Annotated in this window: 51 protein-coding genes (2 of these 51 only partly in view); 30 read left to right on the top strand and 21 right to left on the bottom strand. The window is 53.9% G+C overall.

Annotated elements, in window-relative coordinates:
- Both ACK3CJ_RS19895 and ACK3CJ_RS19890 read right to left on the bottom strand, forming a co-directional pair.
- Positions 1-141 carry the start of an asparaginase domain-containing protein gene (locus tag ACK3CJ_RS19895; RefSeq protein WP_409523936.1) on the bottom strand. It extends 909 nt beyond the left edge of the window, so the window shows 141 of its 1,050 coding nt (coding positions 1-141); it begins with the start codon at positions 139-141; the stop codon falls past the left edge of the window.
- Entirely contained in the window at positions 138-1,592 is a 1,455-nt protein-coding gene (locus ACK3CJ_RS19890; protein WP_409523935.1) for an alanine/glycine:cation symporter family protein, read from the bottom strand. Before ACK3CJ_RS19890 ends, ACK3CJ_RS19895 begins: the two co-directional genes overlap by 4 nt.
- A 136-nt stretch (positions 1,593-1,728) precedes the next feature.
- Here ACK3CJ_RS19890 and ACK3CJ_RS19885 point away from each other — a divergent pair, with 136 nt between their 5' ends.
- The 5 genes from ACK3CJ_RS19885 (at position 1,729) to ACK3CJ_RS19865 (ending at position 7,826) form a co-directional block, all read left to right on the top strand.
- Complete coding sequence (locus ACK3CJ_RS19885) at positions 1,729-2,541, top strand: helix-turn-helix domain-containing protein (protein ID WP_409523934.1); 813 nt, start codon at positions 1,729-1,731, stop codon at positions 2,539-2,541.
- Between the two features lie 113 nt (positions 2,542-2,654).
- Positions 2,655-5,180, top strand: a complete 2,526-nt coding sequence (locus ACK3CJ_RS19880) for a bifunctional diguanylate cyclase/phosphodiesterase (RefSeq protein ID WP_409523933.1) — start codon at positions 2,655-2,657, stop codon at positions 5,178-5,180.
- 132 nt (positions 5,181-5,312) lie between these two features.
- Complete coding sequence (locus ACK3CJ_RS19875; RefSeq protein WP_409523932.1) at positions 5,313-6,092, top strand: DUF3750 domain-containing protein; 780 nt, start codon at positions 5,313-5,315, stop codon at positions 6,090-6,092.
- 161 nt (positions 6,093-6,253) lie between these two features.
- Positions 6,254-7,327: a Gfo/Idh/MocA family oxidoreductase gene (locus tag ACK3CJ_RS19870; protein WP_409523931.1), complete on the top strand. Its 1,074-nt coding sequence runs from the start codon at positions 6,254-6,256 to the stop codon at positions 7,325-7,327.
- Positions 7,328-7,478: 151 nt separating this feature from the next.
- Complete coding sequence (locus ACK3CJ_RS19865) at positions 7,479-7,826, top strand: zinc ribbon domain-containing protein YjdM (RefSeq protein WP_409523930.1); 348 nt, start codon at positions 7,479-7,481, stop codon at positions 7,824-7,826.
- 133 nt (positions 7,827-7,959) lie between these two features.
- Here ACK3CJ_RS19865 and ACK3CJ_RS19860 read toward each other — a convergent pair whose 3' ends face one another.
- Positions 7,960-9,024 (bottom strand): tartrate dehydrogenase, encoded by a 1,065-nt coding sequence (locus tag ACK3CJ_RS19860; RefSeq protein ID WP_409523929.1) that lies wholly within the window; start codon positions 9,022-9,024, stop codon positions 7,960-7,962.
- Between the two features lie 86 nt (positions 9,025-9,110).
- On the opposite strand from ACK3CJ_RS19860, the gene ACK3CJ_RS19855 reads away from it, so the two are divergent.
- From ACK3CJ_RS19855 to ACK3CJ_RS19840, 4 genes are all read left to right on the top strand, one after another.
- Positions 9,111-10,019, top strand: coding sequence for a LysR substrate-binding domain-containing protein (locus ACK3CJ_RS19855; protein WP_409523928.1), 909 nt, complete (start codon positions 9,111-9,113; stop codon positions 10,017-10,019).
- 123 nt (positions 10,020-10,142) lie between these two features.
- Complete coding sequence (gene crcB / locus ACK3CJ_RS19850) at positions 10,143-10,619, top strand: fluoride efflux transporter CrcB (RefSeq protein WP_409523927.1); 477 nt, start codon at positions 10,143-10,145, stop codon at positions 10,617-10,619.
- Positions 10,616-11,086, top strand: a complete 471-nt coding sequence (locus ACK3CJ_RS19845; RefSeq protein ID WP_409523926.1) for a fluoride efflux transporter FluC — start codon at positions 10,616-10,618, stop codon at positions 11,084-11,086. Before crcB ends, ACK3CJ_RS19845 begins: the two co-directional genes overlap by 4 nt.
- Before the next feature lie 162 nt (positions 11,087-11,248).
- Positions 11,249-11,998, top strand: a complete 750-nt coding sequence (locus ACK3CJ_RS19840; RefSeq protein WP_409523925.1) for a cupin domain-containing protein — start codon at positions 11,249-11,251, stop codon at positions 11,996-11,998.
- 216 nt (positions 11,999-12,214) lie between these two features.
- On the opposite strand, the gene ACK3CJ_RS19835 is transcribed toward ACK3CJ_RS19840, so the two are convergent.
- Positions 12,215-12,811, bottom strand: a complete 597-nt coding sequence (locus tag ACK3CJ_RS19835) for a hypothetical protein (RefSeq protein ID WP_409523924.1) — start codon at positions 12,809-12,811, stop codon at positions 12,215-12,217.
- A 72-nt stretch (positions 12,812-12,883) separates the two neighbouring features.
- Here ACK3CJ_RS19835 and ACK3CJ_RS19830 point away from each other — a divergent pair, with 72 nt between their 5' ends.
- A complete protein-coding gene (locus tag ACK3CJ_RS19830; protein WP_409523923.1) occupies positions 12,884-13,420 on the top strand; it encodes a Crp/Fnr family transcriptional regulator in 537 nt (178 codons plus the stop codon).
- A gap of 125 nt (positions 13,421-13,545) precedes the next feature.
- Here the strand turns inward: ACK3CJ_RS19830 and argC are convergent, their stop codons facing one another.
- From argC to ACK3CJ_RS19815, 3 genes are all read right to left on the bottom strand, one after another.
- Positions 13,546-14,487 carry an N-acetyl-gamma-glutamyl-phosphate reductase gene (gene argC, locus ACK3CJ_RS19825; RefSeq protein WP_409523922.1) on the bottom strand — a complete coding sequence of 314 codons (942 nt, stop codon included), beginning with the start codon at positions 14,485-14,487 and terminating at the stop codon, positions 13,546-13,548.
- 71 nt (positions 14,488-14,558) lie between these two features.
- Positions 14,559-15,428 carry a GNAT family N-acetyltransferase gene (locus tag ACK3CJ_RS19820; protein ID WP_409523921.1) on the bottom strand — a complete coding sequence of 290 codons (870 nt, stop codon included), beginning with the start codon at positions 15,426-15,428 and terminating at the stop codon, positions 14,559-14,561.
- Between the two features lie 57 nt (positions 15,429-15,485).
- Entirely contained in the window at positions 15,486-16,376 is an 891-nt protein-coding gene (locus ACK3CJ_RS19815) for a GNAT family N-acetyltransferase (protein ID WP_409523920.1), read from the bottom strand.
- Between the two features lie 358 nt (positions 16,377-16,734).
- Here ACK3CJ_RS19815 and ACK3CJ_RS19810 point away from each other — a divergent pair, with 358 nt between their 5' ends.
- The 10 genes from ACK3CJ_RS19810 to ACK3CJ_RS19765 all read left to right on the top strand — a co-directional run bounded on the left by ACK3CJ_RS19810 (position 16,735) and on the right by ACK3CJ_RS19765 (position 28,453).
- The gene (locus tag ACK3CJ_RS19810) at positions 16,735-18,216 is read left to right on the top strand and encodes an aldehyde dehydrogenase family protein (RefSeq protein WP_409523919.1); all 1,482 of its coding nucleotides are present in this window, start codon (positions 16,735-16,737) and stop codon (positions 18,214-18,216) included.
- 252 nt (positions 18,217-18,468) lie between these two features.
- A complete protein-coding gene (locus ACK3CJ_RS19805) occupies positions 18,469-19,137 on the top strand; it encodes a haloacid dehalogenase type II (protein WP_409523918.1) in 669 nt (222 codons plus the stop codon).
- Positions 19,138-19,176: 39 nt separating this feature from the next.
- Positions 19,177-20,454 carry an NAD(P)/FAD-dependent oxidoreductase gene (locus tag ACK3CJ_RS19800; RefSeq protein WP_409523917.1) on the top strand — a complete coding sequence of 426 codons (1,278 nt, stop codon included), beginning with the start codon at positions 19,177-19,179 and terminating at the stop codon, positions 20,452-20,454.
- A gap of 131 nt (positions 20,455-20,585) precedes the next feature.
- Positions 20,586-22,232: an ABC transporter substrate-binding protein gene (locus ACK3CJ_RS19795; protein ID WP_409523916.1), complete on the top strand. Its 1,647-nt coding sequence runs from the start codon at positions 20,586-20,588 to the stop codon at positions 22,230-22,232.
- Between the two features lie 81 nt (positions 22,233-22,313).
- Positions 22,314-23,267, top strand: a complete 954-nt coding sequence (locus tag ACK3CJ_RS19790; protein ID WP_409523915.1) for an ABC transporter permease — start codon at positions 22,314-22,316, stop codon at positions 23,265-23,267.
- A complete protein-coding gene (locus tag ACK3CJ_RS19785) occupies positions 23,264-24,199 on the top strand; it encodes an ABC transporter permease (protein WP_409523914.1) in 936 nt (311 codons plus the stop codon). Before ACK3CJ_RS19790 ends, ACK3CJ_RS19785 begins: the two co-directional genes overlap by 4 nt.
- Before the next feature lies 1 nt (position 24,200).
- On the top strand, positions 24,201-26,009 hold the full coding sequence (locus tag ACK3CJ_RS19780) for an ABC transporter ATP-binding protein (protein ID WP_409523913.1): 1,809 nt from the start codon (positions 24,201-24,203) through the stop codon (positions 26,007-26,009).
- Positions 26,010-26,028: 19 nt separating this feature from the next.
- A complete protein-coding gene (locus ACK3CJ_RS19775) occupies positions 26,029-26,445 on the top strand; it encodes a helix-turn-helix domain-containing protein (RefSeq protein WP_409523912.1) in 417 nt (138 codons plus the stop codon).
- A 2-nt stretch (positions 26,446-26,447) separates the two neighbouring features.
- A complete protein-coding gene (locus ACK3CJ_RS19770) occupies positions 26,448-27,437 on the top strand; it encodes a threonine ammonia-lyase (RefSeq protein WP_409523911.1) in 990 nt (329 codons plus the stop codon).
- A gap of 23 nt (positions 27,438-27,460) precedes the next feature.
- Positions 27,461-28,453 (top strand): ornithine cyclodeaminase family protein, encoded by a 993-nt coding sequence (locus ACK3CJ_RS19765; protein WP_409523910.1) that lies wholly within the window; start codon positions 27,461-27,463, stop codon positions 28,451-28,453.
- Positions 28,454-28,575: 122 nt separating this feature from the next.
- On the opposite strand, the gene ACK3CJ_RS19760 is transcribed toward ACK3CJ_RS19765, so the two are convergent.
- The 7 genes from ACK3CJ_RS19760 to cadR form a co-directional block, all read right to left on the bottom strand.
- Positions 28,576-29,901: an NAD(P)/FAD-dependent oxidoreductase gene (locus tag ACK3CJ_RS19760; RefSeq protein ID WP_409523909.1), complete on the bottom strand. Its 1,326-nt coding sequence runs from the start codon at positions 29,899-29,901 to the stop codon at positions 28,576-28,578.
- Positions 29,902-29,903: 2 nt separating this feature from the next.
- Positions 29,904-30,935 carry a succinylglutamate desuccinylase/aspartoacylase domain-containing protein gene (locus tag ACK3CJ_RS19755; protein WP_409523908.1) on the bottom strand — a complete coding sequence of 344 codons (1,032 nt, stop codon included), beginning with the start codon at positions 30,933-30,935 and terminating at the stop codon, positions 29,904-29,906.
- A gap of 15 nt (positions 30,936-30,950) precedes the next feature.
- Positions 30,951-32,432 carry an NAD-dependent succinate-semialdehyde dehydrogenase gene (locus ACK3CJ_RS19750; protein ID WP_409523907.1) on the bottom strand — a complete coding sequence of 494 codons (1,482 nt, stop codon included), beginning with the start codon at positions 32,430-32,432 and terminating at the stop codon, positions 30,951-30,953.
- A gap of 226 nt (positions 32,433-32,658) precedes the next feature.
- Positions 32,659-33,153 carry an Lrp/AsnC family transcriptional regulator gene (locus ACK3CJ_RS19745; protein WP_409523906.1) on the bottom strand — a complete coding sequence of 165 codons (495 nt, stop codon included), beginning with the start codon at positions 33,151-33,153 and terminating at the stop codon, positions 32,659-32,661.
- An 87-nt stretch (positions 33,154-33,240) separates the two neighbouring features.
- Positions 33,241-34,620, bottom strand: coding sequence for an aspartate aminotransferase family protein (locus tag ACK3CJ_RS19740; protein ID WP_409523905.1), 1,380 nt, complete (start codon positions 34,618-34,620; stop codon positions 33,241-33,243).
- 301 nt (positions 34,621-34,921) lie between these two features.
- Positions 34,922-35,848 carry a 2-hydroxyacid dehydrogenase gene (locus tag ACK3CJ_RS19735; protein WP_409523904.1) on the bottom strand — a complete coding sequence of 309 codons (927 nt, stop codon included), beginning with the start codon at positions 35,846-35,848 and terminating at the stop codon, positions 34,922-34,924.
- A gap of 260 nt (positions 35,849-36,108) precedes the next feature.
- Positions 36,109-36,525, bottom strand: coding sequence for a Cd(II)/Pb(II)-responsive transcriptional regulator (gene cadR / locus ACK3CJ_RS19730; RefSeq protein ID WP_409523903.1), 417 nt, complete (start codon positions 36,523-36,525; stop codon positions 36,109-36,111).
- 88 nt (positions 36,526-36,613) lie between these two features.
- Between cadR and ACK3CJ_RS19725 the strand changes: the two genes are divergently transcribed.
- Positions 36,614-38,770: a heavy metal translocating P-type ATPase gene (locus ACK3CJ_RS19725; RefSeq protein WP_409523902.1), complete on the top strand. Its 2,157-nt coding sequence runs from the start codon at positions 36,614-36,616 to the stop codon at positions 38,768-38,770.
- Between the two features lie 7 nt (positions 38,771-38,777).
- Here the strand turns inward: ACK3CJ_RS19725 and ACK3CJ_RS19720 are convergent, their stop codons facing one another.
- A complete protein-coding gene (locus ACK3CJ_RS19720) occupies positions 38,778-39,686 on the bottom strand; it encodes a LysR family transcriptional regulator (protein WP_409523901.1) in 909 nt (302 codons plus the stop codon).
- A gap of 153 nt (positions 39,687-39,839) precedes the next feature.
- Here ACK3CJ_RS19720 and ACK3CJ_RS19715 point away from each other — a divergent pair, with 153 nt between their 5' ends.
- Positions 39,840-40,172, top strand: a complete 333-nt coding sequence (locus ACK3CJ_RS19715) for a hypothetical protein (protein ID WP_409523900.1) — start codon at positions 39,840-39,842, stop codon at positions 40,170-40,172.
- Between the two features lie 28 nt (positions 40,173-40,200).
- Here the strand turns inward: ACK3CJ_RS19715 and ACK3CJ_RS19710 are convergent, their stop codons facing one another.
- Complete coding sequence (locus ACK3CJ_RS19710; RefSeq protein WP_409523899.1) at positions 40,201-40,719, bottom strand: methylated-DNA--[protein]-cysteine S-methyltransferase; 519 nt, start codon at positions 40,717-40,719, stop codon at positions 40,201-40,203.
- 346 nt (positions 40,720-41,065) lie between these two features.
- Here ACK3CJ_RS19710 and ACK3CJ_RS19705 point away from each other — a divergent pair, with 346 nt between their 5' ends.
- Complete coding sequence (locus tag ACK3CJ_RS19705; RefSeq protein WP_409523898.1) at positions 41,066-42,940, top strand: diguanylate cyclase domain-containing protein; 1,875 nt, start codon at positions 41,066-41,068, stop codon at positions 42,938-42,940.
- A 98-nt stretch (positions 42,941-43,038) separates the two neighbouring features.
- Here the strand turns inward: ACK3CJ_RS19705 and ACK3CJ_RS19700 are convergent, their stop codons facing one another.
- A complete protein-coding gene (locus tag ACK3CJ_RS19700) occupies positions 43,039-44,313 on the bottom strand; it encodes an aromatic ring-hydroxylating oxygenase subunit alpha (protein WP_409523897.1) in 1,275 nt (424 codons plus the stop codon).
- Between the two features lie 298 nt (positions 44,314-44,611).
- Here ACK3CJ_RS19700 and ACK3CJ_RS19695 point away from each other — a divergent pair, with 298 nt between their 5' ends.
- The 5 genes from ACK3CJ_RS19695 (at position 44,612) to ACK3CJ_RS19675 (ending at position 49,848) form a co-directional block, all read left to right on the top strand.
- The gene (locus ACK3CJ_RS19695) at positions 44,612-45,718 is read left to right on the top strand and encodes an FAD-binding oxidoreductase (RefSeq protein WP_409523896.1); all 1,107 of its coding nucleotides are present in this window, start codon (positions 44,612-44,614) and stop codon (positions 45,716-45,718) included.
- A 139-nt stretch (positions 45,719-45,857) separates the two neighbouring features.
- Positions 45,858-46,850, top strand: a complete 993-nt coding sequence (locus ACK3CJ_RS19690; RefSeq protein ID WP_409523895.1) for a serine/threonine protein kinase — start codon at positions 45,858-45,860, stop codon at positions 46,848-46,850.
- Positions 46,851-46,869: 19 nt separating this feature from the next.
- The gene (locus ACK3CJ_RS19685; protein WP_409523894.1) at positions 46,870-47,466 is read left to right on the top strand and encodes an IMPACT family protein; all 597 of its coding nucleotides are present in this window, start codon (positions 46,870-46,872) and stop codon (positions 47,464-47,466) included.
- A 31-nt stretch (positions 47,467-47,497) separates the two neighbouring features.
- Positions 47,498-48,118: a LysE family translocator gene (locus ACK3CJ_RS19680; RefSeq protein ID WP_409523893.1), complete on the top strand. Its 621-nt coding sequence runs from the start codon at positions 47,498-47,500 to the stop codon at positions 48,116-48,118.
- A 302-nt stretch (positions 48,119-48,420) separates the two neighbouring features.
- Positions 48,421-49,848: a PLP-dependent aminotransferase family protein gene (locus tag ACK3CJ_RS19675; RefSeq protein WP_409523892.1), complete on the top strand. Its 1,428-nt coding sequence runs from the start codon at positions 48,421-48,423 to the stop codon at positions 49,846-49,848.
- 31 nt (positions 49,849-49,879) lie between these two features.
- Here ACK3CJ_RS19675 and ACK3CJ_RS19670 read toward each other — a convergent pair whose 3' ends face one another.
- Together ACK3CJ_RS19670 and ACK3CJ_RS19665 are read right to left on the bottom strand one after the other, a co-directional pair.
- Complete coding sequence (locus ACK3CJ_RS19670; protein WP_409523891.1) at positions 49,880-50,515, bottom strand: LysE family translocator; 636 nt, start codon at positions 50,513-50,515, stop codon at positions 49,880-49,882.
- A 509-nt stretch (positions 50,516-51,024) separates the two neighbouring features.
- Positions 51,025-51,408, bottom strand: coding sequence for a COG4315 family predicted lipoprotein (locus ACK3CJ_RS19665; protein ID WP_409523890.1), 384 nt, complete (start codon positions 51,406-51,408; stop codon positions 51,025-51,027).
- 252 nt (positions 51,409-51,660) lie between these two features.
- Here ACK3CJ_RS19665 and ACK3CJ_RS19660 point away from each other — a divergent pair, with 252 nt between their 5' ends.
- Complete coding sequence (locus tag ACK3CJ_RS19660; protein ID WP_409523889.1) at positions 51,661-52,716, top strand: tetratricopeptide repeat protein; 1,056 nt, start codon at positions 51,661-51,663, stop codon at positions 52,714-52,716.
- On the top strand, positions 52,713-55,148 hold the full coding sequence (locus tag ACK3CJ_RS19655; RefSeq protein ID WP_409523888.1) for an EAL domain-containing protein: 2,436 nt from the start codon (positions 52,713-52,715) through the stop codon (positions 55,146-55,148). The genes ACK3CJ_RS19660 and ACK3CJ_RS19655 overlap by 4 nt, the downstream gene beginning before the upstream one ends.
- A gap of 27 nt (positions 55,149-55,175) precedes the next feature.
- Here the strand turns inward: ACK3CJ_RS19655 and ACK3CJ_RS19650 are convergent, their stop codons facing one another.
- Positions 55,176-56,585, bottom strand: coding sequence for a sigma-54-dependent transcriptional regulator (locus ACK3CJ_RS19650; protein WP_409523887.1), 1,410 nt, complete (start codon positions 56,583-56,585; stop codon positions 55,176-55,178).
- Positions 56,582-57,671, bottom strand: the 3' portion of a protein-coding gene (locus ACK3CJ_RS19645; protein ID WP_409523886.1) for an ATP-binding protein. The gene runs 386 nt beyond the window's last position; the window shows 1,090 of its 1,476 coding nt (coding positions 387-1,476); its start codon lies beyond the right edge, outside the window; the stop codon is at positions 56,582-56,584. Before ACK3CJ_RS19645 ends, ACK3CJ_RS19650 begins: the two co-directional genes overlap by 4 nt.

The following is a 57,671-nucleotide window of genomic DNA, read 5'->3' as shown; positions in this document are numbered from 1 at the left end:
CTCTGATGCATGTGCCGAGGCGTGTGCGGGCAACTGCGCCAGCAGCCGGTCGTGAAAACCGGCGGCTGGTACAAAGCCCTGATCGGAGGGCACCATACCGATGGTGCCGCCTGTGTGGAGTATCAGGATAGGTCGTGTCATCTAGTCTCTGCCTGAAGCGTTTCGGACGGCAGCTCTTCCCGTTCGAGAGTCCAGGCCGTCGCATCTATATCCAGATCGCTGAAGCGAGCGGCATCAAAACGCGGTTGCTCGATACCTTCAGCGATCTGATCATCATAATCGCGCATAAAACGCAGCCCCTGTTTGAACAGCAGAATCAGTGCAAACAGATTGGCCAGAGCGAGAAAAGCCATAGTGACATCGGCAAAGGCAAACACGGTGCCGAGATCGGTCAGCGCACCCCAGCAGACCAGCGCGATGATCATGACACGGAAAACGCTGAACATGACCTTGTTGTCCTTGCCCAGAAAGCTCAGGCTGTTCTCGCCAAGGTAGTAGTTATACAGGATGGTGCTGAATCCGAAAAGGAGCAGCGACAGGCTGACAAAACTGCGACCCCATTCACCGACATGTTCCGCCAGTGATGCCTGAGTCAGCGCTACACCTCCGACATCACCGGCAGATGCAGGGTCATAAATGCCGCTGAGCAGAATGATAAAGGCGGTGGCGGAGCAGATGATCAGTGTATCGATGAACACTGAGAAGGACTGTACGATGCCCTGATTCACCGGGTGCGGAACATAGGCCACAGCGGCAACGTTCGGTGCACTGCCCAGGCCCGCTTCGTTGGAAAAGAGGCCGCGCTTCATGCCCATCATGATCGCTGCACCGATGCCACCACCGACAACCTGCTCCAGTCCGAAGGCGCTGCGCACGATCAGCATGAAGACATCGGGAATCCGCTCAAGGTTCAGGCCCAGTACCAGCAGCGCGATCAGGATATAGCTGACGGCCATGACAGGAACCAGCACCTCAGCCACCCGGGCGATGCGTTTGATACCGCCGAAGATGATCAGGCCGACAATCACCGCCAGCCCCAGACCCGTTGCGAGTACCGGCACACCAAAGGCATCTTCAACGGAAGTGGCGACAGCATAGGATTGCAGGGCAGTGAAACCGAATCCGAAAGTGACCAGCAATAGAGCTGAATACACGACGGCCAGCCATTTCCAGTTACGCCCAAGGCCTCTGGAGATGTAATGGGCGGGGCCACCACGATAAGTGCCATCCGGTTCAGACTGCTTATAGGCTTGAGCCAGAGTGCATTCAAGATAGCTGGTGGCCATCCCCATCAGGCCGACCATCCACATCCAGAAGATAGCGCCAGGTCCACCCAGGGTGATGGCGACGGCGACACCGGCGATATTACCCCCGCCGACACGACCTGCTACCGATAGTGTCAGAGCCTGAAAGGAACTCAAGTGACCATGTTTATCCCGCTTGAAGGCCTGGCTGGCGCTCAGGATACGAAACATGCTGGTGAAGTAGCGAAACTGCACAAAGCGCGAGGCGATAGTGAAACCGACGCCAACGGCGACCAGTAGTACAATCAGTACCTTGCCCCAGAGAATGTCATTAATTAGATCGAGCATTGGGTATATCTCCCCTATTGTTGTTATATCGAGCCGTTTATTTAAACAAGGGTTTGGGGTGGAAAGAAGTTGACACTTTAGCGATATCTGGCGCAGTCTGATGCTCTTAAAGCATCTATCAGCATCAGGAGGAGTGATGAATGAGGATTTCGCACGTAATCTGAGATTGTTGTGCAGCTACTACAAATCGATTGCGGAGGTCTGTCGGCGGCTGCATATCAACCGGCCGCAGTTCAACCGCTATCTGAGTGGTCGTTACAAGCCCTCGGCCAGTACTCTGCGGCGTTTCTGTGAGTTTTTTGGTGTTGAGGAGCATGAGATCCAGTTGCCACACAATCAGTTTCAGCGGTTGGTGCAGGTACGGCCCCGCGTCCGATCGGAAGTGCTGGACTCTACGCCGGAAGCGGAACATCTGGCGCGACTGGAGCAGCTTGGAAACCGGGGGCTGGATCGTTATCTGGGTTACTATTTCGAGTATTACCTGTCGATGGCCAGCCCCGGCAAACTGTTACGGACACTGGTCTGTCTGGAACAGCGTGATGGCCGGGTGCACTATCAGCGCACAGAGCGCATGGTTCCATATCCGGGTGGGCGTCCCTGCCATAACCGTTATCTGGGGGTTGCGTATTGTCTGTCGGATCGAATCTTCATGGTGGATTATGAGTCACTCAATGGTCATGAGATCAGTCAGAGCATTCTGTTTCCCAGCTTCAAAAATCGTGTTTCGCGCCTGACCGGGCTGAAAATCGGCGTGGCAGACAGCAGCGAACGCATGCCCTGCTGCGTCAGAGTGCTGTATGAATATCTGGGTCAGGAGGTGGATCTGCGACGTGCGTTGGCGCTGTGTGGTCTGTATGACATCGACTCCACAGAGATAGAAGAGTCGATTCGCAGAGCAGTACATAACGATATGGCACCCGATGAGTGGCACTTCAGAGCACGATATTGAAATCGAGCAAGTGCCGGGTGTTATCTGGTACGCACTTGCAAACGCTGATGATTTGCATGAGCGGTCAAACACGCTTATTCTTTTGAAAACTTCTTCTGGGCTGCCATACATCGATGCAGTATCTGGCCTTTACACATAGCGACATGGACCTGAGTCAGGCTTATCATGGCAGCCATTCATCCGGCCTGATGTTGCTGTCTGTGCTGATCGCGATTCTTGCCGCCTATACCAGCTTCAGTTTCAGTCGCCTGATGCGCAGTCAAAGCGCTGCCGCGGAGCACAGACTCTGGCATGTCTGTGGGGCGCTGATCATGGGAGTTGGGGTCTGGGCGATGCACTTCACCGGTATGCTCGCCTTCAAGCTACCGGTTGAGGTCGAGTATCAGATCCCCCTGACGCTCTTCTCCGTGTTGCCAGCCGTGCTGGCAGCTTATGTCACACTGGCGGTCATTGCCGGTCAGGCACCGCCGATGAGGCGGGTTCTGGCGGGTGGGTTGTTCATGGGTGGCGGCATCGGATTGATGCACTATACCGGCATGGCCGCCATGGTGATGCCGGCGATACGTCTTTATCAGCCAGGTCTGTTTGTTCTGTCGATTCTGGTGGCCGTTCTGCTGGCGGCACTGGCGTTGAGTATTTACTCTCTGCTGGGACGGAGGGTGCAGCACAAAGCACTGCTGGTGCTGCTCAGCTCTGTGGTTATGGGACTGGCGATTGCATCGATGCACTATGTGGCGATGGGCGCCACGGTCTATCTGCCTTCTGCTGCGCTGGAAGGTGTATCCGGACCTCGCCTGAATCTTGCCATGCTGGGCCTGGTGGCTGTAGGCGTAGCGGTGGCGCTGATGTTGATTGCACTGGTGGCTGTCAGCATGCTTCAGAAGGTGCAGTCTGCCGAACAGAGCAGTCGGCGTTCGGAACTGATCGCGCGGGAATCCTCGACGCGTCTGCAACAGATCGCAGCGCGGGTGCCCGGCATGGTGTACCAGTTTCGACTGGATCAGGATGGCAGTTTTACCTTTCCCTATGCCAGTGAAGCGATCCAGGATTTTTACCGCATTTCGCCCGATGCAGCACGTGAGAATGCCGCTCCGGTGATGGCACTGATTCATCCCGACGATCGTGAGACGATGTTGGCATCTATTCACGTATCTGCTCAGAACCTCACCCCCTGGCAGCATGAGTACCGGGTACTCTATCCAGAAGGTCAACTGCGTTGGCTGTTTGGTAATGCGATGCCGGAGCCGGACGCAACCGGTGTCAGTTGGAGTGGCTTCATCACTGACATCACCGAGCGCAAGACGGTGGATGAAAGATTAGAGCGTCTGGCCTTTCATGATCCGTTGACCGGGTTATTCAACCGCGGACGGCTGCAGAAAGTGCTGGCCGAGGTCTGTGCCGAGGTCGCTCAGACGAAGCAGTGTACCGGTGCAATCTTCTTTATCGATCTGGATCATTTCAAGCGTGTCAATGATACCCAGGGGCATCAGGCCGGTGATCAGTTGTTGAAACTGGTGGCCAGACGTCTGGAAAAGCTGGCACCGGCTGGAAGCTACCTGGGACGACTGAGCAGTGATGAGTTTACCCTGATTGTCGGGGACCTGCCGCGTGAGGCAGAGCAGGCCGAGGCGGCAGCGGAACAGATTGCATCCGAGATACTGAATCGGTTGCAGGAGCCCTTCAGTCTTGCCAGTCGGACATATCAGAGTGATATCAGTATCGGAATCTGCCTGTTTACTGACCATTCCCGAGGCAGTGAGGAGTTGCTCAAGTGTGCCGATATCGCCATGTCGCATGCCAAAAAGGCAGGTGGCAGAGAGTTTCAGCTGTTTGATCCGCGCATGAATGATGAGTTGCAGGAGCGCTTCGAGTTGGAGCAGGCGTTGCGGGAAGCGATTCAGGCTGAACAGATGACACTGTACTACCAGCCTCAGGTGACAGCCGATGGCATAGTGGTGGGAGTTGAAGCCCTGCTGCGCTGGCATCACCCGGTACGCGGGATGATCTCGCCGGACGTGTTCATTCCGCTGGCAGAGGAAACCGGGCTGATCGAGCCAATTGGTGCCTGGGTGCTGGAACAAGCGTGTCAGCAACTGCAACGCTGGCAGCAGGACCCACAGCTTAAGTCGCTGATCATCTCAGTCAATATCAGCGCCCGACAGTTCTATCGGTCGGATTTTGTTGAGCAGATGGCGCATCTGCTGCATATCTTCCAGATCGATCCGGCCAATCTGATGCTGGAATTGACCGAGAGTCTGGTTCTGGCAGATCTGGATGATGCCGTGGAACGGATGCAACAGCTCAAGGCGATGGGGCTGCGCTTTTCAATGGATGACTTCGGCACGGGTTACTCCTCCCTCTCCTATCTGTCGCGGTTGCCATTTGATGAAGTGAAGATCGACCAGCACTTCATCCGGGAGTGCGAAGACGGTGTGCGAAGTAAGGAGTGGGTGATTGTTGAAGCGATCATCGGGATCGCTCACACCTTCGGCATGTTGTTGGTGGCGGAAGGAGTGGAGACAGAGGAGCAGCGTCAGTTGCTGTTCGACAGCGGCTGCATCTGCTATCAGGGGTATCTGTTCGCACGGCCAGCGCCGGTGGAGGCGATTGAGGATTGGGTGCGAGGGTTAAGTGCGTAACCTAGGTTCGTAAAATAGGTGTGGCGTCGCCAGGGTCTGAAAATACGTTTTGAACATAAAGCTCGCAAGTGGATCAAACCTCACCTGATACGATTGAAGCTGCGATTTAAATAAGGTTACTGAATGAGATTTATGAAATGGCCCCTGCGGGTCATGATTGTGCTACTGGCGGTGTTTATCCTGCCCTTGGGTTGTGCGCTGACATCACAACTGAACGGTGATGATCGTGGTTCCGACTGGCGTACCGCCCGGCGTGACAGTGCTGGTCTGGCGCCAGAGGTCAGTACAACGCCTGAAGCGGTGATTCATGTCTATGCCGGTCGTGCCTTCCGTTGGCGCGGGGCATTCGGTGTGCATACCTGGATAGCGGTAAAACCTCAGGGGGCTGATCACTATACACGCTTCGAAGTGATCGGCTTCAGCGTTGCCCGGGGTGGTGAAGCGGTGCGGGTCGCACCCGGTATCCCGGATGGCTACTGGTATGGCAGCGAACCGGTACTGCTGCGTGAAGTGCGAGGCGGGGATGAGGTGGATGCGCTGATAGAACGCCTGCATGAGGCGGCAAAGCGCTATCCGCACAACAATGAATATCGCATTTGGCCCGGCCCCAACAGCAACACCTTTATCGCCTATCTGGGGCGTGAGGTGCCGGAGCTGCGTCTGAACCTGCCGTCCACGGCGATCGGCAAGGATTATCTGCCCGAGGGTGGGGTACTGGCGAGTGCGCCAAGTGGTACGGGTCTGCAACTCTCATTCGGTGGTCTTTTGGGAGTGATAGTAGCGCCGGAAGAGGGGCTGGAGTTCAACCTGTTGGGACTGAGTGCAGGAATCGATCTCTGGCCACTTGCCATCAATCTACCGGGTGTCGGGCGCTTGGGCATGCCGACACATACGCCAGTCGCAACCAACTGAGTCTTCTGTCGAGCCCTGTTGTTACACTTTGATACTTGCCTGCCGAGTGCAGCTTTCGTTTAATCGAGTGATATCTGGTAAACACTATCTGGTAATCGAAATAAGTCTGGTAATCGAAAGAAGCCTGGTAATCGAAAGAAGTCTGGTCAGGAGTAAGCAGGGTGTCGGCACAACCTATTCGAGCGGGATTGATTGGCTTTGGCCTGTCGGGGCGTATTTTTCATGCCCCGTTTTTGCTGGATCACCCTGACTTTGTGCTGGCCAGGGTAAGCAGCAGTCAGGCAGATCTGGTGCATCAGGTGGCGCCGGGTGTACCGGTGGTGGCGAGCAGTGATGAGTTGATCCATGCAGATGACCTGGATCTGATCGTCATCACAGCACCGAATCACCTGCACTTTACGCTCGCTCAACAGGCGTTGCTGGCGGGTAAGCATGTCCTGCTGGAAAAGCCCGCCGTCACCGAGCTGGCTCAGATGGAGGCGCTCAAAGCGCTGGCAGAGCAGCAGGGCAAGCTGCTGACGGTATATCAGAACCGGCGTTACGATGGTGATTTTCTGAAGCTCAGGGAGCTGGTTTTCAGTGGCCAACTGGGCAAGTTGCGCCATCTGGATAGCCGCTTTGACCGCTTCCGACCACAGCCTCAGAAGCGTTGGCGTGAACAGCCGGGTGTGGGTACAGGGATCTTCTGGGATCTTGCTCCGCACCTGCTGGACCAGATCCTGCTGCTGTTTGGCCCACCTGATCAACTGTTGGCAAGTCTGCAAACACTGCGGCACATGGATCAAGCCGCTGCGTTCAGCACAGATTGGTTCGAAGTACAGCTGTTTTATCCGGATAAAGTTGTCGTGGTCGGCTCAACACCCTTTGAGGCCGGCACGATGCGCCGCTTCAATGCGCGCTTTGACGCGGGCAGTTGGCAGTGTACAGGAGTAGATCCGCAGGAGGAGGCATTGAGAGCGGGTCAGATGCCCTGGCACTCAGGTTACCCTGATCAGGGTGCTAAACAGAGCGGTTTTCTCTTTCAGCCGAGCAATGAGCAAATGGATGATGCTTTGAGTTCTGCTCCTATCCCTGGCGACTATCGACACTTTTATCAACAACTGGCACTGGCCATACAGGGCAAGGATGAACCACCCGTCACCCTGCAGGAGGCATGCCGTTTGATCTATACCCTGGAGCTGGCAGAGCGGTCTTCTACACAGGGTAAGCGCCTGGAGTGGCGCTATCCAGGATGATACACGGCAACACAGGCAGAGTCATGCGCCTGGCGCGCTTTATCCTGCGCGGTCAACTCGGGTATCATATGCCCTCACTTGGCATAGGCCATTAATACGAAACTACACCGGAACTACACCGGAACTACACCGGAACTACACTGGAACCCACATGAGCGCACTACCTAACTGCCCGCAATGCGATTCTGAATACACCTATGAAGATGGCCTGATGTATGTCTGTCCCTCCTGTGGCCATGAGTGGGCACAGGATGCGAGTGCTGATGCAAGCAGTGATGAACCGGTTTATCGTGATGCGAACGGCACGGTGCTGCAGGATGGTGACACGGTGACCGTGATCAAAGATCTGAAGATCAAAGGGACCTCTTCGGTAGTGAAGGTCGGTACCAAGGTGAAGAATATCCGCCTGGTTGGCGGTGATCATGATATCGATTGCAAGATTGATGGGATTGGTCCGATGAAACTCAAATCCGAGTTTGTGAAGAAAGCTCAGGATTGATACTTACCTGAATCCGTGATTGCACTGCCAACTTATTGTCTGTGCAGGCATATCCCGGGTGCCTTGGGTGAGACGCCGTGAATGCACTCACCCAAGACCTCCGGGATGCGCCCTGAAGTCACGGATTCATCTGTCAGATCAGAGCGGCAACTGCTTCCCCCATCTCGGTTGTGGAGGCTTTGCCGCCGAGGTCTGGTGTGCGTGGTCCTTCGGCCAGCACTTTTTCCACCGCCTGCAAAATCACGTCATGCGCCTCCTTATAGCCCAGGAAATCCAGCATCAGTGCGGCCGACCAGATCATGGCGACCGGGTTGGCGATATTCTGACCAAAGATATCCGGTGCCGAACCATGCACCGGTTCAAACAGGGATGGGAATTTGCGCTCGGGATTCAGGTTGGCAGACGGTGCAAGACCGATCGTGCCGGTACAGGCCGGGCCGAGATCCGACAGAATATCGCCGAACAGATTGCTGGCCACAACAACATCGAAACGGGCCGGTTGCAGTACAAAGCGGGCGCACAGGATATCGATATGCTGCTTGTCGACCGTGATCTCCGGGTAGCCCGTGGCCATCTCATCGGCACGATTGTCCCACCAGGGCATGCTGATGGCGATGCCGTTGCTCTTGGTAGCCACCGTCAGATGTTTGCGCGCGCGGCTCTGAGCCAGTTCAAATGCGTACTTCAGTACACGATCAGTACCATGGCGGGTAAAGACCGATTCCTGAATGACCACCTCTCGGTCGGTACCTTCAAAGATCTTGCCACCGAGGTTAGTGTATTCGCCTTCAGTATTCTCACGCACCACAAAGAAATCGATATCACCCGCGTTGCGACCAGCCAGTGGGCAGGGGACACCTTCAAACAGGCGTACCGGACGCAGGTTGATATACTGGTCGAATTCGCGGCGAAACTTCAGCAGCGAACCCCATAGCGAGATATGGTCGGGCACAGTGTCGGGCCAGCCGACTGCGCCGAACAGGATCGCATCCATCCCTTGCACCTGCTCTTTCCAGTCGTCGGGCATCATGCTGCCGTGTTCCAGATAGTAATCACAGCTGGCCCAGTCTACGCTTGTGATCTCCAGTTGCAGGTCGAAGCGCTCAGCAGTCACCTGCAGAACTCTCAAGGCTTCGGGCATCACCTCTTTACCGATGCCGTCACCGGCAATCACAGCGATTTTGAATAGTTTGCTCATGTTCAGCTCCTGTTGTTTATTTTCTATACTAGTTATCTACGAATCGAATACAATCGAGCAAAAGGTTAATCGACTGTTTCCATATCATGAATAATCAGCTCTCTAATGATGATCTGCGTGTTTTTACACGGGTTGCTGCCAGATCCAGCTTCGCTGAAGCAGCCGCGGAGCTGGGTGTGTCAGTGGCTTATGTCAGCAAACGCATCAAAGCCCTCGAAAACGCACTCAATACACAACTGCTGCATCGCACCACACGGCGAGTCAGTGTCACCGAGCAAGGTGAGAAAGTACTGCGCTGGGCAGAGCGGATACTGGATGATCTGGACCAGTTATTTCAGGAGGTGGCCGACACACGGCATCTCCCTCGTGGACAGTTGCGGATCAGTTCCAGCTTCGGGTTTGGTCGCCAGCAGGTCGCGCCTGCCGTGTCGGTGCTGACAGATCGTTATCCTGAACTGTCGGTTCGTTTTGAGGTGTTTGATCGGTTGGTAGATGTTGCCGGTGAGGGGTTCGATATCGATGTGCGCATCGGCGATGACATAGCGCCGCATCTGATCGCCCGCAAGTTAGCCGATAATCATCGCATTCTCTGTGCATCACCTGACTATCTGGCACGGCGAGGGGAACCTCATACATTGGCAGAACTGTCTGAGCATGAGTGTCTGGTGATCAAAGAGCGGGATCATCCCTACGGCGTGTGGCGGTTGCAATCGGACACCGGTGAGAAAAGTGTCAGGGTCAAAGGCAGTCTGTCGAGCAATCATGGTGAGATAGCGGTGCAGTGGGCGAGTGAAGGGCGAGGTATCGTGTTGCGTTCGCACTGGGATGTCAGCCCTTTGCTCGCCTCCGGTCAGTTACGCCGGATACTGCCTGAATACTATCAGACTGCAAATATCTGGGCAGTTTATCCACAACGGCTGGCGCACTCGGCGAAAGTGCGTGCAGGAGTGGAGCATCTGGTGGAGTGGTTCAGTGCACGCTTGAGTGCTCTGTAGCCACTGGCGGATGATCGTATCCGTGCGCTCGAAATACTCAAACGGTTGCTGTGACCTTGACTTCGGTGGCATATGAAATCATTGTCAGTCAACTTTGATCCGAAGCCGGGGAGGCAGTAACGGGTGCCGGTGTTTATTTACAGTCTGATCTGCGTGGCCCTTGGCAGTGCGCTGGGGGGAATGGCGCGTTATTGCGTATCCGATTATGTCGGACATAAGTTTGGAGCTCATTTCCCCTGGGGTACGTTGCTGGTGAATGTCAGCGGGGCGCTGGTGATTGGTTTGCTGGCCGCACTGGTCGGCACGCTGCTGTCGTCTTCCGGGTTGTTCTGGCAGTTGGCAGTGACCGGTTTTCTGGGCAGCTACACCACTGTATCCTCCTTCAGTCTGCAGACACTCGCACTGCTGCGTGAAGGCTATCTGTTGCGCGCACTGGTCAATATCACTCTGTCGCTGCTGCTCTGTCTGGTGTGTGTGGGGCTGGGCTATTGGTTTGGGAGCTGGTTTGGGAGCTGGCTGGGGAGCGGGTTGGACATTGATATGGGCAGTGCTTTGAATGCAAGTGGTCTGGCTAGTCTGAGCATCAGGGAGACTGCATGATCAGACGCATGCTTTCAATTCGTAAGCGCCGACAGGTGATCAGAGCCTACTGGCGGGCGCTGGATGATCAAGTGCAGGTTTACCTGGCGATAGCGCTGGGCGCGATGCTTGGTGGCGTGGCGCGTGCGCTGGCGTCCGAAGGGACACTGCTGCTGGCCGGTTCGGGCTTCCCTTGGGGAACTCTGTTTGTGAATGGGCTGGGCTCCTTCCTGATCGGGCTTTATGCCACGCTGAGTGCCCATGATGGCCGCATTGTCGGTACTGCCTACCAGCATCAGTTTGTGATGACTGGCTTCTGTGGTGGCTTCACCACCTTCTCTATCTTCAGTCTGGATACTCTGGCGCTGATGCAGTCGGGGCAGGCCGGGCTGGCAGCGATCAACCTCGGCGGTTCACTGCTGATCTGGCTGCTGGCCGTCACGCTTGGGCATCTGTTGGCCAGACAGATCAACCGCCTGACCGGTTAGCTGATCCGGGATTAACACTCTCGGATCACCTGCGGCAGTTCATACCGATTGCAGGTACGATAACGACAGGATGATCTTCTATTCGGCTTTAAAACCACCGCTTCAACAATTGATGGACCTCTATACTGGTGACTTACATCAAGCACTGACCGGAGGTTTTTCATGCTCAGGAGCAACATTCAGAATAATGCAGAGTCCCGTATTTCTCATCCATCTTTCATTGATTTACGCCGTTTTGCCAAAGCAGGAGTATGTCCTCCAATTGATATTGCTATGGATGCTTTCCTGAGCAGTCGGCGAGTGCTGGAGTTGCCCGATGGGCCTGTAGAAGTCGGTGCTATCTATCTGGATATGGGCCAGGGCTCAGTAGACAATCTTTCAACTGACGAATTTGTGATCGTATGTAGTGGGAGTGTGGTGTTCCAGCAAGCGGATAGGGTGCTGAAGCTGGAAAAAAATGCCAGCGCACTTTTGCCTCATGATGCCGGCTTCACCTGGAGTTGCGAGGCTCCGACAACGCTGATCTATGTACGTTACAGGGGTAGTGTCGCAGGTGATGGCAGCATCGTAGCGATTAATGAGGCTGCGATGCTGGAGCCTTCGGGAAGTCCACTGGCGGAGTTACTGGTTGGCCCCACGCCGAAGTGTCGGAACCATACTGACTATCTTTCAGCCGACGGCGAGTTTATGTGCGGTACCTGGGATTCGACGCCCTATTATCGCAAGGCGATGCACTATCGGCACTTCGAATTGATGTATCTCCTGGATGGCTCTGTCACCTTTGAAGATGAGACCGGTTTAAAGGGCACCTTTGTCAAGGGCGATATTTTCATGGTTGAGCAGCATGCGCAATGCAGTTGGGAGAGCCTGGAGCATGTCAAGAAGGTGTATGTGATTTACCGCCCCTCCTGAGGGTTGTCGACCCTTGTGTGGGGCTGGCTCACTTTCTTTCAGCAGCAGATTTTCAGTGGCTCGACCCTTGCCGCGAAATAAAGGCTATATCACCCTTTCTCCCCGGTCATGCTGTCCCCGGGGAGTTTTTTGCTTCTGGTAGTGACGCTTGGCCATAAGATGGGAAAACTGAGCAGCCGTCTCTGCGAAGACAGGGATAGTTATTCGGCAGAAGCCTCACTGGCAGCCGTGGGCTTGCCGATATCTTTCAGGGTCATGACCGGCAGGCACTTCGGAACAGTGGCTTTCTCCATAGCCGCGCAATCTATTGTAGCGAGTAATCTGTTTCTGGGTCAGAAGCGCGGGGGTGGTCAGGTGCTGTGACAGATGTATGAAGCGAAGCTCTGTCCGTGCTTTTTCGCTGTATTCAAGCAGTGTCATTAACCCGGCTTCGTTGATTTCACCGGATTGAAATGCACGCTCCAGTTCAGCCTCCGCACGGATGAGTTGCTGACCAACGGGAATGGCTGCTGCTTTCATCACCTTGAGCTGCAGGGTAATCCTTTCTATCTGCTCTTCAGTGAGCTCTATTCTATCCTTCAGCTCCAGCAGGTGTGCAGGGCCAGGAATACCATTCAACTCGGCTACCAGTGCCATTCCCCATCCACCACCTTTTTCAAGTTCTGCAATATCGGATTCTGACAAGGATTTTATCGCGCGTGTCTCCAGTCCGGCATAGGGTGTGCTCAGAGTATCATGAGTCTGACCAGCCGAAACCTGCGTCAGGAATAAGGTGGTTAGGATAAGGAAAATGGGCTGTTTGATTGGGTGCATATCAATGTCTCCTGTACTGGAATTGAAACCCTATTCTTGCATCTGACATTGTATTGATACATGATCATTATCATGTTAAATGAGTTAGAAAGGCTTTTCCGAGCACTTAACCCGATGGAAAAGTCATTTGATATGGGCGAAACAGTGTTCAGGCGGAACCAATCTGTTTCGTCTCTCTATTTTGTTCTCAGCGGCCATGCATCGCTGATCAGACATAGAGAAGATGGCGTCGAGCTGGTGTTGCAGCGAGCCGGCATTGGGAAGGTGCTTGCTGAAGCGTCGCTTTTTTCTGATCGATATCACTGTGATGCGCGAGCAGGTGAAAGCACTGTCTTGCTTCAGGTGAACAGGTCCCGCTTGATTGATCTGCTGCAGTCGGATCCGGCATTGTCGATGCTATGGTTGGAAAGTCTGTCCCATTCTGTGCAGCAGGCGAGGACACGTGCAGAGATTATCTCTCTCAGAACGGTCAGAGAGCGGCTCGATGCCTGGCTGTTAATGAATGGCGAAAGTCTTCCCGAAAAGGGGCAATGGAAGAGGATGGCTGCTGAGTTGGCGGTCAGTCCCGAAGCCCTTTATCGTGAGCTTGCAGCCCGCAAGAACTCATGACTATTTAGTCGGGCCGTCATATTTCATGGTAACTGCCATCCGACAATCCTGGCAGGATGCTGCAGCACTCCGCTGGACGGGTGCCGCTGCTGGTCAGTGAATGGCTGGGCTTGATCTTTATAGCTTTATTGCAGGTCGACGCCCACGTCTTCGTGAAAGCCCAGCATCAGATTCAGGTTCTGTACCGCCGCTCCCGAGGCTCCCTTGCCAAGGTTGTCGAGCTTCGCCACGAGCAGTCCAGAGCATTGATCAGGTGAACCAAAAACCGACAGTTCGACCCTGTTACTGTTTTCCAGTCCATGAGGTGTAATAAAGGGTGCCGATTCAGGGGCGACTTCGTTAAAGGGGGCCACAGTGACGAAAGTTTCATCCTGATAGGTGCGCACCAGCTCGTTATACAAATCTTCGATACTGATACCTGCAGCCGTCTGGATCGGAATAAAAATAAGCATCCCCTGGCGGAAATTGCCGACACTGGGAATAAATACTGGCTTCTGGCTCAAGCCGGACCAGGTCTGTATCTCGGGTAAATGTTTGTGTGCAAAGTCGAGACCGTAAGCGGCAAAGCTGGGAACCTGGCCAGTAGCGTTTTCATAGCGCTCGATAAGTGCGTTACCGCCACCACTATAGCCCGATACAGCATTGATGCTGTAGAGGGCATATTCCGGGAGTAAGTTTGCTGCAATAAGAGGCTGCAGCAGCAGGATGACACCGGTCGGATAACAGCCCGGATTCGATACGAATTGTGCCTTGGCAATGGCCTGCCGTTGACCTGATGTCAGCTCCGGTAAACCATAGACCCATCCATTGGCGGTGCGATGAGCTGAGCTGGCATCGAGTACACGACAGCCCGCTTCTGCGGCCAGTTTTGCGCTTTCTTTGGCAGCATCATCAGGCAGGCAGAGGACGCTGACATCTGCTGCCTGCATAAGGCGGCGCTTGACCTCAGGGTCTCGTTTATCTGCCGGAGCGATACTCAAAATGTCTATGTTGGGGTGGTTTTGCAGACGCTGGCGTACCTGTAATCCAGTGGTGCCTGTTTCGCCGTCAATAAACACTTTTTTCACGCCTGATCTCCTTTAATGACAGAGCTTGATAAGAGCTGAGGATTCGATATATCTGTCAATCATACCAGATTTTAACCAAGCGCCTGATTGATAATGGCAAACTGGTGCACGCGGGTATCTGTATGAGGTGCTGCGCCTTTTGCCATCGCGATGACGGTATCAACCCGCACGAGGCCCAGTTCACTCAACCAGTGATTCAGTTCATCTGAGTGTGAGCCCTGTATATCAATGCGTACGAATGAATCGACACGGGCCCCTGCCCAGTAGCTGATCAGGGCCTTGGCGCGCTCCACATCGGGTGCCACGACCGGGCCGATAACATAACCGTGTCCGAAGCGGCGCATCAGCGCGAATCCCGTGAGCTCTCCGTAACTGTCGATGACCACGCCTTCGGCGATCTGCAGCAGTTCGTTCAGAGTGGTTGCACGTGGCATACCGCTGGCGCGGGAAGCCAACTCGGCTATTCTGATGCGATCACCCTCCCCGATCGGGCGGATATGTTCACCGGCTGGCAGTGTGACCGTTTCAGATTGAGCGACTTTGCCCTGATGTTGATGAACCTGGCCGATCGCTTTGAAGCCGAGGCTTTCATAAAGCGGTTGGCCTGACGGGGTGGCATACAGCAGCGTATTGCGATCACCGAGCTCTTCAAGCACCAAATTCATCAATACACGTCCGATGCCCTTACCTTGTGCATCAGGTGAGACGATCACCATGCCGAGTGAACCATAGTCATTACCATGGCTCCAGCACAAGGCTGTACCGATTGGCAGTCCGTCACGTTCCGCAACAAAACCGCTGCCGAGGTGATGCACAAACTGCCAGTCCTCAAGTCGGTGTGGCCAACGGACTGTTTGTGACAACTGGTATGCGGCAGATAGATCACTTTCCTGCATACGCCGATAGGTGATTGGACTTTCAGTGCGCTGGGACAGCATCATTTTTCCTCCGTAAGTTTTGTCTACTCTGGTGCCTGAGTGCGGCGATGACTGGAAAGCCTAGCCGAGGGTATGGCTGGCGAGCGCGAAGGTGTAGATGCCGGTATCGTCCAGCGGGTGTTGTTCCTGGGCCATGGTAGTTACCCGGCCATATTCCTGCAGACCGCAGCGTATCAGGAATTCAGTGAACTCACCGTCGCCCCGGGCCGTATCTACCCTGAGAAATTGTCCGGCATGGCTGGCCACATAAGGTGCGATCAAAGCGATGGCATCGGTATCGTTCTGCGCGACGACCGGCCCGATAACATACCCACGACCAAACTTGCGGCACAGTGCAAAACCGATCATCTGTTCATTGCGGATCAGTACGGTGCCTTTGGATACTCCGAGAAGTACTTTAAAAACCACTGTTCTGTCCACTCCGAAGGCGGCTTTGTCGAGACGGACAATTTCTGCCAGATCTGCGGCTTCAAGCTTCCGTAATTGAGCTCCATCCGTTGGCTCTACTCTTGGTTCTACTATGCCGGGATTAATCGCTATGCCTTGATGCTGGCATACGGTACCCAGTGTTTTGAATTGGAGAGACGTGAAGAGTCGGTGTGATTCCTTGGTGGCATTCACACGAATATTACGACCCTCACACTGCTGCATCACATGCTTCATCAGCCAGCGACCGCCGCCCGATGCCTGGAGACGAGGCGAGGTGATGACCATGCCAGTAGTGGCAAAGTTGTCAGCTATCGGGAACCACATCGCGGAGCCCACGATCCTGCCAATTTTATCGCAACCGACATAGCCCTTTCCCAGTTGCAGCAGCATACGCCAGTCATCGGGGCGATGCGGCCAACCGACGCCGACCGAAAGCTCGTGCAGTTTGGGGATATCGGCCTCACGAAGGTCTCGCAGGGTGAGTTCATAAGTCTGCAGACGCTTTGACATCTCGTTGGACATGTTATCGCTTCCTCCTGGATACATAACGTCATCTTCAGTCGGGAGGGTCTTTAAAAAACAGGGTGGCTGATGCTCGCGAGGCCCTGAATACTCCCCCATAGTCTGATCTTAAGTTTCGCATTGGATAAGGGTAAATACTAGGACGTTCTTGCCGAACAGCCATGGTTAGCGGGTGTGAGCGTTATTCGGCATTAATTGTTCGATAGCAGGAGAATAAAGCAACTTTGTGTGGCGGTGAGTGGTGATGACAGCACAAAGCTTCGAGCAGGGCGCTTTATCATGGAGTCAACACCTGATGATCATCCCTGAGCAGGTTAAGGATGGGGGAGCGGGTACATGAACTTTCGGAGAAACTGCCATGACATCTTTTGAACCTTCTTTTGAACCTTCAGCCATCGTTGTACCCGCTACGCATTTTATTGCCGGGCGCGCCAATACCATAGCAAACGGCGCTATGGAGATTCGTCGTCCATCGGATGGACAGGTGTATGCAGAGCTGCCGCAAGCCGATCAGAATCTGGTTGATCAGGCGGTGGAAGATGCCTGGCATGCTTTCAAAAGCAGCGATTGGGCAACCTGTTCGCCGCGTGACCGGGCGCGGGTGATGCGACGCTGGGCTGACCTGATTGAGGCGGATGCCAACACTCTCGCACCGCTTGAATCGATAGGTTCTACCCGGCCGATCAGCAGTGCGCTGCAATGGGATGTTCCGTTTTGTGCCGAAGGTATCCGTTACTTTGCTGAGTATGCTGACAAGTGTGGTGGTGAGGTCGTGCCGACCCGTCGTGATCAACTCGGAATGACCATCACCGAGCCTTATGGTGTTGTTGCTGCCATAGCGCCATGGAATTTTCCGCTGGTAATGGCGTCGTGGAAGATAGCGCCGGCTTTGGCGGCAGGTAATGCCGTGGTACTGAAGCCATCGGAACTGACACCGTTCAGTGTGGTACGACTTGCGGAGCTGGCAATTGCTGCCGGTATGCCGCCGGGTATCTTCAATATCGTGCAGGGTGATGGACGGGTAGGCGATGCTCTGTGCCGTCATCCGCTGATCTCCAAGGTGACCTTCACCGGCTCCACACGCACCGGGGCTGCGATCATGGCCGCCTGCGCCGAGACCGGTACCAAGCCGGTGACGCTTGAGCTGGGGGGCAAGAGTCCACAGCTGGTTTTTGACGACATCGCTGATATCGATAAGGTGGCACGCAGAGTTGCGCTGGCGATCTCCACCAATGCCGGGCAGGTCTGCGTGGCCGGATCACGCCTGATAGTGCAGAAGTCGATCGCGAATCAGATGATTGATCACATTGCGGCCGCTTTTGATGAGCTGGTGGTCGGGCCGACCTGGCAGGCAAACAGTACCCTCTCGCCCATTATCTCGGGTAAGGAGCTGCAACGTATCGATTCTGTGGTGCGTGCGACGGTAGAACAGGGTGGTGAGGTCGTCACGGGTGGTCGATGCCTGGCGGCTGATTCTGGCGGATCCTTCTACCAGCCCACCATTTTGCACAATGTTGATATGAGCATGACGGGCGTACGCGATGAAATATTTGGCCCGGTGCTGTGTGTTCAGACCTTTGAAGATGAAGAGGAGGCGCTGCAACTGGCCGCGCACCCGTCTTATGGATTATCGGCAGGTGTGCATACCGCTGATCTGAGTCGTGCTATGCGTTTGGTGCGCGGATTGGAGGCCGGTACGGTATGGGTTAATCGTTACGGGCGCAGCTGGGATTTTGCGCTCCCGACGGGTGGTTTCAAGCAATCCGGGATCGGTAAGGATCTGGGGCGTTATGCCTACGAGGCTAATCTGCGTACCAAGACTGTTTTGATCGATTTTTAGGCGGCTCGCTTGTTGGAAGGTGAGCTTCTGGCGGCAGCAGTTTCTGCTGTGAACCTTGCGCAATGCCAACGTTTCTATGCTTCAGCGGGATTAAATCGAGACAAACGTGTCGCAGTCTGGTGATTTAATGGTTTTAAGGACAAAGCCTGTGCCGGACAAGGTTTGATGACAGGAAAATCCTGAAGCAGAGGCCCATCGATGGCGAACAGGGCTCAGATAAACAAAAAATATGATATGACGGAGTGTAATGAGATGACCACGTTAAGGCCCAAATACATCAGCTTTGACTGCTACGGCACATTGATCAATTTTCAGATGGCCCCTACTGCTCGCGAAATCTTTGCGGACCGGATCGCGCCAGCCGATATGGATCAGTTCACCAATGATTTCGCAGCTTACCGCCTCGATGAAGTGATCGGCGACTGGAAGCCTTATGATCAGGTTGTGTGCAATGCCGTGCAGCGCACCTGCCGCCGCTGGGGTATTGAGTACCGCGATAATGAAGGGATGAAATTTTATAACGCCGTACCGACCTGGGGGCCGCACGCCGATGTGCCGGAGGCGCTGGCTCGCTTGGCTAAGGAGTATCCCTTGGTGGCCTTGACCAATGCCATGGATGAACAGATTCCGCATAACATCGAGAAGCTGGGAGCGCCCTTCCACCGGGTGTATACCGCGCAGCAGGCTCAGGCCTACAAGCCGCACCTGAAGGCGTTCGAATATATGCTGGATCAACTGAACTGCAATCCAGAAGATATTCTGCATGTGTCGTCCAGCCTGCGCTATGACCTGATGTCAGCGCATGATATCGGCATCAAGAACAAGGTCTTCGTATCCCGTGGGCATGAGCCATCCACGCCCTACTACAACTACCACGAAATCAGCAATCTGGGCGGTCTGCCCGCGCTGGTTGGTCTCTGATAGAGCGTCTGAGACTGAGCCCGGACTGGAGGATAGGTGATGAAACTGGAATCTTACTGGCTCGATACGGCACCGCGCTTCACATTGGGGGAGCGGGAGCCGGTGTCCGGGCATGTTGATGTCGCGGTGATCGGTGGGGGCTATACCGGCCTGTCGGCAGCGCTTGCGCTGGCGCAACAGGGTGCTTCAGTGATTGTATTCGAGGCGGGGCGGGTGATCGGTGAGGCGTCCGGGCGCAATGGTGGTCAGTGCAACAGCGGTCTGGCGCATGACTATGGTGCGCTGGCCGAGCGTCTGGGTACCGAGCGGGCTCGTGCCTACCAACGCGCCTATACAGACGCTGTGGATACGGTTGAAGCACTCGTTCTGAAAGAGCGGATCGACTGTGATTTTGTTCGCTGCGGGAGGCTGAAACTGGCGGCCAAACCCAAACACTACGACAAGCTGGCAAGGGCCTGCGAGCGGCTGATCCAGGAAGTGGATGCCAAGGTCGAGATGATCACTCCGGAGAACATCCGTACTGAAGTCGATTCAGCTGCGTTTTTCGGCGGCATGCTGGAAAAGACCAGTGCACAGATGCATATGGGTCGCTTCGGTGTCGGCCTGGCAGAGGCGGTCGTTCGAAATGGCGGGCGGGTGCTGGAGTCGGCGCCGGTGACCGGGCTTGAAAGGATCGGCGGTAAGGCCTACGGCATCTCATCCGGGCGTGGTGCAATTTCAGCTGACCAGGTATTACTGGCAACCGGCAGTTCGAGTGTAGGCCCTTTGGGCTACTTCCGTCGGCGTCTGGTCTCGGTCGGCAGTTTCATTATTGTGACTGAACCGTTGGATCCTGCTCTGCTGGCCCGCCTTCTGCCGATGCGCCGTGGTTATGTCACCTCCAAGAATATCGGTAACTACTTTCGAGTGACGCCAGACAATCGTCTGTTGTTTGGTGGTCGCGCACGCTTCGCCATGTCGAATCCCCGCTCAGATGCAAAGAGCGGACAAATATTGCGCGCGGTGTTGAGTGAGACCTTTCCCGAACTCAGTAAGGTACGCATCGACTACTGCTGGGGTGGTCTGGTTGACATGACCGCGGATCGTCTGCCACGTGCAGGTGAACATGATGGACTGTATTACTCGCTCGGATACAGCGGCCATGGTGTGCAGATGTCGGTACACATGGGCCAGATGATGGCGCAGGTGATGTCGGGCAATACTGCGGCAAACCCCTGGCGGGAGCTGTCATGGCCAGCCGTCCCGGGGCATTTCGGAAAACCCTGGTTCCTGCCGTTTGTGGGGGCCTATTACCGCTTTCAGGACCTGATTCATTGAGACGGATGGCAAGAACAAGTTAGTAGAGATGAGATGTAGCCCGCAAGCGCGCGGGTAGCGATGCCGGAGCAGGTGCAGAAATGTGCCTGACACAATAAAAACCGCTAGGCAAAAACTATTAGGGGCATAATATGAAAAACAAGAACCAAGCCAATAATCAACCCACTAACCAATCCAACAACGACCAGAACAACAGCCCTTTGGCAGACCTGATCGCTGAGGATATGAGTTTTAGTTTGTCACGCCGCAGCGTGCTGCGCGGAATGATAGCTGGGGGTATTATGGCTGCCACTGCCGGTGGCCTGATGAGCATGTCCAGCTCCGCTTATGCGCAGACACCGGTACGAGGTGGTCGCATCAAAGTTGCCACCGGAGCTGGCTCGACCGCCGATACGCTGGATCCTGCAAAGGGAGCCAACTACACCGACTATACCCGCGCCTTCATGTTCTACAATGGCCTGACCGTGCTGGATCGGCTGATGGCACCACAGATGGCGCTGGCGACCGCATTCGACACCAATGACGCCATCACCTGGAGCGTCAAACTGCGTAATGACATCGTCTTTCACGATGGTGGTCCGCTCACCTCAACTGATGTGGTCTACTCTCTGATCCGTCATAAGGACCCGCAGACAGGTTCCAAGGCTGCCAGTGTTGCCCAGCAGATTGAAGAAGTGAAAGCAGTGGGGCCACATGAGGTCGTGATCCGGCTGGTCAGTGCGAATGCGGATCTCCCGGCCATTCTCGGTACTGCTCACTTCCTGATCGTGCGTGACGGCACAACTGATTTCAGCAAGGCCAATGGTACTGGTCCTTTCAGATGCGCTGAGTTTGAGCCGGGTGTGCGCTCGATCGGGGTACGTAATGAGAACTACTGGAAGCCGGGCCAACCCTATCTTGATGAGGTTGAACTATTCACCATCCCGGACGAGGCTGCACGAGTCAATGCTCTTCTGGCGGGTGATGTTGACCTGATCAATCCGGTCAATGCACGTTCAGTAACGCGTATTCTGAACAGCAGCAACGCCACCGTGCAGGAGGCACCTACCAGCGCCTTCACCAACCTGGTGATGCGTGATGAGCTGGGTCCCATGCAAAATCCTGACTTTTCACTGGCGATGAAGTACCTGCTTGATCGTGAAACGATCAATCAGATCGGTTTCCGAAGCTTCGGCACCATCGCCAATGATCATCCGGTTGCGCCGGGGCATCGTTATCATTTCGGCGGTCTGCCGCAGCGTCCTTATGACCTGGATAAGGCCAAATATCACCTGCAGAAATCCGGCATGGCCGGGAGCACTATCCCTCTGGTTGCGTCGGAGGCTTCCACCGGTTCGGTGGAGATGGCTCAGTTGCTTCAACTCTCGGCACAGCAGGCCGGCCTGAAACTCGATATCAAACGGGTATCGGCGGATGGCTACTGGTCCAACCACTGGCTGAAACACCCACTTCACTTCGGCAGTGTCAGTGCGCGACCGACCGTGGACCTGTTGTTCAGCCTGTTCTACCAATCAGAGGCGGCCTGGAACCAGTCACAGTGGAAGAATGACCAGTTTGATCAGTTGCTGGTTGCTGCTCGCGGTGAGATAGATGATGCCAAACGCAAACAGATGTATGCCGATATGCAGGTATTGGTACATGAACAGTGCGGCACCGCTATCCCGCAGTTCAACAGCAGCCTTGATGGGCACAACGTCAAGATCAAAGGCTATGGCGCCCATCCGCTGGGAGGACTGATGGGATATATGTTCGCTGAGCATGTATGGCTGGAGGCCTGAGCGGCCTCCATTGAGGCCACCTGATAATAAAAGCACCCTACCGGCGAATGCGGGTGGGGTGCACATAAGAAAAGGTGAATCATGAACAGTACCATTGTTCAACTCGTCATCAACCGTCTTGGTATCGGAGTGCTGACACTGTTTATAGTGTCGCTGGTGGTTTTTCTGATTACCAGTCTGCTACCGGGTGACGCTGCGGAAGCGTTGCTGGGGCAGGAGGCTACGCCAGAAACCATTGCAGCACTGCGTTCGCAGTTTGGTCTGGATCAGCCAGCCTACCTGCGTTATCTGAGTTGGCTGGGTGGGCTGATTACCGGAAACCCCGGCGTTTCACTGGTCACTGGCATGCCCGTCGATACCATGATCGCCAGTCGGTTGCCCAATTCGCTCACTCTGGCTGCGGTTACAGCAGTGGTCTCTGTACCACTGGCTTTGAGTATCGGTATTCTCTCTGCGATGTATCGAGGTTCTGTCTTTGACCGTTTCAGCAACATCATGACGGTGTGTGCCGTCTCGATTCCTGAGTTCCTGATCGCCACTATTGCGGTTTTAATTTTCGCCGTACATCTGGGTTGGCTATCGGCCCTGTCGCGTACGGTTGATGTCCATTCATTTCGTGATCTGCTGAGCGCCTATGCGATGCCGGTCATGACGCTGTGCTGCGTGCTGGTGGCGCAGATGGCGCGGATGACCCGTGCGGCAGTGATTGACCAGCTCAGCTCACCCTATGTCGAGATGGCGCTACTGAAAGGCGCCAGTCCAATCCGGGTTGTTCTACGCCATGCCCTGCCGAACGCGGTGGGTCCGATCGCCAATGCGGTGGCGCTGAGCCTGTCGTACCTGCTGGGTGGGGTGATTATCGTTGAGTCGATATTCAATTATCCCGGCATCGCCACGCTGATGGTCAATGCCGTGGTGATGCGTGATATGCCATTGGTGCAGGCTTGCGTCATGTTGTTCTGCCTGGGCTTTCTGATGCTGGTGCTGCTGGCAGATATCTGTGCAATTCTATCTAATCCGAGGCTGCGCAAATGAACCCTAAACACACCACTTCTCCGATCCAGCTGCACCCGGGAACATCTACGACACCGAAAGAGCGACAGGATCTGGATCCGACAATAGAGGCGTTGCCCGCCTCTGTATCTCACACTCGCCGACGTTACCTGTCTGTCAGCGGTATCCTTGGGCTGCTGGTCGTGGGCTTCTGGCTGCTGATGGCCCTGTTCGGTCCCTGGGTGGCTCCGTATGATGCCAATGCGCTGGTCAGTTACGACGCGCTGGGACCGCTCAGTATGGAGTTTCCACTGGGTACTGACTACCTGGGCCGGGATATCCTGAGCCGACTGCTGCATGGGGCACCTTACACCATAGGGGTTGCATTGCTGGCGACATCCCTGGCCTGTACGGCCGGTGTTGTGCTGGGTCTGGTGGCTGCGGCTGCAGGTGGCTGGATTGATGCGTCCATGAGTCGTACTCAGGATGCGCTGATTGCGATTCCGAATAAGTTGTTTGCCCTGATCATGGTGGCGTCGTTCGGCTCTTCGGTACCGATACTAATACTGATGGCCGCCATCGCTTATATGCCCGGCTCTTTTCGTATTGCGCGTTCTCTGGCGGTCAATGTCATGACCATGGACTATGTTCAGGTCGCCCGTACCCGGGGTGAAGCGATGCCCTACATTATCTTTACCGAGGTATTACCGAACATGCTGCGCCCGGTGTTGACCGACTTTGGTCTGCGCTTTGTCTACGCTGTGTTGTTGCTGAGTGCCATGAGCTTCCTGGGATTGGGTGTACAGCCACCAGATGCCGACTGGGGCTCTCTGGTACGGGAAAATATTCAGGGACTGGGAGAGGGGGCACCTGCGGTACTGGCACCTGCAGTCGCTATCGCCTCATTGACGATAAGTGTGAACCTGCTGATTGACAGCCTGGGCGGACGTACCAAGCGCGAGATGGAGAATTGAGATGAACGAGATCGTTAAAGTACAAGGCCTGCGAGTGGCGGCCCGAAACGACTTCGGCGTCGAAGTGCCGATCGTGCATGGTGCTGATTTCAGTTTGAACAAGGGTGAAGTGCTGGCGCTGATCGGCGAATCAGGATCCGGCAAGACCACTATCGCGCTGGCGTTGATGGGCTATGCTCGCGCTGGCTGCCGCATCACCGGTGGTTCGGTTCATATCAAGGATGTGGATGTGCTGCAGCTTTCCGACCGTCAGTTGACCCAGGTTCGAGGGCGGACGGTCTCTTACATCGCGCAGAGTGCGGCTGCCGCATTCAACCCGGCCAAGTCGATCATGGATCAGGTGGTCGAAAGCGCGCTGATCCATGGCACCCTGTCGTACCAGCAGGCGAAGGTGAAGGCGATTCAGCTCTTCCGCGAGTTGGCCTTGCCTGACCCCGAAAATATCGGTGCCCGCTACCCTCATCAGGTATCAGGTGGGCAGCTGCAGCGCCTGATGGCGGCGATGGCACTGATCACCGATCCAGATCTGGTGATCCTCGACGAGCCGACCACCGCGCTGGACGTCACCACTCAGATCGACGTGTTGCGGGCGTTCAAAAAGGTGGTGCGTGAACGTGGAACTACGGCGGTGTATGTGTCGCATGACCTTGCGGTGGTGGCGCAGATGGCTGACCGGATAGTGGTGTTGCGCAATGGAGAAATTCAGGAGAACAGCCGTACTGATCAGCTTCTGCAAGCTCCCGCGCACCCCTATACACGCAGCCTGCTGGCGGCGATGAAACCGGAGGAGCGTGAGACCGCTGGCGTCACGGCGATAGAGGACGACGTACTGCTGGAGGTGCATGGGCTTGAGCTCTGGTTTGGCAACAAAAAAGCCCTGAAGGATATCGATCTCAAAGTCAAACGTGGTGCAACAGTTGGCGTGATCGGTGAGTCCGGCTCGGGAAAAACGACCCTGGCGCGTGCCATCGCCGGGCTGGTTGAGCCGACGGTCGGACAGATTCTGCTCGATGGTCAGCCACTTAGCCGGTCTTTGACGGGGCGGACACGGGAGCAGTTTCGCAGGGTTCAGTATGTGTTTCAAAATGCGGACACGGCACTCAATCCACGCCACAGCATTGAAGAGATACTGGCACGACCGCTGACCTTCTATCACGGCATGAAGGGCGCAAAACGGCGGCAAAGGGTCGCAGAACTGCTGGAGCTGGTGCAACTGCCGGCGAGTCTAGCCTCCCGCCGACCGGGAGAGCTGTCCGGAGGGCAGAAGCAGCGTATTAATCTGGCACGGGCCCTGGCTGCGGAGCCGGATCTGATTCTCTGCGATGAGGTGACCTCGGCCCTGGATACGGTGGTGGGGGCGGCGATCCTCGATCTGCTGGCCGATCTGAGGCGCGAACTGAACGTCTCTTATCTGTTCATCAGCCATGATATCAGCACGGTGAAGTCGATCTGTGATGAAGTAGTGGTGATGTATGACGGTGCCAAGGTAGAGCAGGGTGCGCGCTCAACCTTCCAGGCAGAGCCTTTCCACCCCTATACCCACCTGCTGATCGACTCGGTACCGGAGATGTATCAGGGCTGGTTGGAGGAGACTCAGGCGGGACGTGCTGAACTGCCGCTGATCGGTTCATCCCTGTCGTCACCGGATTTGTGTCCTTTTCTGTCACGCTGTCCGATCAGAATCGATCGCAAATGCAACCGGGTTCCGCCACCGCGTGTGCGACTCGCCAAGGGTAACGAAATACTCTGTCACCACAATGATCTCGGTTTGCAGAACATCTGTGTATCTGCACAAAAAGTGGTCTGCTGATCGCTGGAGGATATTGAATATGGGTACGCAGTATGGAGTAGCTGTGGCTGGGCAGGATAGCGGTCTTGCTCAAGCGATCACCCTGGCCAGTGATGAGTGCCATTCCGCTCATACCATCACGCAGGTCAGGCAGTATATAGATGAGCACTTCTATGATCCGATCAATCTTGATCATCTCGCTGAACTGGTTGGTTTGACCCGCTTCAGTCTGTCTAAGCAGTTCCGGCAGCGGGTGGGAATCTCACCTTATCGCTACGTCTGTCTGGTGCGGATCCGGCATGCGAAGTCAATGATGGAGCAGGGACAACGCCCGACCGAGATCGCCTGCGAGGTCGGATTTTTCGATCAGAGCCATCTGGCGCGACATTTCAAACGGCTTTGCGGTATGACGCCCCGCCAGTACAGATCCCGCTTTTTTCAGGTAGAAGGAGAGTGAAAATGGAAAAATCACCTGTCACACTGGCAGATGTTGAGCGTGCCGCAGAACGCATCCGACCTTATGTCCGCCATACACCTCTGCTCAGACAGATGAAGATGGATAAGGGGTTGGGCTGTCAGGTCTATATCAAACCTGAAATGCTGCAGATCACCGGTGCGTTCAAACTCCGCGGGGCATTGAGTAAAATTTTGTCTTTAACACAGGCGGAGCGGGATAGAGGGATCATCACCAGCTCATCAGGTAACCATGGTCAGGCCTGTGCCTATGCAGGGCAACTGCTCGGTATCCGTGCCACCGTCATCGTTCCTGAGGATACGCCATCGGTCAAGGTTGAAAATGCCCGTGCCATGGGTGCAGATGTTGTGCTGTGGGATCGCAGCTATGTAGAACGTTGGAAAAAGGTCCATGCCGACGTCGAAGCGCATGGCTATACCATCGTGCATAACTATGAAGACCTCGATGTGATTGCCGGCCAGGGCACCATCGCGCTTGAGATCATGCAGGATCTGGCCGATGTGGATACCCTGCTGGTACCGATCGGCGGGGGTGGTCTGATTTCAGGTATCGCCACCGCAGTGAAAGAGTCAAGGCCAGAGATCAGAGTGATCGGTGTACAGGCCGAAGCCTGCTGCCCCTACTATGTCAGTCGTCAGAATGGCGAGCGCACCCGGGTGACCGTCAGGCAAACAATCGCTGATGGCCTGGCATGCGACTGGCCGGGAGAGAACCCCTACCCCATTATTGAAAAGTATGTGGACGAGATCGTTACTGTTTCAGAAGAGGCGATTGCTGAAGCGGTGAGAGTGGTGGCTAATGATGCCAAGTTGATTGCTGAACCCTCCTCCTGTGTCGGTATAGCGGCGCTGTTATCGAACCGTGTCAATGTTCGCCCGGATGAAAAGGTATGCGTCGTGCTGACTTCAGGAAATTGGAATATCGATATGATTGGCCAGCTCCTTAAGGGAGAGCATGTGGACTGTATCGGATAATACTCAATGCATAGGATGGACAGATGAAAACCTTATTGTTGAATAAAGATGAAGTGGGAGCTGTCCTGAACCTGGACGAAGTATTGACCGCGGTTGAAAATGGCTACAAAGCATTTAACAGCGGAAAGGTTATTCAACCGGATTTCATGGGTGTAGAACTGCCTGACTCACATGCCTGTATTGACTTCAAGGCGGGTCTTGATCTGGATGGCGGTTATATAACCCTGAAGTCCTCTGCCGGTGGATATTATAAAAACCCCGAGCTGGGTCTGCCTACCGGTATGAATACCGTTATGCTGTTCGAGGCAAACACTGGTGCACTCAAATGCATTATGGACGGTACATGGATTACCGGCTGTCGTACCGCTGCTGCAGGTGCCATATCGGTCAAGTATCTTGCGCGAGAGGATGCGAAAACGCTTTGCATTATCGGTGCCGGTAATCAGGCGCGCCGACAGCTTAGAGCCATTATCAGGGTAAGGGACTTTACCAGGGTGCTTGTCTGGAATGCATCTTCATATGAACTCGATAAGTATGTTCAGGAGATGTCTGCCGAAACAGGTCTTGATATCCAAAAATGCGCAACGGCAGAGGAGGCTGTTCGAGCGGCTGATGTGGTTGTAACCGTCACACGAGGCCATAGAGGCGCCGTTGTCAAAAACGAGTGGATAAAGCCCGGTACACATATTGTCGCTATCGGTTCTGACATGCAGGGTAAGCAGGAGCTTGATCCCGATATTTTCAAAGAGGCAAAAGTGGTCAACGACTCTGTTGAGCTTTGCATCAAATACGGCGATACACAGCATCCTGTTCAGCAGGGCTTGATAAGACCGGAGGATATTCACGCCGAGATCGGTGAGATTCTGCTGGGGGAAAAGGCGGGGCGTGAAAATCCGGAAGAGATCACACTATTCGACTCGGTTGGTATGGCTATTCAAGACAATGTCACCGTTGCCATGCTGTACAAGGCAGCCCTTGCTGAAGGGTTGGGCACCGATTATGAGTTCTTCACTTAAAGAATCATGCCTGCACGTCAGTCTGTCCTCGCGTATTTTCTGCACAATATCAAGGTATCAATTTCATATTGGTAATCGATGATGACCCCTCGGAATGGAGGGGCCATCATGAAGAGGAACTATCAGAACTCGGAAACCTTGCCCCAGGCACCCTTATCAAGGCGTGATAGTCGGTATTGAGTGTGTTCGACAAAAGGTGTTTGGCCGGTGATCAATTCAGCGATCAAGCGTCCGGCACCAGGCCCGATGCCAAAACCGTGGCCGGAAAAACCGGCAGCCAGTATGAAACCGGGCAGGTTCGCAGCTTCATCAATGACCGGTATACCGTCGGGGGTACTGTCGATATAGCCCGCCCAAGCGGTTTGAACCGGTATGCTGCCCAGCTCTGGCAGAAGACGTCGTGCCCGTGCGAGGGTTTCATCCAACGTTTTTCTTGATGGTTGCGGATCAAGGATACGCATTCGTTCCATGGGTGTTGGTCGGTCGAGTGCCCATTTCCGACGTGTTTCATGACCAGACAGCCAGCCCTGCAGGTCGCCGGGTGAGAGAATCTTCCAGCGTTTGGCAAACATCGGCAGAAAATGTGATGCAAATCGGAGCTGTTGCGGTGTCGGGTCGACACTTGCTCGCCCGGACGTTGCGAGAGTATAGCCACCGTCACCGCGGCGAGTGACGGTAATATCAGACGTATGCAGCGCGTCTGGAATATTTTTGGCACCCGGCATGATTGACATAATGGAGGAGCGCACGGCAGCCTGTGGGAAGCGGATCCCCAGTTGGCGACAGAAGGAGGAGGCCCAGGCGCCACCGGCCATCACAACCTGACTGGTTTTGATCACACCGTGTTCAGTGATCACACCCGATACTCTTCCGGCGGATGTCTCGATACCTCTTGCTGCGCAGAACTGATGAATCGTACCGCCATGTTTGAGAACCCCTTTGGCGATCAGAGGCGCTGCTTTTGATGGATCTGCAATGCCGTCAGAGGGTGAGAAAACACCGCCTTTCCAAGGCTTATTCGTGGCTGCTCCGCGTTCGGCCGCCTCAGCGGCGTTCAGCATATGCGTTGTGACGCCCTGAGTAGCGGCAAATTTTCCCCATTTTGCCCAGCCATCCAGCTCATCCTGATCATCTGACAGATAGAGCAGACCGCAGCGACGAAAGCCGAGGTCTTCGCCTATGTCGGCGGTCATCTCCTCCCAGAGGGCAAGACTTTTGGTAGACAGCGGAAGCTCGCGGGCATCGCGATTCTGTTGTCGGCACCAGCCCCAATTACGACTGGACTGCTCGGCACCTATGCGACCTTTTTCTAGCAGCGCAACGCTCAGACCCTGACGAGCCAGGAAATAAGCAGCAGATACGCCGACGATGCCGCCACCAATAATAACGGCATCCGCTCTTTCCGGGATGTTTGACGTAGAGGAAATCGTGATTAACGGAGCGGGCATGGTTAGACTCCTGGCCTGTCGGTTGGTGCGCTGTCTGACTGCAGTTCACCGAAGCGCACCACGGTCACACCGGGTCTCAACTGGCGCAGGGACGGCATGACCAGCACGCAGTTAGGATAGGGGGTGCGGACCGGCTCCCCGTCTCTCCAGGCGATGATACTACCCGCATCGGCAAAGGTCTCGAGTCCTGTGTAATTGTCGGCAAAGCGGAAATCATTGCTCGACGCAACCACCGGTTCGGTGACCCGAACGACCCGCAACGGCTGTTCGGTTGGTTGGTACCAGTCGCTGGGTAGGTCCTCGGCATCGATGATACCGTGTGTTTTCATAAAGCGCGCGGTCACGTCTCGTCCAACCGTCAGTGCAGAGGCTTCCCAGTGCTGACCACATTCGACCAACAGCGCGTTCTTTGGGCTGTCCGGATCACCGAAGTCTGCGTAATCACGCATGCGACAGCCCTCGGGGTGGCCTTCATCGCGGATGACCCAGGACGGTGACTGCACTGAATGGGCGAGTGCCAGACCCTTATCCAGAGGGCCGCACACAGCCAGCGGTGCACAGCGCTCATGCATGGAGTGCAGGTCGAGTAAAAAGTCCACCTGATCAATGACAGGCCGCAGCTGGCGTGCACGTCTCAACTCGACCGAATCGCGAGAAAGGTCATCAAGCAGAGCAGAGGTCCAGACACGATTAAGATCCTGATCAACGAAGCGCGAGGCATCGGGATGCGCAGGATCGAAATTCTGGTAGGCATCGACATTCGCGAACGCCAGTGTCAGTCGCCCACGGCGCGGGCGAAGGCCGAGATCCAGCAGCTCCTTGACGACCAGGGCACCACATACCTCATTACCATGCGTGAGGGCGTTGATCATCAAGTGTGGCCCCGGCTGCCCACTGTCAAAGCTGAACAGATAGGGGGTGCCGCAGTTGCCTTCGGCGTAGGGGCGGATATCGGGGAAATCCAGCTCGATTGGATAGTCGGGCGCCAGACCAGCATCAAGGTTGCGACCAGCATTGTCATTGGGGCTAAACATACTTATATCCTCCCTTCAGGCGAGATTGCCCTGGCACAGGTATTTGGTTTCCATGTAATCGTCCAGACCATAGCGTGAGCCTTCGCGGCCATAGCCAGACTCCTTCACACCGCCAAAGGGGGCCGACTCTGATGCGAGAGCACCTTCATTGATGCCGACAATGCCGGTCTGTAGCTGATCAATCAGACGCCAGATACGGCTGATATCGCGGGAGTAGAAGTAGCCAGCAAGACCGTAGGGGGTATCATTGGCCGCCTCTACCACTTCTGTCTCATCCCGGAAGCGGAACAGCGGCGCTACCGGGCCGAAGGTCTCGTCCTGTGCCAGCTCCATGGTGTGGCTGGCATCGCCCAGCACGGTGGGTGCATAGTAGTGAGGTCCATTCGTGACGCCTTCGCTGAGGCGTTGTCCACCAGTCAGCAGTGTGGCACCTTGTGACAGCGCATCCTGCACGTGGTGTTCTATCTTGTCGACAGCACGTGCGTTGATCATCGGTCCAATCTGGGAGTCGGGATGGTCGCCGGGGCCCACTCGGAGTGACTGGACGCGAGCCACCAGTTTGGCGGCAAAAGCGTCATAGACGGCTTCCTGCACGTAGATCCGGTTCGGGCTGACGCAGGTCTGGCCACCGTTACGGAACTTGGCCGCCATCAATCCCTCCACTGCCGCGTCAAGATCGGCATCTTCAAACACGATGAAGGGCGCATTGCCACCGAGCTCAAGCGATAGGCGCTTGAGTGTGGCGGCCGACTCACGGGCCAGCAGCTTGCCAACGGCTGTTGATCCGGTGAAGGTGATTTTGCGGACTCGGCTATCGTCCAGCCAGGCACCGACAACATTGGAAACCTGTTCACGTGAGGAGGTGACGATGTTCAGCACACCAGCTGGCAGACCAGCCTCCTGAGCCAGGGCAACCAGAGCGAGGGCGGTCAATGGAGTATCTTCAGCCGGCTTGGCAACAACGGTGCATCCTGCTGCCAGCGCCGGTGCGATCTTGCGTGCAATCATCGCCAGTGGGAAGTTCCAGGGAGTGATCGCAGCAACAACACCTACTGGCCCCTTGACGACCATCAGTTTTTTGCTGCTGACGGGTGCAGGGATAATGTCGCCATAGGTGCGTACCGCTTCGGAGGCAAACCAGTCCACATAAGAGGCACCGTAGGCGACTTCTCCACGCGCTTCTGCCAGAGGTTTGCCCTGTTCGTATGAAATCAGCCGGGCAAGGTCTTCGGTATGTTCGAGGATCAGCGCGTGCCAACGCTTCAGAAACTGGGCGCGGACGGCTGCGGGTTGTTGGCGCCAGCCATCAAAGGCAGCATGAGCGGCTGCCGTCGCTGCCCGGGCATCGGCATCTGTGCTGTTGGCAACGGTTGTAAAAGCTTCTCCGGTTGCAGGGTTCTGCACCGGATATCGTGCTTCACTGATGCTGTTGCACCACTGTCCGTTGATGAAGTTATTGGAGCGCATCAAGTCTGGGCGATTGAGTAGTAAGGTCATGTCAGCTGTCTCGTAAAATCAGTTGAATGTCGATGCCGGGTGGAGGCGAAATGCTTCTGTTTCGATTTCAACCCGGTCGGGAAAACAGTCGTGTTGATACTATATTAGGCGCCAATGCACGATCGGGACTGTCGTAATGGGGGGCTGCAATCGCAGGATCGAGCGTTTTCGGGAGAGGATACGGAAGCTTATGCCGTGACTTGATATTCTGCCTGTTGGGGATGTATCAAGACTTTTCGATGAACAGGTTTTCGATGGGGTAGTATTTTTTGATGACCGGTGATTTGATGACGATATAGCTGAAATACTTGTCGATGCCCAGTCGCTGGTCAAGGAGGTCCTCCATGATGCTCTGGTAATGGACAACATTGCGGGTGAGGAAAGTCAGTTGATAATCGAAACCACCACTGACCAGATGACATTCCTGTACTTCATCCAACTTGCGGATATAGGACTCGAACCGTGAGAAGTCCTCAGCCCTGTGGTTGGCTAAAGTCAGTTGTGTGAGGACAAGCTGGACGCTGGACAGCTTGTCGAGCTGCAACTGAGCGCCGTAACCGCTGATGTATCCTGCCTTTTCCAGACGTTTGACCCGGGTCAGGCAGGGGCTGGGTGAGAGACCGACAGCATCAGCAAGGTCGACATTCGAAATCCGACCGTTACGCTGCAGGTGCCCCAGAATGCGGATATCGATACGATCCAGTTTAATTGCGCCGTTCATCCAAAGCTCCGACAGGTTCGGCTGCTGATTAGCTCGATAGTAGCAGAGCACTACGCGCTGCACCACAGTTGGGTGCAACGCGACCCGTCAACGCAGTGCGCGACGTACCTCAGGCTGTTCAAGTACTTGATTCAGAGTGCGTTCGAGGCGCTCAAACAGGATATCGAAGTCTTGTTTTGTGTAACACAGTGCCGGAGCGAAGCCCAAGACATTATCGGCAAATGCGCGCAGAATAATGCCATTGCGGTAGGCGCTTTCAAAGATGCGATCGGCCAGTTTGAGTGCAGGATCGAAACGCGCCTTGCTCTCTTTGTTGGCGACCAGTTCGAGAGCACCCAGCATACCGCGACTGCGGGCATCACCTACAAGTGGGTGGTCAAGCAACGAGCGCAGACCCTGCTCAAAGTGCGGCGCCTGGCACTTGCAGTTTTCCAGCAGGCCACCCTCTTCGTACAGGCGTAACACCTCCAATGCGACAGCAGCACTGACCGGGTGGGCAGAATAGGTATGCCCATGACCGATCGGGAAATCTGCTCCACCCCCTTCGGCTATGCCCTGGTAGACGGCCTCACTCATCAGTACCGCACCCATGGGTGCGTAGCCGGCCGTCAGACCCTTGGCTACAGTCATCAGATCCGGGGTGACACCTTCGTCTTCGCAGGCAAACATTGGGCCAGTACGTCCGAAAGCGGTGATTACCTCGTCCACCACAAACAGAATCCCGAGTTCACGGCAGCAGTCCTGCATCGCTTTCAGCCAGCCCTTGGGTGGCACGAGAACTCCGCCGGAGCCTTGAATCGGTTCACAGAAAAAGGCAGCGACTCGGTCTGCCCCCAGTTCCTGCACCTTGTCTCTGAGTGCGTTGACGGACGCCTCGATAATCGCTGCTGGTTCTGATCCAACAGGGTTGCGGTAGGGATAATGAGAGGGAATACGATGCTGGTTGGGCAGTGGAAGATCAAAATTGCGGTGAAACACCGGCAGTGCGGTCAGTCCTGATCCCTGTGAAGATGAGCCGTGGTAGCCACGCTCAAGGGTAATGAAGTGTTTCTTCTCGCTTTTACCCAGCGCGTTGAAGTAGTTGACGATGAAACGGATAGCAGAGTCGACGGCATCGGATCCGCCCAGTGTGAAATAGACTCTACGCAGAGATTCCGGAGCCAGTTCCACCAGCTTTGCGGCCAGTTTGATGGCGGGTTCAGAGCCAAAATGGAAATAGCCGGTGGCGTAGGGCAACCGTCGCATCTGTTCCTCTGCGGCGCGTACAATGCTTTCCTGACCGTAGCCGGTGTTGACACACCAGAGCCCGGAAAAGGCATCCAGAAGTTCATGATTGTTGCTGTCGCGCAGATAGGCGCCCTGACCTGAGCTGAGCACCGTGACACCGCGCTGTTCATGAGAACGATAGTTGACGACCGGATGAATGAGGTGATTGCGGTCCAGTGTGATGAGAGATGATGTTTGCATGGTCAATTCACCGAATGTCGAGTAAGAGTCTGACTTGATTCAAGTCGGTATGTGATCGCGCCGTTCGGTCACCTTGTGAGGAGTGAACGGTCCTGTATTAATTATGGTAAACGGTGCAATGCGGTGTTTTATCTCGACTTGCAGGTCTCTGAAGGTCAGAAATGACGTTTTCGGGGCTTGTACGGAATATTCTTTCGTACCCTTATTGTGCTGAGGAGATCATGGCTACGGCTTCTCAGTATTCAGCAACTGCTTTAACGCTGATCTAGGCTTGCTTGTTCAGCGTTATGCGCTCAGGGATTCAGTAACCGTGCTCGCGGTCCACCAAGCCGTTCAGTGGAATCCCTTTGTGGTGACGACGAAGATTGTCGAGTACCGCAGCCACTGCTGTGTCCGGATGGGTCATGCTGGCAATATGAGGGGTCAGCATGATACGTGGATCGTGCCAGAAAGGGTGATCCTGCGGTAAGGGTTCGATGTTACAGACATCAAGGATGGCTGCTGAGATCTGCCCACTTTCGAGCGCGTCCAACAGGTCTGTTTCGATCAGGTGGCCACCGCGTCCGATATTGATCAACACAGCCCCATCAGGCAGATGTTGAAACAGATCGCGTGACAAAATGCCACGGGTGGCTGGAGTCAAGGGCAGCATACAGAGCAGTATGTCACTCCGGGCCAGGAAGCTTTGCAGAGAATCTTTACCGGCGAAACACTCGATACCGGGCAGGCTGTGTTCAGAGCGGCTCCAGCCCGCACATTGAAAACCGAAGGTCTGAAGCTTCGTGAGCACGGCTGTTCCGAGCACTCCCAACCCGAGTACACCTATACGGCGTGAGTTAGCGGTAACTGAAGGCATGGGTTTCCAAGTGCCCTGACGTTGCTGGGCAGAATATCGGATCCAGTCACGATGCGCAGCCAACACGGACAGTGTTGCGTACTCGACCATACCTGCCACCAGATTGGATTCGATCATGCGAACCACTGGTATGTTGTCTGGCACGCGCGACAGGTCAAACTGATCAATACCGGCACCGATCGAAAACACTATCTCCAGATTTGGAAATGTCTCAGCCAGATTCTCCGGTGGCTCCCAGGCAGCGAGGTAGCGCACCTCCTTCGGATCGCCGGTGGACGGCCAGATATTAAAGTCGATTTCAGGCGCTTGCTCAGCGAACAACTCCGCCCATCGGGCGCCACGGATCGGATCAGATTTATAGAGAAAACTCATTATTCAAATTTCCTTTTATGCAGCTCATACGAGAACTGGATTGAAAAAGGTCTATGCAGGGAGGCATGGAATCATTTTGAGCACCGTTATTTGTTGGCTCTGATATCAGTATTCAGATGTAGATAAAACGGAAGGGTGCTGGCTGGATTGACTATGGCAAGTACCACCTTTGAAGGCTAGGACGATCTTGCCAGAGGACATTATTGTTCGCAGTCGAGTGGGTGAATGGCTCAAGAGATCAGAGTGGGCTCAGGTTGGTATCAACCTGTTCCATGACAACTGCCATCCGACAACCCCTGCAAAATGCCACAGCGCTCCGCCGGGCGGGTGCTGCCACATTTCTCACGCAATGCCAGAAGGTGGGCTTTCAGTGACTGCAACTCGGCCATCCGCTCATCCACCTGATGGATATGGGTATCGACCAGATCATTGATGGCATCGCAAGTGCGCTCTGGTGTATCGCGATAGCCCAGCAGCACGCGTATCTCCTCCAATGTCATATCCAGTGAGCGGCAGTGACGGATAAATCTCAGTCGCTCCACATGGCTTTCGCCATACAGGCGAAAGTTTCCCTCCGTGCGGCCCGGTTCCGGCAGGAGCCCCTCCTTCTCATAGAAGCGAATCGTTTCCACTTTGCAGTCTGTACGTTTGGCCAGTGCGCCGATCTTGAGTGACATGGTCTTTTCTCCAGTTCTTGACTCTATAGTAACTACAGGTATTAAGCTGAACAAGTGAGATACTTAAAAAGACTGCAACGGAGGCAATATGCGTCATACAGGAAGCGATGTTGGGCTGGTTCAGGCCATCTTTCGCATCGATAACATGGACTGTCCCACAGAAGAGAAGCTGATTCGCGGCAAACTTGGTGGTATGCAGGGAGTAGTTGAGCTGGATTTTAATCTGATGCAGCGCCAACTCATCGTGAGTCACGATCCGGCAGTGGCGCAGCAGATCGCGCCGGCATTGAAGCAACTGGGTTTTGATCCGGTGGAGATCACTCCTGATATGCCGAGCGATCAACCTGCTGTGGCGAGCAAGAGCTACTGGAAGCTGGGAGTGGCTGCTGTGGCGGCGTTGCTGGCTGAGTTACTGGGCTGGACGCTGGGTGAGCAGCATGCATTGGTGATTGTGGCGGCCGTGTTAGCTATCGCTTTGGGTGGGTTGCCGACCTACAAAAAAGGGTGGATTGCTATCCGCAATGGGCAGCTCAATATCAATGCGTTGATGTCGATTGCTGTAACTGGCGCACTGCTGATCGGCCACTGGCCAGAGGCGGCGATGGTGGTGGTGCTGTTTGCTCTGGCTGAGTTGATCGAGGCGCACTCGCTTGATCGTGCCCGTAATGCCGTGCGTGGTTTGATGGCGCTGGCACCGGAACAGGCGAGAGTGCAGCAGGTTGATGGGCGTTGGCTGATGTGTGCAGCGGGTGAAGTGGCCCTTGGCAGTCTTGTTCGCGTCAATCCCGGTGAACGGATTGCTCTGGATGGTGAGGTGGTCAATGGCTTCTCATCGGTCAATCAGGCCCCGATCACAGGTGAAAGCCTGCCGGTTGATAAAGCCGAAGGTGATCCGCTCTATGCCGGTACGATCAATGAACAGGGTTCTCTGGAGTATCGGGTGACGGCACGTGCAGGTAACAGCACGCTGGACCGTATTATCCATGCGGTGGAAGCGGCTCAGGGCAGCAGGGCACCGACACAGCGCTTTGTTGACCGTTTCGCCAGTATCTATACCCCTGTGGTTCTGGTACTGGCTGTGCTGGTGGCACTGGTGCCGCCGCTGTTGGGTGGCGATTGGCTGGACTGGATCTACAAGTCATTGGTGCTGCTGGTGATCGCATGCCCCTGCGCGCTGGTGATTTCGACGCCGGTCACAGTGGTCAGTGGTCTAGCAGCCGCTGCGCGCCGAGGCATACTGATCAAGGGTGGTGCCTATCTTGAAAAGGGACGCACACTGCGTTGGTTGGCGCTGGATAAAACCGGTACCCTGACTCAGAGCAAACCGGTGCAGACGGATTATCAGATCTGGACCACGTTTCAGGATCAACAACTTCAGGAGCATAAGCCTCAAGGGCATAAGCCTCAAAAAGACCCGCGCAGTCTGGCCATCAGTCTGGCAGGACGCTCCGATCATCCCGTATCGCGCGCCATCGCTCAGGCTATAGAGAAAGAGGTCAGGGGCGAAGAGGTTGCTGATTTCACGGCATTACCTGGGCGAGGTGTCAGAGGTGTGCTGTCGGGTCAGGTCTGTTATCTGGGGAATCGTCGTCTGATCGAAGAGTTGGAATTAATGACCCCTGAACTGGAGATGCGAGTGCTTGAGCTGGAGCGGGACGGGAAAACAGTTGTCCTGTTGGTGCAGGATCAGTCTGTTCTGGCGCTCTTTGCCGTAGCAGATACGCTGCGCAGTACGAGTCAGGAGGCTATCTCTCAGTTGCATGCGCTGGGTGTTCAGACTCTGATGCTGACTGGGGATAATGCAGTCTCTGCACAGGCGATGGCCCGGGCTGCGGGTGTTGATCGTGTCGAAGCGGATCTGCTGCCTGAAGATAAACTGCGCCTGGTGGCTGAACTGTCAGCGCAGGGCCCGGTGGGTATGGTGGGGGATGGCATTAACGACGCACCCGCATTGGTACGGGCTGATATCGGCTTTGCGATGGGCGCTGCCGGCACGGATACCGCAATCGAAACCGCCGATGTCGCGCTGATGGATGATGACCTGCGCAAATTACCGGCCTTTATCCGCCTCTCCCGAGCCACCATGGCGATTCTGATGCAGAATATCGCATTGGCTCTGGGGATCAAACTGGTCTTTCTGGTACTGGCGCTGGCAGGTATGGCCACGCTCTGGATGGCAGTATTTGCCGATGTCGGTGCCAGCCTGCTGGTGATCGCTAATGGTCTGAGGCTATTGAGGCGTTGACGGATTGTCAGCCAAGTCCTTGCAGAGCGTCGACCACATGGCTGGCTAATATACTGCAGGTCTCATCCGTACCTTGCCTCTGAATCAACAGCATCTGATAATCGCCCAGTGCAGGTAGCCCGTACTCCTTATCCAGCTTGCGCAGGGGTGGTTTCACCAGTCCGGCCGGGAAGGGCGCTACCGCCAGGTCTGCAATCATGGCTGCAGACTGTCCGGAGCAGTGTTCACTGGTGTAGGCGATGCGATAGTCAATCCCCGCCTGATCCAGAGCTTTCAATGCCATGCTGCGCCAGGCACAACCCTGGCTGGCCAGAGAAACCGGCAGCGGAGTTCTCATGGCGGCAATGCCACCCTCGCGCCCGGCCCAGATCAATGACTCGGTATGTACGACCTTTCCTCTACCTTTTTCCAGCCCGGTACTGCCTGCCGTGATGACGATCAGATCCAGTTCGCCTGCATCCAGTCGTGCGGCCATATCGATGCTGCGGCCCATCACAACATCCACCTGAGTAGCCGGGTGAGATCGGGCAAACTGGGCCAGCACGCAGGGCAGAATACGAGTGCCGACATCGTCACACGTGCCAAGGCGGACAGTACCAGCCAGTGAGGGCGACAGAAACTGTGTGACAGCCTCTTCATTGAGTTTTAGCAACCGGCGGCCATAACTCAATAGTACTTCTCCATCGGGCGTCAGACTGACCTGTCGTGCCTCTCTCAGAAACAATGTCTTGCCCAGGGTTTCCTCCAGTCGTTTGATCTGCATGCTCAGGGCTGAAGGGGTGCGGAACACCTGGTTGGCGGCGCGAGTAAAACTGCCGGTTTCGGCGATCGCGACAAACATGCGCAGTACATCCGTATCCAGCAGAGGCAGAGAAGCGGGCGTGATATCGGTGTGTGAGGTTTGCAGAGTTGTCATACCTGAACCTTTCAATTTTTCTTAATCATGAGTGTAGTTCTTTTCGTTTGATTGAACAATATTTCGAGGCCATGCTTACACCAGAAATAGACAAATATCAAATATTCGGCAGATAGAAAATGATAGTTTGATGAATTGCCAAGGGGGCACGAAATGACAAATCTTAACCATAAATGTGAGTTGTATCGTCAGGATGTAGTGGACAAAACTCTGCTTGAAAAGCCTGTTTTCCCTGATATATACATGCCAGCCATGCCGCCACTGGGGTTGATTGCAGCGCTCGAAAACTGGTTCAGAGCCTGGAGTCGGCGGCACAGACTGCTACGGCTGTTGGAATACGATGATCACATGCTTGAAGATATGGGGTATACCCGTCAGGATCTGCTCTGGGCTGCAGAGCAGCCATTACGGGTGGATGCTCGACTGGTATTACAGCAGCAGCGCGAAAAGCAGCGTGCGCTTTTAAAAAAACACAGAGGCTGGTAAGTGCCTCAAGGGTGGATATGACGGGTCGCTAAAGCAGTGACCCAGTCATCAGAGCCGCTTCATGTTCCAGTAGCCAGCGTTTACGCCAGACGCCACCGCCGTAACCGGTCAGGGCTCCATTGGCACCGATCACCCTGTGGCAGGGCACCACGATGGCGATAGGATTGGCGCCATTGGCAAGGCCAACTGCTCTGCTGCCTTTTGGGTTACCAACAGCTTGTGCCAGCGTCCCGTAACTCCAGGTTTCACCAGCAGGAATATCCTGCAGAGCTTTCCATACTTTGAGTTGAAAGGGGGTGCCATTAGTCGCTGTTGTCAGCGTTTTCAGAACCTCGATCTCACCCTCGAAATAGGCTTCAAGTGCCAGCTTGATAGATTCTGGTGCCGCCTGATTACTCAGGGTGTATTCACCGTAATGACGCTGCAAAAGCTTATGCATGCGAGGTTGATAGTCCTCGAAATCCAGTGCTCTCAATACGCCCGCTTCGTCAGTTACGATATACATCTCGCCGATGGGGGAGGTGTGTGTGTCAAGCAGTAACTGCATGGTCGGTTTCCTCTGCTGCTGTCTGTTCGGTGACTCTACTCAGCTATTATGACTTGAAGTTGAATAATCGTGTCGGATTAAGTATTCCAACTGGTCTTGTCAGATTTAATCTCTATAGTTGTTGTATGCCTGAGAAGGCTGACAACTGGATGAGGAGAGAAATTTCTTCCAAATAAATTAGCTCTAGTGAATATTCATTTATTTACGGGTGCTATACCATGCAGCCTGGGTATTAGGGGTATCTGTTATCCTGAATCATCCATGCGGCAACAGTTACCGGCCTGATAAACTCGGCCTGTGTCTTGTTGCAATATATAATCAAGGAGTTCAGTGGGCAGGATCAGGCATGGACATCCAGACGAAAGTCACGCGTACCTTTAAGGTTCTTCTCTTAATCCTGTTACTGCTCTGGCTGGTATTTCAGTTAGTGCTGGTCAATTTCTACACGACCACGACCGTGCGCTATCAGGAGCAGGTGTGGTTGCAGATTGAGCAACGTACCGCTTCTCTGGCTCGTACACAGCGCGAACTCGTTTCAGCCAAGATGCTGGAGCTGGACAGAATACTGCTGACCATGCGTGACATGATCAGTAACACTGGGTTCTCAGTGGCCCAGATTCGAGCAATGATGTTGACCCGCAAGGGGTTCAGCGACGAGATCGCCGACTTTATATTGCTTGATCAGGATGGCGAGGTCCTTGCCTGGACACATGATGGTCCGATTCCAGTTGTCAGAGATCGTGATTATTTTCTGTGGCAGAAGAGCAGTGACGGTGATTATCCCTATCTATCAACTCCCTCACTTTCCCGTGTACAGCAGCCTCGTCACTTTATTGCCTTGAGTCGTCCGGTGTTGTCAGATGAGGGAAAATTTGCCGGTGTGCTGGCGGCAGCCATTGATATTGAACGCCTGGCGCGCTCTCTGGGAGAGCTGACCTATTCAGGCGAGATGACTACTGTATTGGCGAAAGATGACGGTACGATTGTGCTGCGTCTTCCTTATATTGAAGAGCCGGTGGGGCAGACTCTGGCATCAATTATCGCTTATGGTGATCAGTTGCCGCAGAGAGACAGTTATCAGGTTATCTCGCCATTTGATGGGCAGTCTCGCCAGATCTCTTTTGAACGTACGACGCACTGGCCGCTGGTGGTGTTTGTCGGTGAAGAGCTGGAGCCCGTATATGCCAACATCGCTGATTTCAAACAGCGCGAGCAGCAGCGCTGGTTGGGAGTGTCGGGCCTGGTGACTGTATTCATGCTGATCATCGCCTGGCTCCTCTGGCGACGGCATGGCATAGAGCAGGATCTTAAAGCGGGACAGAAGGCACTTGCTGATCTTAATCAGCGCAACCTGGCCATCGTTGAGGCGATGCCTGATCTGCTTTTTACCCTGAATGGTCAGGGATACTTCATTGATTATCAGGCGGGTGAAGAAACACTTCTGCTGCTCCCACCTGAGCAGTTTATCGGTAAAAACATATCAGAAGTGATGCCTCCCCAAGTGGCAGATAAAGGCATGGCGAGTATTTTGCGCGTAATTCAGACGGGCTCAGTTCAACAGATAGAATATGATCTGCAGATGCGAGGTCAGCAGTTTTATTTTGAGCTGCGCATGTCTCGGCTGGCGGATGACAAGGTGCTGGCGATCGCCCGTGATATCACTACCCGAAAGCTGGCCGAGGAGCAACTGACCTGGCAGGCAACACATGACAGTCTGACCGACTTGCCCAATCGTGTGCTGTTTTATGATCGTCTGAATATGACAATCAGCGAAAGCCGTCGTTATCATCAACACTTTGCGCTTCTGTATATCGATATTGATGGCTTTAAACCGGTCAATGATTCTCTGGGCCATGCAGCGGGGGATCAGCTTCTGGTTGAAATAGCCCAACGAATGCTGAAGTGTGTACGCTCTTCAGATACGGTTGCACGGTTGGCAGGTGATGAGTTTGCCATCATAGTGCGGCACTGTGAGGGTCGGGATGTTGCAGCCAGATTGGCAGATAAGGTGCTTCAGGCGATTGCTCAGCCCTTTGTGCTGGATGCTGGCAATGTTGAGGTTTCAGCCAGTATCGGGATTGTGCTGGGTAATAGTGAAGGTGAAGAGGTGGATGCCGACCGTCTGGTACATGCTGCAGACACTGCGATGTATGAGGTCAAGGATCAGGGTAAGGGAGGCTATCGTTTCTATTCAGGCAGGTCGGCGGGCTCAATTAACTGAGCTGAGTTGCGCTTAGTTGAGCAGCCCTTAGCTGGGTGATCTGAACAGTGATGGCCACTCCATCTTCAATAGAAGGAGTGGCCATTTGCTTGCCAGACTCAGTCCAGCGTTGTGTTTTTGTAACCAGTGTTGTTCAGTATGGTTTCGCTGTACCAGTTAACGAAATCGATTACGCCGAACTCAAAGGTCTCAGAGTAGGGGCCTGGCTCATAGGCGATCGAGTTGATACCGCGCTGGTTCTCTTCCGCCAGTACGCGGTCCTGATCATTGGTAGCATCCCAGACTTTGCGCATATGTGTGATGTCATAATCCACACCCTCAACCGCATCCTTGTGTACCAGCCATTTGGTGGTGACCAGTGTTTTCTGTGGGCCAAGCGGCAGCACACGGAACGCAATCGCATGGTCACCCATGAAATGGTTCCAGGAGTTGGGCAGGTGCAGGATACGCAAAGAACCCATGTCAGGGCTGGTCAGGCGCCCCATCAGTTTCTGGCAGGCTACTTTGCCATCCATGGTCATGGAAACAGTACCGTCCAGCAAGGGTGTACGGGTCATGCGGTTGCGCTTGCCGAAGTACTTCAGCGCATAGGGTACCTTCATCGCATCCCAGTCTGCCTGTTTACGCTCAACCAGTGCTTTGTATTCCGGCGTAGCTAACGGATCATCGGTATCATCAAACTGCTGTAGCGAGTTCAGCAGCTCAGGGTGTGAGCCGTTGCAGTGGTAGCATTCACGGTTGTTCTCAAGCACCAGTTTCCAGTTGGCATCCTCCAGTACGTTGGATTCAACCGCTACCTTGAGGTTTTCCATATCATAGGGCTCAAGATAATTCTCAAGCTCAGCCGGGAAAGCTTCGAACTCCGGCGGGTTGTCGGACAGGCAGATGAAGATATAACCACTGGCTACCTTGACGTTGACCGGCTTCAGGTTATGCGCGGTCAGATCAAAGTTTGCACCCATGTCAGAACCGGCAAACAGCAGGCGGCCATCCAGTTCATAGGTCCATTTGTGGTAAGGGCAGACCAGCTTGGCAACTTTGCCTTTGTCGGTCACGCACAGGCGCGAACCACGGTGGCGGCAAACGTTGAAAAAGGCATGTACTTTGTTGTCGGCACCGCGCAATATTACAATCGGGTTGTCGCCGATGTTCAGCGTGATGAAGTTGCCTTTGGCCGGGATTTCACAGGTCAGCCCGGCAAACAGCCACTCTTTCTCAAAGATCTCTTTGATATCCAACTGAAACATGCGCGCATCGTTGTAAAAGGGCTGTGGCAAGGAGTAATTTGGCTTGCGGGTTGCCAGCAGACTGGAGGCGGATTCGCGGATATCGTCCATCGGGTCAGTCAGCTGAGAGTGTGAAATCTGGTTCATTGCCTTGGTCCTGTAAATAGGTTGCAGCCTGATAATCTTGTTTTGGTGTTTCAGTCGATCTATGACCGTGCGGCGAGTGTGGATTAGCCAGCGCTTGGTCGATTATCTGCCAGCGACATCAGATGATGCGGCGACGACGTGTAAGACCAAAAAAACCACCAGAAAGGTGATTATAGCGATGGTCTGTGTCGTTAAGAGATAAGTGGTCGTCATTGAGCATGTCCAGAATGCAAGGTAATAACAAGGGGTGCGTATACTACGCATTATAGAGCTTTATTTCGCTGCCGGATGAACTGATATGACAACAAATTTCCTGAATACGATTACGACTCAGACTTGGGCAAACGGCCGCCATATGGTTCGTTGTGTCAAGGTGATCCAGGAGACCTGGGATGTCCGCACGTTTTGCTTCATGGCAGAGCAGCCGGTTCTCTTCTTCTTCAAGCCAGGGCAGTTCGTCACACTGGAGCTGGAGATAGATGGCGAGCCGGTCATGCGCTCCTACACCATCTCAAGTTCACCTTCCGTGCCCTACAGTTTTTCCATTACCGTCAAGCGTATGCCGGGGGGCAAGGTATCCAACTGGCTGCATGATAATCTGAAGCAGGGCGATGAACTGGCGGTACATGGTCCGGTCGGTAACTTCAATTGCATGGACTATCCGGCCGAGAAGGTACTGATGCTGTCCGGCGGCGTCGGAATCACGCCACTGATGTCGATGGCGCGTTGGTATTTCGACACCAATGCGGCGGTGGATATCGAGTTTATCCACAGTGCGCGCTCACCCAAGGATATTATCTTTCATCGCGAACTGGAGCATATCTTCTCGCGCATCCCCGAGTTCAAACTGCATATTATCTGCGAACGCAGTGATGAGCTCGGCGAGTCCTGGTTTGGCTTCCGTGGTTATCTGAACCAGAAGATGATGGAGCTGATCGCACCGGATTATCTTGAGCGTGAAATCTTCTGCTGCGGCCCCACACCTTACATGAATGCGATCAAAAACCTGTTGAAGGCGACCGGTTTCGATATGAGTCGCTATCATGAAGAGTCTTTCGGTGCGACCCCGATCGACATCAAGGAGGAGGTGCTGGAACTGGCTGAACAGGCCGAGCAGGAAGCGGAAGATGTCAATGTCGCGGATATGGTGCAGGTCGAGTTTACAGCATCCGGCAAAAGCGTTCGGATCATGCCGACCGAAACCGTCCATGCTGCTGCGGCCAAGCTCGGCCTGCATATTCCCAAAGCCTGCGGTATGGGTATCTGCGGTACCTGTCGTGTTGCACTGACTTCGGGTGAGGTCGAGATGGAGCACAATGGCGGGATTACAGATGAAGATGTGGCAGATGGCTACATTCTATCCTGCTGCAGCCGACCAAAAGGGAATGTCGTTGTTGAATACTGATAGCTGAGTACTGATAGTCGGCTACTGATAACTGTTTGATGGTGCAATAGCTTATTTGTTTGTCGGGTGCGTGTTACCGGTCGGTTTATCCGCTAAGATGAGATGAGTAAAGTCTCATTGACGCAAAAACGGATATACGATGAATACGGTAGCACCACACCCTTTTGAAACACTGACACCGGAGTTCATCCTCGCCGCTGTTGAGTCTGTCGGCTATTTCTGTGATGGCCATATTCTGGCACTGAACAGCTACGAAAATCGTGTCTATCAGGTGGGTATAGATGATCAGGTCCCTCTGATCGTCAAATTCTACCGCCCGCAGCGCTGGAGCAACGAACAGATACTCGAAGAGCATCAGTATTGCCTGGAGCTGGCAGAGGAGGAGCTGTCGGTCGTTGCTCCAATGGTGGACGAGAGCGGCTGCACTCTGCATGAGTATAATGGCTTTCGTTTCGCACTCTATGTGCGTCGTGGTGGTCGTGCCCCAGAGCTGGATAATCTGGAGCATCTGTTCGTTCTGGGCCGGACACTGGGGCGGATCCATCTGGTTGGTGCCAGTAAGCCGTTTCTGCACCGTCCGGTGCTGGACTGTGAGTCCTTCGGCTATAAAAGTATCGAGTTTGTACGCGATCACTTTATTCCCGCTTCGCTGCGTGAAGCTTATGCAACGCTTGCCCAGGATCTGATGCAGATGGTTGAGGCGGCCTTTGCTGAGGTGGAAGATGTTCGGTTGATCCGTGTTCATGGTGATTGCCATGGCGGCAATCTGCTGTGGCGTGATGAAACACCACATTTTGTTGATTTTGACGATTCGCGCATGGCGCCGGCAATACAGGATCTATGGATGTTGCTCAGTAGCCCGGAACGCCTGGAGCGAGAGCAGCAACTGGCAGAAGTTATCGCCGGCTATACGGAGTTCGCTGATTTTAACCCTCGAGAGCTGCACCTGATCGAACCGTTGCGAACACTGCGCATGTTGCACTACTGTGCATGGCTGGCACGTCGCTGGGAGGATCCTGCGTTTCCACACAGCTTTACCTTCTTTAATACCGAGCGTTACTGGGGCGAGCATATTCTGCAACTGCGTGAGCAGCTTTTCGCGTTGAGAGAGCCAGTGCTGAGGCTCATGTAAGGATCTGACTGGCTTTTCAATGAGTAGTATCAAAACCCTGGCCGCTCCGGTGGAGTGCGAGCTGGAGATTAAAAAATCCCGTTTCATCGGGCGTGTCGAGACAATCTCCGATCTGGATGAAGGGATGGCGCTTGTGGAGTCGTTACGCAAGCTGCATCCCGAAGCCACTCATGTCTGCTTCAGCATGTTGGTCGCAGGGCAGGTGCGTCAGTCTGATGATGGAGAGCCATCGGGTACGGCCGCAAAACCCATGCTCAATGTCCTGCAGCACAAACATCTTGATGGTGTTCTGGCTACGGTGGTGCGTTATTTCGGAGGCGTCAAACTGGGCGCCGGTGGTTTGGTGCGAGCCTACAGCCAGGCAATAAGCGAGCCATTGGGGCGGGCTGAATATGTTGAAATAAAACCTCGTGCTGAGGCTGTTGTCAGTGTGGATTTCGAGTATGATTCGCTGCTTCGCAGGCTGGCCAGAGAAGCGGGTCTGGAGATAGATGTTCATTATCTGGATCGTGTTTCCGCCAGGGTCTCAGGGGATGCAGTCGCGTTGCAAAACTGGCTGGAGATGCTGACTGAGCAGACACGCGGTACCGCTACCCTGGAACAGGACTCACTTTAACAGACTCATTTTTACAGGAAGCGTAAGCGCGATGAATCTGGCGTTGCTGTCGGTCTTTGTGCCGACATTTTTCTTTGTGTCGATCACCCCCGGTATGTGTATGACGCTGGCCATGACATTAGGCATCACTCTGGGTGTGCGCCGTACACTGTGGATGATGTGGGGAGAGATGCTGGGCGTGGCGCTGGTCGCATTGTTGGCCGTGCTCGGTGTTGCTGCTGTTTTGCTGGCCTATCCCGGTTTTTTCCAGGTCTTCAAATGGGTTGGCGGGGCTTATCTTTTTTATGTTGGTGTGCAGATGTGGCGCTCGCGGGGGCGTATGGCGATTCCTGAGTCGTCTGCTGTGCGCCAGACTGTCTCTGCATGGCAGCTGTTTGTGCAGGGATTTGTCACAGCCGTCGCCAACCCCAAGGGCTGGGCCTTCCATGTTGCACTGCTGCCACCTTTCATCAATCAGCAGCAGGCGCTGATCCCGCAGTTGGTGGTGTTGCTCGGCATCATCGTGCTCCTCGAATTGATCTGCATGCTGATCTATGCCGGAGGCGGCAAGGCGCTGAGGCTGTTTCTGCAGCACACCTCCAATGTGCGGTTGCTGAACCGTTTCGCAGGCAGTCTGATGATAGGTGTCGGACTCTGGCTGGCTTTTCTCTGACCTAATCCGTGATGCTCTCTGAAGTCACGGATATAGGTTAATGAGATCGCAGTTTTTGAGTTAGAAACAGAAGTGGGGTGTTCATTCTCGGTGTGTTCAGAGCAACCTATACGATGGGCAATATCTACAATATGTGCTCTTTGTTGGCGAATTTGTTTTATCATGTGAAAGTCCTCTCGGCTTAGCATGGCGACTCTCCTTTCCGGTTTTGTCACCTTCAAGGAAAGGCCCTGCGGGTCGGGAGAACAATCTATTCTGATGAATACGGACTTTAAGCTCTTTTGTTGACAATGGAGGGATCAGTGGCGAAGTATTCAGATTTGGCCGATGTACTGCGTAGCAGGATTGAAATGGGTCTTTATCAAGAGGGGCAGCGACTACCTTCTTTGCGGATATTGAGTGCAGAATATGGTGTTAGCTTAGGGACAGTACAGCAGGCTTATCGAGTTTTGGAGGAGGAAGGGTTAGCCGCGCCCTTGCCTAAATCGGGCCACTTTGTTAGTCGAAAGCAGAGCCTCAATTTGTTACCAAGGATGCGAGAGATTGAGAAACACCCACTCGATATACTGGAATGGGACGAAATCTATAAGGTGACTGCCAGTACACCTGACAAAGACGTACTGCAACTCGGGAGAGGTATGCCAAGGGTTGATACACCAACGTTACAGCCCTTAATGAGAAGTTTAAGTCACGAGGCAAAACGGTGGCAGAAGGACGGACTTAATTATGAGAATATCAAAGGTAACTTTGATTTAAGATCACAAGTAAGTAGGACATTAATTGACTCTGGATGTCAGGTTGATCCTGATGAAATTATCATTACTGCCGGTTGTCAAGAAGCTTTAATGTGCTCTATTCGAGCCATTTGCAATCAGGGCGATATCGTAGCGGTTGAATCTCCCAGCTTTCATGGTGCGATTCAGACACTGAAAGTATGTGGCGTAAAAGTCATAGAGGTTCCCACTGATCCGTTAACAGGGATAGAGCTGGAATCACTGGAGTTGATAGCTGAAAAATGGCCTATCCGAGCCGTGTTGGTGAATCCAAACTGCAATAACCCGCTAGGGTATGTAATGCCGGATGATCGCAAAAAAATTCTGGTAGATCTATCAAAAAGGTTTGGGTTTTCTATCATAGAAGATGATACATACGGTGATCTCACATTCCGATACCCTCGACCTAAGGCAATAAAGTCGCAGGACACGGAAGGTAAGATTATTCTTTGCGGCTCTTTTTCAAAAACGCTGGCACCTGGACTGCGGGTCGGTTGGATAGTTCCTGGCCGTATCTATGACAAAGTTTTGCATACAAAGTACATCAGCTCAGGTGCAACCGCGACAGCAAACCAAAGAGCTATCGCTGAATTCATGGGAAAGGGGAAGTATCAGATCCATCTTCGTCGTATGCGCGCGCATTACAAATCCAACAGAGATATCATGACGTGTTGGATATCAGAGTATTTTAATGCTCGCGTTAGGGTTAGTAGACCTGAAGGTGGATACTTTCTTTGGGTGGAGCTTCCTGACGGCGTGTCTGCATATGAGTTAAGTGATAAGCTAATACAAAAGAAAATACAGATTGCAACGGGAAAAATATTTTCATCTACAGGTAAATACGAAAATTGTATTCGTATAAATTATGGCGGAATATTAGATGAGCGTGTCGAATTGGCGATAAAAACTATTGGAAATTTGACTGTAGAAATGAATATATCAGAGCTCGTCCGTTAATGCGTATTATATTCAAACAGGTTATTCTCCTTCAGTGAATGGTAGATAACCCTAGTGCTGATCCAAAAAAAACAAAAAACACACCTACTACTTTAGATCCTATTATGCCAGCGGATGGTGATGTTATTTTTGAGGCTATCTTGGTCGCTACCACGGCATAACAGGAAAGGACCGAGAATTTTATCAATGCACTTAAAATCACGAGAAACGCAAAAAAATATAGATCTGGGGTGCCTGACGTCTCGAACTGTGGTAGAAGTGCTGCAAAATAGACGAGTGCTTTCGGGTTGCTTATCCCTATTAAAAATGACTGAGTCCACTGCTTCCACAGATTAGGTGCCTTTGGGTCTGGTTTATCTGACCTTACATTTCCAGTAGTCATCATGCTTTTATTGAAGGCCACGATTCCTAGATAAATAAGATAAGCGGCACCAGCAAGCTTTAATGCATTAAACATGGCTGGTTGATTTGCAAAGAATGCAGCCATGCCTAATGAGGATATCAAACCCATAATTAATATGGCGAATACATCACCTGTAAGTACTCCTATTGATTTAAGCGGTCCGTATTTTATGGAGTTATTTACGAGGAAAACTGTGGACGGTCCGGGTGATCCTGCCTGCACCATAGTAATCAGGATGAACGACAGCCACGCATAGGTTGTCATAAGGTAGCCCTCATCTGGTTGATTTTACTAATTTAGTCGTCGTAGTTTTCATCATCGACCAATCAATACTTTATAAAGTGACATTTAACACCTTGATTGACCGATCAGATAAGAACCAGTTAGTTGGTTTTTTAGGTGTACAGTTGTGAAACACCCATTCTGTATGGTTAGTTTTATTAAATCTGTACCATAATCTCTATGCCATCCATCAAGATGGTCCAAACATATAATGGATGGCTAGCTTGAGATAATGGAAACGTGGCTTTCATTCGGACGAGTAAGAGGGTTGGTGAAGGATGTGAATGAGCTAAGATTGCGACTCAGCAAGCTGATTCTCCATTGATGAGTGGTAGATTGATTCACTCTGGGTGTGTGTCACACTGTGGATGATGTGAGGAGATATGCTGGGGGCATGGTCCAGGTTCCAGCTGAGTAACAACCTCCCGACGGGTATTGATCCAATCGGGAGGCTATTCTGGTTTTTCTATTGTATTTCACATCATTGCACTTTATTCCACCGGAACCACAAACCAGACCTGATTGAACTCGTGCCCGGTGACATCACCCGGCTCAGTATCTCTAACCCAGGTATACAGCGGCATATCCTTATATGCCCACTGCTTTGAGCCATCGCTGCGCATGATGATGCTGAAGTCGCCTGCGGCCATTGCGCCATCACCCGCCATCAGCGGTGGCCAGTTGGCTGCACAGCCGTCATTGCAGTTTGATGTGCCGGAAGTGTCGCGGGTAAAAGTGTACAGGGTCATACCCTGCTGATCGGTCAGAACTTTTCCAAGAGAGGTGTCACCCACTGCAATCGGAGCATCACCATGCATATCGGCGATGAGCAAAGTGGATGTCAGTAACAGGCTGAAAAACAGTGCAATTGTCATTGAGTGTTTCATGATATTACCCATGTTATTGTTTAAAAACATTTACGCGCCCAATTGGGCTGTGGATCAAGTATAGGAAGGGAGTGTGGATTTCACACCTGATTCAGGGCATGATAATTTAATAATTTAGAGGGAGTTTGCGTTATAATGCGCAGCTCGACAGCCGGTTACGTGCTGTTCTGGTTCTCTTGCTCAGGAACTCCCTGAGCACAGGCGTGTCAGTTGGTGTTCAATCCGATCTGGAGAAAATGTGTGCGGCTACTGGCTATTCTTTGTTTGAATGTTGCTTTGTTGAGCGGCTGCGCAAACGTGCAGCGTGAGCAGGTGGCAGGTGTTGATGTACAGGATAATTCCAGAGAGGGTGTTGAGCAGGAAGTGCGTGCGCTTTTCGAGCAGCCCTTTATTGATCCACTGACTCGCTATCTGGAGCGCTATTCAACTGACCGCGCACGGGCTGGTTTTATCCGGCAGATCAGCGCAGAACGTGACAAGCGCTGTGCCGTTATAGCTGCGCGCTATGAGGAGCAGCCCAGGACCCTGGAATCCCTTGAGCGTTACCGCCGAGGCTATGATTACTCCTGTTCTGAAGATGTAGAGGCTTTTGCTGCATTGGTTCAGGCTGCAACCGGTTCGAAAACCCGGGCTCAAGAGGTGGCGTCTGATACTGATTCAGTGCCCGAATCGCTAACGGATGCGCAGCGAAATGAGTGTTATCTACTGACCAAAATCCGTAACTTCAATGAAGCCAGAGAGCTCTGCATCATGCCTGCAGAATCTGGTGATATGCGCTCCCAGCTCAATATGGCACTGATCTCGCAGGCGCTCCGAGATTATCCTGAGGCTCTGCGCTGGGCGCGTCTGGTGGCTGAGCGTTCACCGGAGGCGCGCTATGTACTGGGTCAGCTGTTCGCTAATGGTCAGGGTGTGATGCAGGATTATGCCGAAGCATTGACCTGGTTTCAGCGTGCAGCCAATGATGGTCATGCGGGATCTCAGGCGGCACTGGGCATCATGTTTCTGAAGGGGGAGGGTGTCGCTGCCAATCCACTGACGGCAAGACAGTGGCTGCTGAAGGCTGCGCGTCAGAATGATGGGCGTGCTCAGTACTATCTGGGTGAGATGAGCGAGATGGGTGTATTGGCAGAGCGTGACCCCATGCAAGCGCTTGCCTGGTATGACCTCTCCAACCGTAATGGCTACCGAGATGCCAGGACCAAGATGGAGTCACTCAGTAAACAGGTGGATCCTGAAAAATTCAGTCAGGCTCAGGCACAAGTGAGGCAGGTGCTCAGTGGTGGGCAGCAATGAGTCGTGCTGATGGACCTGTTCGTCATGGTCGTCTGCAACTCTTTTTGCAGACACTGCGCCATCTGAATCCCTCGAAGCAGTCGATAGTCTGGGTGCTCCTGCTGTTGATCGGGTTATTTATCGCCGGTATGTGGGTTATCTCAACACTGAATCTTAACTTCTCCCAGAAAGCGATGAGCGAGCTGCGTGAAGTGCAGCTGGAAGAGGTATTCTACGCCAATCTCGACCGCATCAATGCCCAGCATCGCCTGCTTGAAAACTACACTTCAGATCTTGCCCGCATGGGTGAGTTGTTCTGGCATCTGCAACAGCAAAGCGATATGCAGCAGGCCGGTGAATTTGAAGGTGCACTGCTCGAAAAGCTGAGAGACTTCCCCGATGTGTTCGGTGCCGGTGTCTGGTTTGAGTCTGGTGCGTTCATCAGTGGTGGTGTCTATCATGGAGCTTTTGCTTACAGAGGCGATACGGCTGATCCTGTACTGATGTCGCTGGCCGAGGCCGGGATAGTGGATTATCGCTCTCAGCCCTGGTTTGATCAGGCGGTGTCGGATAGTTGGTTAGCATCTGACCAGGAACAGCAGGATTTTTACTGGACGCCTGCCTATTATAATCCTGTGTCTGGGGCGGCGGTGCTGACTCTGGTCAAACCCATGTATGCACGCAGTGGACAACTGATCGGTGTTGTCACCACTGATTGGCATGCAGAAAGAGTGATTGATCTGGTCGGTCAGGTTGAGGTGACACCCAATACTTTTGCCTATCTGATTGATCGGAATAATCGGCGCCTGTCTGCCTTGAGTGAAATTGACGACAGCGAGCAGGCGCTGCAGGTCATGGATGTGATTTTGCAGGAGCGGTTGGTCGACTCTCTGAATGAGCGCATCCGTACGTTGTTACCCGGTCTGCAGCAGCGTGGCGTAACTATGCAGCATCATCAACTGGCGGTCGATGGACGTGAGTTTGAGCTGAGCTTTGCAGCCACCAGTGCAGATATGCTGTTTGGCATAGGTGTGCCGCGTGATGAGATAGATGCTGTGCTGCAGCCAATGCGGAGCAGTAATTTCTATATTCTGCTGCTGACTGGCCTGGTAATGCTGCTGTTGTCTGGTGTGATTCTCTACAAGGTGGTCGGGCTGATGCGTCAGCTGCAGGCCTCCTATACCGATGAGCTGACGGACCTGCCAAACCGTGCCAGGTTGCTGCTGGATTTCGGTAGAGAGCCAGGTGGTAGTCTGTTGCTGATCAATCTGGATGGTTTCAAGGAGATTAACGGACTGTTCGGTCATGCCTGTGGTGATTATGTGTTACGTGTGCTGGCTGGATGGCTGACAAGCTTTATTGACAATAATCGACGTCTTGGAGCGATGCGTCTGTATCGCCTGACAGCTGATGAGTTCGCGATTCTCGGGCCAGACAGCTCGCAGCAAAAAATGCAGAACTATCTGCAGGCGTTGAATGAGTATCTGCAGCGACGCAGTCTGACCTGGCAGGATCAGGAGATCACGATCGGGGTGACTCTGGGAGCTGCGATCCATCCACCGGAAGAAGTGATCGCATCCGTTTCACAGGACAGCATGATCACCTGGGCTCGCTTTGCACTGAAGCAGGCACGACTGCAGCAGAAAAATTATGTGATCTATGATCTTGAACAGCGCATTGAAGATGCCTATGAGCACAATCTGCTCTGGGCACGCCGTGTTAAACAGGCGCTGGAGGATGATCGTATCCTGCCGTTTTTTCAGCCGATCTATGATAACCGTAGCGGCAGAATCACTAAATTTGAATGTCTGGTTCGCATGCGTGACGAATCAGGAGAGATCGCCAGCCCAGGACAGTTTCTGGATGTTGCCAGGAAACTGCGTCTGGACAGACAGCTCACCAGAATCATGGTTGAAAAGAGTCTGACGACCTTCGCTGATACACCTTACGAGTTTTCGATCAATCTCTCCTATGCCGATCTGTTGGATCAGGATCTGAGCCGTTTCATCATTGAGAAACTGGATGAATCAGGGTTGGGCAAACGCATTATTTTTGAGATATTGGAGTCTGATGGTATTGAAAACTATCAGGAGGTGCGACGTTTTATTGATGAGGTGAAGAAGCGCGGCTGTCGTATTGCGATAGATGACTTCGGCACCGGCTATTCCAATTTTGAGCACCTGCTGCGACTGAATGTGGACTTGATCAAGATTGATGGCAGCCTGATACGCAATCTGGATACTGATCCAGTGGCTTTCAGCGTCACTCAGGGAATTGTCAATTTTGCGCGCAGCCTGAGTATGGAAACGGTGGCTGAGTTTGTCCACAGTGATAGTGTGCAGGAGAGGGTTCGCTATCTGGGTGTGGACTTTTCACAAGGTGCCTATTTCTCCATGCCACAGGCAGAGTTGGTTACAGTCGCTGCTGCTGAACCCGTTGTCGAGAAGGAGTAGTGTCTGGTGTTGTGATGGCTGGCAGAGCTAAAGAGGCTCATCCAGCCAGCGATACAACGTTCGCCTGCCAATACCCAGCAGGGCTGCAGCACGGCGTTTATTGCCGCCTGTTTCGTTGAGTACTCGTTTCACATAGCGCTTTTGTAACTGCTCCAGTGTTGGTAAGACGGCACCGGCGAGTAGATCATTATCCCCAGCAGACGTTATGTTGCGATCAATATCGTCAGAGTGTGATACCCGTGGATGCATCGCCTGCTCCAGCAGCCGAGCAGGAAGATGCGCTGGCTGAATCATATCGCTCTGACAAAAAGCCACGGCACGCTCCACTATATTTCGCAGCTCGCGCACATTGCCGGGAAAGTCATATTGATGCAGATGCTGCATCGCCTCCTGGCTGAACCCTGATATGGATTTTTTCTGGATTGCCGAGTGTTGCATCAGAAATCGCTGAGCCAGCAGTTCCATATCATCTGCTCGTTCGCGCAGTGGCGGTGACAGCAGGCTGAAGGTTTCCAGGCGGTAATAAAGATCTTCGCGGAATTCTCCTTCCGCAACCTTCGTTTTCAGATCACGGTGCGTGGCTGCCATGATACGAACATCCACATGTTCTTCACGATCAGTGCCGACCGGGCGTATGGAGCCATCCTGTAGGGCACGCAGCAGCTTTGCCTGGAGGGCAAGTGGCATTTCTGCAATCTCGTCCAGCAGCAAAGTACCACCGTCGGCCTCCTGCAGCAGTCCCTTGCGCTGTTTGCGAGCCCCGGTAAATGCACCTGCAGCATGACCAAAGAACTCACTTTCGAGCAGCTCCTGTGGGATACCGGCGCAGTTTACGGCCAGAAAAGGTTTGTCGGCACGGTCACTTTCAGCATGCAGGGCCCGAGCGATCAGCTCTTTTCCGGTGCCGCTCTCGCCATTGATCAGCACCGGGCCCTGTGCTCGCGCAATCACCCGTATCTGCTCAAACAGCTGCCGCATTGCAGGGCTCTGGCCCTTCATGTCGTGCATTCCCTGCTCATCCGCTGAAAGAGTGCGAAAGTGCTGCACTTCCTGGCGCAGCTCGCGGGTTTCCAACACTCTTTGTACAGTCAATACGAAGTGATCAAGGTCCAGTGGCTTGGTCAGAAAGTCATCGGCACCAGCCTGCAGGGCTTCCACCGCCTGGCGCACACTGCCAAATGCGGTGATCACGATGATGGCGGGAGGAACCGCCGGTTTACTTTCCATGATCTCATGTACCAGAGACATGCCATTTCCATCCGGCAGGCGCAGATCAGTGATGATCAGAGTCGGCTGTGTGGTGAGCAGTGAGCCTCGCGCTTCGGTGAGTGTTTTGGCGTGACTGATCAGCCAGCCATCGGACTCCAGTTCGTCCAGAATCAGTCTCGCCAGCGCCGGATCATCCTCTACCAGTAATATGGGGTTGGCTTGCTTCATGCGCTTGCTCCTGATGCTGGCTGATTCTCGTCGGCAGACTCTTCTCTGATGGTAAAGTGAAGCTCAAAGCGTGCACCACCAAGATGGCTGTTGTGTATCTCCACGTGGCCATGATGTTCGCGCATGATACGCTTGACGATAGCCAGCCCCAGGCCACTGCCTTCGCCGGGCGCCTTGGTGGTATAGAAAGGGCGGAAGAGGTGTTCAATCTGCTCCGGCGGGATTCCGGGTCCTGCATCTTCTACATACAATACAACACCATCCTCGCACTGCCAGCCCAGTGTGACCGGGCCATCAGGGCAAGCCTGGCAAGCGTTGCGCATCAGGTTGATGAGTGCCTGTTCAAGCATCAGGGCATCTCCTCGGATGCGACACGTTGGCCCCTCTTTAAGTTGAATCTGCAATCCTTCATCCTGCAGCTGCTTGCGTGCACGCGCGATCAGCGCGGCAACGTCCAGAGAGTGGGGTTGGGCCCGGACACTGCGCCCATAGGACAGTAGCTGTTCGACAATGGCAGTCATGCGTTGAGCCTGATGGCGAATATCTTCCAACTCACTGACATCCTGTGCTTGAGTATGGCGACGCAGCAGGCGCCTGGCTCGACCATCAACAACACTCAGGGGTGCCCCCAGCTCATGTGCAACACCGGCGGAGAGCTGTCCCAGTGCAGCGAGCGTTTCCGCCTCACGCAGTTGGCCGGAAAGGCGCTCCTGCTCTTTTTGCTGCTCTCGGGCCTTATTCTCTGCATGCTGAATCGCATCCAGCATCTGGTTCAGCTCGCTGGCCAGACGTATCACTTCGCGCGGGCCGTCTTCAGTGGCACGATGTTGTCGCTCACCGGACTCCACTTTGCGGATGCTGTCCAGCAGACGTTGCAGAGGTTGTCCGATCGCGCGTTGGTGGGTCAGGCTCAAAGCACCCAGAATCAACAGGGAGGCCAGTGCAAAACCGCCCCAGGAACGGCGTTTCAGCTGTTTCAGTTCGGCTTCGATATCACGTCGCAGTCGGGTGACCTGTAGCAGGCCGCTGGGCTGTCCGAGGCGATCGAACAGTGGCAGGAAGAAGGAGTAGACATCACGCCCGCGA

It is taken from the genome of Nitrincola salilacus (assembly GCF_046271865.1).
GTDB classification, from domain to species: Bacteria; Pseudomonadota; Gammaproteobacteria; order Pseudomonadales; family Balneatricaceae; genus Nitrincola; species Nitrincola salilacus.
This window is presented reverse-complemented; position numbering and strand designations above follow the sequence as displayed.

Excerpts from the sequence above, each read along its gene's own strand:
- ACK3CJ_RS19890 (WP_409523935.1), bottom strand. The coding sequence starts at position 1,592 with ATGCTCGATCTAATTAATGACATTCTCTGGGGCAAGGTACTGATTGTA.
- ACK3CJ_RS19885 (WP_409523934.1), top strand. The coding sequence starts at position 1,729 with ATGAATGAGGATTTCGCACGTAATCTGAGATTGTTGTGCAGCTACTAC.
- ACK3CJ_RS19880 (WP_409523933.1), top strand. The coding sequence starts at position 2,655 with ATGCAGTATCTGGCCTTTACACATAGCGACATGGACCTGAGTCAGGCT.
- ACK3CJ_RS19875 (WP_409523932.1), top strand. The coding sequence starts at position 5,313 with ATGAAATGGCCCCTGCGGGTCATGATTGTGCTACTGGCGGTGTTTATC.
- ACK3CJ_RS19865 (WP_409523930.1), top strand. The coding sequence starts at position 7,479 with ATGAGCGCACTACCTAACTGCCCGCAATGCGATTCTGAATACACCTAT.
- ACK3CJ_RS19860 (WP_409523929.1), bottom strand. The coding sequence starts at position 9,024 with ATGAGCAAACTATTCAAAATCGCTGTGATTGCCGGTGACGGCATCGGT.
- ACK3CJ_RS19855 (WP_409523928.1), top strand. The coding sequence starts at position 9,111 with ATGAATAATCAGCTCTCTAATGATGATCTGCGTGTTTTTACACGGGTT.
- ACK3CJ_RS19845 (WP_409523926.1), top strand. The coding sequence starts at position 10,616 with ATGATCAGACGCATGCTTTCAATTCGTAAGCGCCGACAGGTGATCAGA.
- ACK3CJ_RS19840 (WP_409523925.1), top strand. The coding sequence starts at position 11,249 with ATGCTCAGGAGCAACATTCAGAATAATGCAGAGTCCCGTATTTCTCAT.
- ACK3CJ_RS19835 (WP_409523924.1), bottom strand. The coding sequence starts at position 12,811 with ATGCACCCAATCAAACAGCCCATTTTCCTTATCCTAACCACCTTATTC.
- ACK3CJ_RS19830 (WP_409523923.1), top strand. The coding sequence starts at position 12,884 with ATGTTAAATGAGTTAGAAAGGCTTTTCCGAGCACTTAACCCGATGGAA.
- ACK3CJ_RS19820 (WP_409523921.1), bottom strand. The coding sequence starts at position 15,428 with ATGATGCTGTCCCAGCGCACTGAAAGTCCAATCACCTATCGGCGTATG.
- ACK3CJ_RS19815 (WP_409523920.1), bottom strand. The coding sequence starts at position 16,376 with ATGTCCAACGAGATGTCAAAGCGTCTGCAGACTTATGAACTCACCCTG.
- ACK3CJ_RS19810 (WP_409523919.1), top strand. The coding sequence starts at position 16,735 with ATGACATCTTTTGAACCTTCTTTTGAACCTTCAGCCATCGTTGTACCC.
- ACK3CJ_RS19805 (WP_409523918.1), top strand. The coding sequence starts at position 18,469 with ATGACCACGTTAAGGCCCAAATACATCAGCTTTGACTGCTACGGCACA.
- ACK3CJ_RS19800 (WP_409523917.1), top strand. The coding sequence starts at position 19,177 with ATGAAACTGGAATCTTACTGGCTCGATACGGCACCGCGCTTCACATTG.
- ACK3CJ_RS19795 (WP_409523916.1), top strand. The coding sequence starts at position 20,586 with ATGAAAAACAAGAACCAAGCCAATAATCAACCCACTAACCAATCCAAC.
- ACK3CJ_RS19790 (WP_409523915.1), top strand. The coding sequence starts at position 22,314 with ATGAACAGTACCATTGTTCAACTCGTCATCAACCGTCTTGGTATCGGA.
- ACK3CJ_RS19785 (WP_409523914.1), top strand. The coding sequence starts at position 23,264 with ATGAACCCTAAACACACCACTTCTCCGATCCAGCTGCACCCGGGAACA.
- ACK3CJ_RS19780 (WP_409523913.1), top strand. The coding sequence starts at position 24,201 with ATGAACGAGATCGTTAAAGTACAAGGCCTGCGAGTGGCGGCCCGAAAC.
- ACK3CJ_RS19775 (WP_409523912.1), top strand. The coding sequence starts at position 26,029 with ATGGGTACGCAGTATGGAGTAGCTGTGGCTGGGCAGGATAGCGGTCTT.
- ACK3CJ_RS19770 (WP_409523911.1), top strand. The coding sequence starts at position 26,448 with ATGGAAAAATCACCTGTCACACTGGCAGATGTTGAGCGTGCCGCAGAA.
- ACK3CJ_RS19765 (WP_409523910.1), top strand. The coding sequence starts at position 27,461 with ATGAAAACCTTATTGTTGAATAAAGATGAAGTGGGAGCTGTCCTGAAC.
- ACK3CJ_RS19760 (WP_409523909.1), bottom strand. The coding sequence starts at position 29,901 with ATGCCCGCTCCGTTAATCACGATTTCCTCTACGTCAAACATCCCGGAA.
- ACK3CJ_RS19755 (WP_409523908.1), bottom strand. The coding sequence starts at position 30,935 with ATGTTTAGCCCCAATGACAATGCTGGTCGCAACCTTGATGCTGGTCTG.
- ACK3CJ_RS19750 (WP_409523907.1), bottom strand. The coding sequence starts at position 32,432 with ATGACCTTACTACTCAATCGCCCAGACTTGATGCGCTCCAATAACTTC.
- ACK3CJ_RS19745 (WP_409523906.1), bottom strand. The coding sequence starts at position 33,153 with ATGAACGGCGCAATTAAACTGGATCGTATCGATATCCGCATTCTGGGG.
- ACK3CJ_RS19740 (WP_409523905.1), bottom strand. The coding sequence starts at position 34,620 with ATGCAAACATCATCTCTCATCACACTGGACCGCAATCACCTCATTCAT.
- ACK3CJ_RS19735 (WP_409523904.1), bottom strand. The coding sequence starts at position 35,848 with ATGAGTTTTCTCTATAAATCTGATCCGATCCGTGGCGCCCGATGGGCG.
- cadR (WP_409523903.1), bottom strand. The coding sequence starts at position 36,525 with ATGTCACTCAAGATCGGCGCACTGGCCAAACGTACAGACTGCAAAGTG.
- ACK3CJ_RS19725 (WP_409523902.1), top strand. The coding sequence starts at position 36,614 with ATGCGTCATACAGGAAGCGATGTTGGGCTGGTTCAGGCCATCTTTCGC.
- ACK3CJ_RS19720 (WP_409523901.1), bottom strand. The coding sequence starts at position 39,686 with ATGACAACTCTGCAAACCTCACACACCGATATCACGCCCGCTTCTCTG.
- ACK3CJ_RS19715 (WP_409523900.1), top strand. The coding sequence starts at position 39,840 with ATGACAAATCTTAACCATAAATGTGAGTTGTATCGTCAGGATGTAGTG.
- ACK3CJ_RS19710 (WP_409523899.1), bottom strand. The coding sequence starts at position 40,719 with ATGCAGTTACTGCTTGACACACACACCTCCCCCATCGGCGAGATGTAT.
- ACK3CJ_RS19705 (WP_409523898.1), top strand. The coding sequence starts at position 41,066 with ATGGACATCCAGACGAAAGTCACGCGTACCTTTAAGGTTCTTCTCTTA.
- ACK3CJ_RS19700 (WP_409523897.1), bottom strand. The coding sequence starts at position 44,313 with ATGAACCAGATTTCACACTCTCAGCTGACTGACCCGATGGACGATATC.
- ACK3CJ_RS19695 (WP_409523896.1), top strand. The coding sequence starts at position 44,612 with ATGACAACAAATTTCCTGAATACGATTACGACTCAGACTTGGGCAAAC.
- ACK3CJ_RS19690 (WP_409523895.1), top strand. The coding sequence starts at position 45,858 with ATGAATACGGTAGCACCACACCCTTTTGAAACACTGACACCGGAGTTC.
- ACK3CJ_RS19685 (WP_409523894.1), top strand. The coding sequence starts at position 46,870 with ATGAGTAGTATCAAAACCCTGGCCGCTCCGGTGGAGTGCGAGCTGGAG.
- ACK3CJ_RS19680 (WP_409523893.1), top strand. The coding sequence starts at position 47,498 with ATGAATCTGGCGTTGCTGTCGGTCTTTGTGCCGACATTTTTCTTTGTG.
- ACK3CJ_RS19670 (WP_409523891.1), bottom strand. The coding sequence starts at position 50,515 with ATGACAACCTATGCGTGGCTGTCGTTCATCCTGATTACTATGGTGCAG.
- ACK3CJ_RS19665 (WP_409523890.1), bottom strand. The coding sequence starts at position 51,408 with ATGACAATTGCACTGTTTTTCAGCCTGTTACTGACATCCACTTTGCTC.
- ACK3CJ_RS19655 (WP_409523888.1), top strand. The coding sequence starts at position 52,713 with ATGAGTCGTGCTGATGGACCTGTTCGTCATGGTCGTCTGCAACTCTTT.
- ACK3CJ_RS19650 (WP_409523887.1), bottom strand. The coding sequence starts at position 56,585 with ATGAAGCAAGCCAACCCCATATTACTGGTAGAGGATGATCCGGCGCTG.